The sequence below is a fragment of the Micromonospora sp. BS32 genome, assembly GCF_059089345.1.
In genome coordinates this window covers 1-57671 of sequence record NZ_JBSSHR010000007.1, presented here as the reverse complement: position 1 = coordinate 57671, position 57671 = coordinate 1, and the positions used below count along the sequence as shown (strand labels likewise).

Annotated in this window: 47 protein-coding genes, 2 tRNA genes, 1 rRNA gene and 1 other RNA gene (1 of these 51 running past the window's edge); 22 read left to right on the top strand and 29 right to left on the bottom strand. The window is 72.9% G+C overall.

Annotated features, from left to right (window positions below):
* Positions 1-1176: the 3' portion of an MFS transporter gene (locus tag AC5RWQ_RS13225; protein ID WP_494283023.1), read on the top strand. Its footprint begins 102 nt before the window's first position; the window shows 1176 of its 1278 coding nt (coding positions 103-1278); the start codon falls outside the window, past its left edge; it ends in the stop codon at positions 1174-1176.
* Between the two features lie 241 nt (positions 1177-1417).
* Entirely contained in the window at positions 1418-3169 is a 1752-nt protein-coding gene (gene leuA, locus AC5RWQ_RS13220; protein ID WP_494283022.1) for a 2-isopropylmalate synthase, read from the top strand.
* A gap of 19 nt (positions 3170-3188) precedes the next feature.
* Here the strand turns inward: leuA and AC5RWQ_RS13215 are convergent, their stop codons facing one another.
* The gene (locus AC5RWQ_RS13215) at positions 3189-4688 is read right to left on the bottom strand and encodes an MFS transporter (RefSeq protein WP_494283021.1); all 1500 of its coding nucleotides are present in this window, start codon (positions 4686-4688) and stop codon (positions 3189-3191) included.
* Positions 4689-4795: 107 nt separating this feature from the next.
* On the opposite strand from AC5RWQ_RS13215, the gene AC5RWQ_RS13210 reads away from it, so the two are divergent.
* Together AC5RWQ_RS13210 and AC5RWQ_RS13205 are read left to right on the top strand one after the other, a co-directional pair.
* On the top strand, positions 4796-5455 hold the full coding sequence (locus AC5RWQ_RS13210; protein ID WP_494283202.1) for an HNH endonuclease family protein: 660 nt from the start codon (positions 4796-4798) through the stop codon (positions 5453-5455).
* The gene (locus AC5RWQ_RS13205; protein ID WP_494283020.1) at positions 5437-5823 is read left to right on the top strand and encodes a hypothetical protein; all 387 of its coding nucleotides are present in this window, start codon (positions 5437-5439) and stop codon (positions 5821-5823) included. The genes AC5RWQ_RS13210 and AC5RWQ_RS13205 overlap by 19 nt, the downstream gene beginning before the upstream one ends.
* 51 nt (positions 5824-5874) lie before the next feature.
* Here AC5RWQ_RS13205 and AC5RWQ_RS13200 read toward each other — a convergent pair whose 3' ends face one another.
* The 5 genes from AC5RWQ_RS13200 to AC5RWQ_RS13180 form a co-directional block, all read right to left on the bottom strand.
* Positions 5875-6972: an ABC transporter ATP-binding protein gene (locus tag AC5RWQ_RS13200; protein WP_494283019.1), complete on the bottom strand. Its 1098-nt coding sequence runs from the start codon at positions 6970-6972 to the stop codon at positions 5875-5877.
* Complete coding sequence (locus tag AC5RWQ_RS13195) at positions 6969-7955, bottom strand: ABC transporter ATP-binding protein (RefSeq protein WP_494283018.1); 987 nt, start codon at positions 7953-7955, stop codon at positions 6969-6971. Before AC5RWQ_RS13195 ends, AC5RWQ_RS13200 begins: the two co-directional genes overlap by 4 nt.
* A 112-nt stretch (positions 7956-8067) precedes the next feature.
* On the bottom strand, positions 8068-9024 hold the full coding sequence (locus tag AC5RWQ_RS13190) for an ABC transporter permease (RefSeq protein WP_334484327.1): 957 nt from the start codon (positions 9022-9024) through the stop codon (positions 8068-8070).
* 62 nt (positions 9025-9086) lie between these two features.
* A complete protein-coding gene (locus tag AC5RWQ_RS13185) occupies positions 9087-10094 on the bottom strand; it encodes an ABC transporter permease (protein WP_494283017.1) in 1008 nt (335 codons plus the stop codon).
* Between the two features lie 99 nt (positions 10095-10193).
* Entirely contained in the window at positions 10194-11867 is a 1674-nt protein-coding gene (locus AC5RWQ_RS13180; protein ID WP_494283016.1) for an ABC transporter substrate-binding protein, read from the bottom strand.
* Positions 11868-12818: 951 nt separating this feature from the next.
* Here AC5RWQ_RS13180 and AC5RWQ_RS13175 point away from each other — a divergent pair.
* Entirely contained in the window at positions 12819-13418 is a 600-nt protein-coding gene (locus AC5RWQ_RS13175; RefSeq protein ID WP_494283015.1) for a hypothetical protein, read from the top strand.
* Between the two features lie 68 nt (positions 13419-13486).
* Here AC5RWQ_RS13175 and recR read toward each other — a convergent pair whose 3' ends face one another.
* The 4 genes from recR to ffs all read right to left on the bottom strand — a co-directional run bounded on the left by recR (position 13487) and on the right by ffs (position 17595).
* A complete protein-coding gene (gene recR, locus AC5RWQ_RS13170) occupies positions 13487-14080 on the bottom strand; it encodes a recombination mediator RecR (protein WP_334494228.1) in 594 nt (197 codons plus the stop codon).
* Positions 14081-14087: 7 nt separating this feature from the next.
* Positions 14088-14396 carry a YbaB/EbfC family nucleoid-associated protein gene (locus tag AC5RWQ_RS13165; protein WP_334494230.1) on the bottom strand — a complete coding sequence of 103 codons (309 nt, stop codon included), beginning with the start codon at positions 14394-14396 and terminating at the stop codon, positions 14088-14090.
* Between the two features lie 109 nt (positions 14397-14505).
* Positions 14506-17397 (bottom strand): DNA polymerase III subunit gamma and tau, encoded by a 2892-nt coding sequence (locus AC5RWQ_RS13160; protein ID WP_494283014.1) that lies wholly within the window; start codon positions 17395-17397, stop codon positions 14506-14508.
* A gap of 108 nt (positions 17398-17505) precedes the next feature.
* An RNA gene (ffs, locus tag AC5RWQ_RS13155) (signal recognition particle sRNA small type) lies at positions 17506-17595 on the bottom strand.
* Between the two features lie 82 nt (positions 17596-17677).
* Here ffs and AC5RWQ_RS13150 point away from each other — a divergent pair.
* The 3 genes from AC5RWQ_RS13150 to AC5RWQ_RS13140 all read left to right on the top strand — a co-directional run bounded on the left by AC5RWQ_RS13150 (position 17678) and on the right by AC5RWQ_RS13140 (position 19279).
* Positions 17678-17762: transfer RNA gene (locus AC5RWQ_RS13150), tRNA-Ser, on the top strand.
* 375 nt (positions 17763-18137) lie between these two features.
* Positions 18138-18752, top strand: a complete 615-nt coding sequence (locus AC5RWQ_RS13145) for a hypothetical protein (RefSeq protein WP_494283013.1) — start codon at positions 18138-18140, stop codon at positions 18750-18752.
* A 32-nt stretch (positions 18753-18784) separates the two neighbouring features.
* Positions 18785-19279, top strand: coding sequence for a hypothetical protein (locus AC5RWQ_RS13140; protein ID WP_494283201.1), 495 nt, complete (start codon positions 18785-18787; stop codon positions 19277-19279).
* Positions 19280-19539: 260 nt separating this feature from the next.
* Here AC5RWQ_RS13140 and AC5RWQ_RS13135 read toward each other — a convergent pair whose 3' ends face one another.
* The gene (locus AC5RWQ_RS13135) at positions 19540-19845 is read right to left on the bottom strand and encodes a hypothetical protein (protein ID WP_494283012.1); all 306 of its coding nucleotides are present in this window, start codon (positions 19843-19845) and stop codon (positions 19540-19542) included.
* Here AC5RWQ_RS13135 and AC5RWQ_RS13130 point away from each other — a divergent pair.
* The 3 genes from AC5RWQ_RS13130 (at position 19823) to AC5RWQ_RS13120 (ending at position 22511) form a co-directional block, all read left to right on the top strand.
* Positions 19823-21991: a hypothetical protein gene (locus tag AC5RWQ_RS13130; protein WP_494283011.1), complete on the top strand. Its 2169-nt coding sequence runs from the start codon at positions 19823-19825 to the stop codon at positions 21989-21991. The two genes, AC5RWQ_RS13135 and AC5RWQ_RS13130, sit on opposite strands and share 23 nt — an antisense overlap.
* Positions 21992-22051: 60 nt before the next feature.
* Complete coding sequence (locus AC5RWQ_RS13125; RefSeq protein ID WP_494283010.1) at positions 22052-22264, top strand: hypothetical protein; 213 nt, start codon at positions 22052-22054, stop codon at positions 22262-22264.
* Between the two features lie 97 nt (positions 22265-22361).
* The gene (locus AC5RWQ_RS13120) at positions 22362-22511 is read left to right on the top strand and encodes a hypothetical protein (RefSeq protein ID WP_494283009.1); all 150 of its coding nucleotides are present in this window, start codon (positions 22362-22364) and stop codon (positions 22509-22511) included.
* Between the two features lie 181 nt (positions 22512-22692).
* Here AC5RWQ_RS13120 and AC5RWQ_RS13115 read toward each other — a convergent pair.
* Positions 22693-22779: transfer RNA gene (locus AC5RWQ_RS13115), tRNA-Ser, on the bottom strand.
* A gap of 75 nt (positions 22780-22854) precedes the next feature.
* Between AC5RWQ_RS13115 and deoD the strand changes: the two genes are divergently transcribed.
* The 3 genes from deoD to AC5RWQ_RS13100 all read left to right on the top strand — a co-directional run bounded on the left by deoD (position 22855) and on the right by AC5RWQ_RS13100 (position 24788).
* The gene (gene deoD / locus AC5RWQ_RS13110; protein ID WP_494283008.1) at positions 22855-23562 is read left to right on the top strand and encodes a purine-nucleoside phosphorylase; all 708 of its coding nucleotides are present in this window, start codon (positions 22855-22857) and stop codon (positions 23560-23562) included.
* Positions 23563-23685: 123 nt separating this feature from the next.
* Positions 23686-24324: a TetR/AcrR family transcriptional regulator gene (locus AC5RWQ_RS13105; protein WP_494283007.1), complete on the top strand. Its 639-nt coding sequence runs from the start codon at positions 23686-23688 to the stop codon at positions 24322-24324.
* Complete coding sequence (locus tag AC5RWQ_RS13100; RefSeq protein ID WP_494283006.1) at positions 24321-24788, top strand: acyl-CoA thioesterase; 468 nt, start codon at positions 24321-24323, stop codon at positions 24786-24788. Before AC5RWQ_RS13105 ends, AC5RWQ_RS13100 begins: the two co-directional genes overlap by 4 nt.
* Positions 24789-24852: 64 nt before the next feature.
* Here AC5RWQ_RS13100 and AC5RWQ_RS13095 read toward each other — a convergent pair whose 3' ends face one another.
* The 4 genes from AC5RWQ_RS13095 to AC5RWQ_RS13080 form a co-directional block, all read right to left on the bottom strand.
* Positions 24853-25302 carry a nucleoside deaminase gene (locus AC5RWQ_RS13095; protein ID WP_494283200.1) on the bottom strand — a complete coding sequence of 150 codons (450 nt, stop codon included), beginning with the start codon at positions 25300-25302 and terminating at the stop codon, positions 24853-24855.
* A gap of 193 nt (positions 25303-25495) precedes the next feature.
* A complete protein-coding gene (locus tag AC5RWQ_RS13090; protein ID WP_494283005.1) occupies positions 25496-26023 on the bottom strand; it encodes a tRNA adenosine deaminase-associated protein in 528 nt (175 codons plus the stop codon).
* A gap of 118 nt (positions 26024-26141) precedes the next feature.
* A complete protein-coding gene (locus AC5RWQ_RS13085) occupies positions 26142-26309 on the bottom strand; it encodes a hypothetical protein (protein ID WP_334493183.1) in 168 nt (55 codons plus the stop codon).
* A 71-nt stretch (positions 26310-26380) separates the two neighbouring features.
* Positions 26381-26770, bottom strand: a complete 390-nt coding sequence (locus AC5RWQ_RS13080; RefSeq protein ID WP_494283004.1) for a hypothetical protein — start codon at positions 26768-26770, stop codon at positions 26381-26383.
* Positions 26771-26848: 78 nt separating this feature from the next.
* Here AC5RWQ_RS13080 and AC5RWQ_RS13075 point away from each other — a divergent pair, with 78 nt between their 5' ends.
* The 3 genes from AC5RWQ_RS13075 to AC5RWQ_RS13065 all read left to right on the top strand — a co-directional run bounded on the left by AC5RWQ_RS13075 (position 26849) and on the right by AC5RWQ_RS13065 (position 31923).
* Complete coding sequence (locus AC5RWQ_RS13075) at positions 26849-27613, top strand: M23 family metallopeptidase (protein WP_494283003.1); 765 nt, start codon at positions 26849-26851, stop codon at positions 27611-27613.
* 172 nt (positions 27614-27785) lie between these two features.
* Positions 27786-30773, top strand: a complete 2988-nt coding sequence (locus AC5RWQ_RS13070; protein ID WP_494283002.1) for a glycosyl hydrolase — start codon at positions 27786-27788, stop codon at positions 30771-30773.
* A 73-nt stretch (positions 30774-30846) separates the two neighbouring features.
* Positions 30847-31923 carry a PHP domain-containing protein gene (locus AC5RWQ_RS13065; RefSeq protein ID WP_494283001.1) on the top strand — a complete coding sequence of 359 codons (1077 nt, stop codon included), beginning with the start codon at positions 30847-30849 and terminating at the stop codon, positions 31921-31923.
* Positions 31924-31934: 11 nt separating this feature from the next.
* Here the strand turns inward: AC5RWQ_RS13065 and AC5RWQ_RS13060 are convergent, their stop codons facing one another.
* Positions 31935-32924 (bottom strand): DMT family transporter, encoded by a 990-nt coding sequence (locus AC5RWQ_RS13060; RefSeq protein WP_494283000.1) that lies wholly within the window; start codon positions 32922-32924, stop codon positions 31935-31937.
* A gap of 191 nt (positions 32925-33115) precedes the next feature.
* Between AC5RWQ_RS13060 and AC5RWQ_RS13055 the strand changes: the two genes are divergently transcribed.
* Positions 33116-34786, top strand: a complete 1671-nt coding sequence (locus AC5RWQ_RS13055) for a DUF885 domain-containing protein (RefSeq protein ID WP_494282999.1) — start codon at positions 33116-33118, stop codon at positions 34784-34786.
* A 61-nt stretch (positions 34787-34847) separates the two neighbouring features.
* On the opposite strand, the gene AC5RWQ_RS13050 is transcribed toward AC5RWQ_RS13055, so the two are convergent.
* The 6 genes from AC5RWQ_RS13050 to AC5RWQ_RS13025 all read right to left on the bottom strand — a co-directional run bounded on the left by AC5RWQ_RS13050 (position 34848) and on the right by AC5RWQ_RS13025 (position 45697).
* Positions 34848-36383, bottom strand: a complete 1536-nt coding sequence (locus AC5RWQ_RS13050; RefSeq protein ID WP_494282998.1) for a DUF6114 domain-containing protein — start codon at positions 36381-36383, stop codon at positions 34848-34850.
* A 77-nt stretch (positions 36384-36460) separates the two neighbouring features.
* Positions 36461-37063 carry a DUF6230 family protein gene (locus AC5RWQ_RS13045; RefSeq protein ID WP_494282997.1) on the bottom strand — a complete coding sequence of 201 codons (603 nt, stop codon included), beginning with the start codon at positions 37061-37063 and terminating at the stop codon, positions 36461-36463.
* A gap of 384 nt (positions 37064-37447) precedes the next feature.
* Positions 37448-38695 (bottom strand): cell envelope lipid trafficking protein PgfA, encoded by a 1248-nt coding sequence (gene pgfA / locus AC5RWQ_RS13040; RefSeq protein WP_494282996.1) that lies wholly within the window; start codon positions 38693-38695, stop codon positions 37448-37450.
* A 93-nt stretch (positions 38696-38788) separates the two neighbouring features.
* Positions 38789-39613, bottom strand: coding sequence for a class I SAM-dependent methyltransferase (locus AC5RWQ_RS13035; protein ID WP_494282995.1), 825 nt, complete (start codon positions 39611-39613; stop codon positions 38789-38791).
* A gap of 4 nt (positions 39614-39617) precedes the next feature.
* Entirely contained in the window at positions 39618-43955 is a 4338-nt protein-coding gene (locus AC5RWQ_RS13030; RefSeq protein ID WP_494282994.1) for an alpha-(1->3)-arabinofuranosyltransferase domain-containing protein, read from the bottom strand.
* Positions 43952-45697, bottom strand: a complete 1746-nt coding sequence (locus tag AC5RWQ_RS13025) for a substrate-binding and VWA domain-containing protein (protein ID WP_494282993.1) — start codon at positions 45695-45697, stop codon at positions 43952-43954. The genes AC5RWQ_RS13030 and AC5RWQ_RS13025 overlap by 4 nt, the downstream gene beginning before the upstream one ends.
* A 165-nt stretch (positions 45698-45862) precedes the next feature.
* Here AC5RWQ_RS13025 and AC5RWQ_RS13020 point away from each other — a divergent pair, with 165 nt between their 5' ends.
* The gene (locus AC5RWQ_RS13020; RefSeq protein ID WP_494282992.1) at positions 45863-47023 is read left to right on the top strand and encodes a glycosyltransferase family 4 protein; all 1161 of its coding nucleotides are present in this window, start codon (positions 45863-45865) and stop codon (positions 47021-47023) included.
* Positions 47024-47095: 72 nt separating this feature from the next.
* On the opposite strand, the gene AC5RWQ_RS13015 is transcribed toward AC5RWQ_RS13020, so the two are convergent.
* Both AC5RWQ_RS13015 and AC5RWQ_RS13010 read right to left on the bottom strand, forming a co-directional pair.
* Positions 47096-47263: a hypothetical protein gene (locus AC5RWQ_RS13015; protein WP_334493907.1), complete on the bottom strand. Its 168-nt coding sequence runs from the start codon at positions 47261-47263 to the stop codon at positions 47096-47098.
* The gene (locus AC5RWQ_RS13010) at positions 47260-48978 is read right to left on the bottom strand and encodes an MmpA family trehalose lipid delivery protein (protein WP_494282991.1); all 1719 of its coding nucleotides are present in this window, start codon (positions 48976-48978) and stop codon (positions 47260-47262) included. Before AC5RWQ_RS13010 ends, AC5RWQ_RS13015 begins: the two co-directional genes overlap by 4 nt.
* 147 nt (positions 48979-49125) lie before the next feature.
* Between AC5RWQ_RS13010 and AC5RWQ_RS13005 the strand changes: the two genes are divergently transcribed.
* Positions 49126-51513, top strand: coding sequence for a hypothetical protein (locus tag AC5RWQ_RS13005; RefSeq protein ID WP_494282990.1), 2388 nt, complete (start codon positions 49126-49128; stop codon positions 51511-51513).
* 16 nt (positions 51514-51529) lie between these two features.
* On the opposite strand, the gene AC5RWQ_RS13000 is transcribed toward AC5RWQ_RS13005, so the two are convergent.
* Positions 51530-52285 (bottom strand): FkbM family methyltransferase, encoded by a 756-nt coding sequence (locus AC5RWQ_RS13000; protein WP_494282989.1) that lies wholly within the window; start codon positions 52283-52285, stop codon positions 51530-51532.
* A gap of 166 nt (positions 52286-52451) precedes the next feature.
* Between AC5RWQ_RS13000 and AC5RWQ_RS12995 the strand changes: the two genes are divergently transcribed.
* Positions 52452-53654, top strand: coding sequence for a polysaccharide biosynthesis protein (locus AC5RWQ_RS12995; RefSeq protein ID WP_494282988.1), 1203 nt, complete (start codon positions 52452-52454; stop codon positions 53652-53654).
* A gap of 18 nt (positions 53655-53672) precedes the next feature.
* Here the strand turns inward: AC5RWQ_RS12995 and nudC are convergent, their stop codons facing one another.
* Positions 53673-54590, bottom strand: coding sequence for an NAD(+) diphosphatase (nudC, locus tag AC5RWQ_RS12990; RefSeq protein WP_494282987.1), 918 nt, complete (start codon positions 54588-54590; stop codon positions 53673-53675).
* 166 nt (positions 54591-54756) lie between these two features.
* Here nudC and AC5RWQ_RS12985 point away from each other — a divergent pair, with 166 nt between their 5' ends.
* Positions 54757-56589, top strand: a complete 1833-nt coding sequence (locus AC5RWQ_RS12985; protein ID WP_494282986.1) for a VanW family protein — start codon at positions 54757-54759, stop codon at positions 56587-56589.
* A 64-nt stretch (positions 56590-56653) separates the two neighbouring features.
* On the opposite strand, the gene AC5RWQ_RS12980 is transcribed toward AC5RWQ_RS12985, so the two are convergent.
* Together AC5RWQ_RS12980 and rrf are read right to left on the bottom strand one after the other, a co-directional pair.
* Positions 56654-57280 (bottom strand): NADPH-dependent F420 reductase, encoded by a 627-nt coding sequence (locus tag AC5RWQ_RS12980; protein ID WP_494282985.1) that lies wholly within the window; start codon positions 57278-57280, stop codon positions 56654-56656.
* Between the two features lie 274 nt (positions 57281-57554).
* Positions 57555-57671, bottom strand: a 5S ribosomal RNA gene (gene rrf, locus AC5RWQ_RS12975).

Genomic DNA, 57671 nt, shown 5'->3' with positions numbered 1-57671 from the left:
CACGGCCTCTTCCAGGCCGGCAGTGCCGTCTTCTTCACCCGGGCCCTGGGGCTCAGCCCGGCCCAGGTGGGGTTGGGCCTGTCGATCTCGGCCGGGGTGTCGCTGCTGGGCACGGTGCCGCTGGGCGGGCTCACCGACCGGTACGGCCCGCAGCGGGTCTGGGTGCTCGGGCTGGTGCTGGAGGCGGCGCTCTTCGCCAGCTACCCGTTCGTGGGCGGGTTCGCCGGTTTCCTCGCCGTGGTGGTGGCGCTCGCCGGTGTCGACGCCGCGACGGGGGTGGCCCGGCAGGTCTACTCGCTCAACGCGCTGCCCCCGGCCGAGCGGGTCACCGCGATGGCGTACCAGCGTTCCCTGCTGAACGTCGGATTCGGGCTGGGCGCGGTGATCAGCGGCCTGGTGGTGGCGGTGGACACCATGGCGGCGTACCGGGGGATGGTCTGGTTCATCGCGGCGGTGTTCCTGGTGACCGCGGTCTTCGTGCGGCGGCTGCCGCAGATCCCCGAGGCGGCCCGGCCGGCGGAGCCGTTGAGCCGGTTCGCCGTGCTCCGGGACCGCCCGTTCATGGCGGTGTCGCTGCTCTCGGGGCTGCTCACCGCGCACCAGACGCTCTACCTGACGGTGATGCCGCTGTGGATCCTCACCCACACCGACGCTCCGAAGACCCTGATCGCCGGGCTGGTGCTGTTCAACACGGTGCTGATCGTCCTGCTCCAGGTACGCGCCAGCCGGGGTGCCGACACCGCGCCGGGCGCGGCCCGGGCGTCCCGCCGGGGTGCCCTGCTGATCGCCCTGTTCTGCCTGGTCCTGCCGATCTCCGGGGCGACCCGGGGCCCGCTCACCGTGGTGGTGCTGGTGGCCGCCGCGACGCTGCTCATCGTGGCGGAGCTGGTCGAGTCGGCGGGCACCTGGGGGCTCACCGCCACCCTGCCGCCGGCCGCCCAGCGCGGCGCGTACGTGGGGGCGTTCCGGCTCGGCTCGCAGTTGCAGTACCTGATCGCCCCAGCGGGGTTGACCGCGCTCGGGGTGACCACGGGCGGCTGGGGCTGGTACCCGACGGCGGCGGTCTTCGCGCTGGTCGGGGTGGCGATCGTCCCCGTGGTGGCACGAGCCGAGCGGACGCCCCGGCTGGGCCAGCCCACCCCGGAACCGGACCGGACGGTGACTCCGGTCCCATAGTCCGGACCTGCCTTCCCCGCCCCCGTCTCACCACGTAGGGTGACCCTGTCATGTGGCGGGCGTACCTTCTTCTTGGTCGCCGCGACGAGGCCTGACCGGCCGGCACCTCGTCGCGGAGTCGAACCGCGCCGTCCAGCACATCCGAACTTCTCCTCGGCACCCGCTCGGGCACCGTCGCCCGGCACCTCGCCGACACCTTCCGATTGCTGACGCCCGACATGACCCACGGGAGCACTCCGCCATGGCTGATACCGCCACTGACGTCGAGACCGATCCGTTCGCCCGGCAGCGCCCCAGCCGGATGCCGTTCCGCCGCTACGAGCCCTACCGGCAGCAGTTCCGCATCGACCTGCCGGACCGCACCTGGCCGACCCGGCACGTCGAGACCGCGCCCCGCTGGTGCGCGGTCGACCTGCGCGACGGCAACCAGGCGCTGATCGACCCGATGTCCCCGGAGCGCAAGCGCCGGATGTTCCAGCTGCTCGTGCAGATGGGCTACAAGGAGATCGAGGTCGGCTTCCCGTCCGCCAGCCAGACCGACTTCGACTTCGTCCGCCAGCTGATCGAGCAGGACCTGATCCCGGAGGACGTCACCATCCAGGTGCTGACCCAGTGCCGGGAGCACCTGATCGAGCGGACCTTCGAGTCGCTGCGCGGCGCCCGGCGGGCGATCGTGCACTTCTACAACTCCACCTCGACGCTCCAGCGCCGGGTGGTCTTCGGCCTGGACCGCGACGGCATCACCGACATCGCCACCTCCGGCGCGCGGCTCTGCCAGAAGTACGCGGAGATCCACACCCCGGACACCGAGATCTACTACGAGTACTCGCCGGAGTCCTACACGGGCACCGAGCTGGAGTACGCGCTGGAGGTCTGCGCCAAGGTCATCGACGTGGTCGATCCGACCCCGGACCGCAAGCTGATCGTCAACCTGCCGGCCACCGTCGAGATGGCCATGCCCAACGTGTACGCCGACTCGATCGAGTGGATGCACCGGCGCCTGCCCCGGCGGGACAGCCTGGTGCTGAGCCTGCACCCGCACAACGACCGGGGCACCGGGGTGGCCGCCGCCGAGCTGGGCCTGCTGGCCGGCGCCGACCGGATCGAGGGCTGCCTCTTCGGCAACGGCGAGCGGACCGGCAACGTCGACCTGGTGACGCTGGGGCTCAACCTCTTCTCCCAGGGCATCGACCCAATGATCGACTTCTCGAACATCGACGAGGTCCGGCGGGCCGTCGAGTACTGCAACCAGCTGCCCGTGCACGAGCGCCACCCGTACGCCGGCGACCTGGTCTACACCGCCTTCTCCGGCTCGCACCAGGACGCCATCAAGAAGGGCCTCGACGCCCTGGCGATGGACGCGGCCGAGGCCGGGGTGCCGGTCGACGAGTTCACCTGGGCGGTGCCGTACCTGCCGATCGACCCGAAGGACCTGGGCCGCACCTACGAGGCGGTCATCCGGGTCAACTCGCAGTCCGGCAAGGGCGGCATCGCGTACATCATGAAGACCGAGCACCAGCTGGACCTGCCGCGGCGGCTCCAGATCGAGTTCTCCGGCGTGGTCCAGCAGGTCACCGACCACTCCGGTGGCGAGGTGGAGCCGGGCACCATGTGGGAGATCTTCGCCCGCAACTACCTGCTCGAGCACCAGGTGGACCCGGCGCTCACGCTGGCCGGCTACACCATCGGCACCATCGACGGCAAGGTCGAGATCGAGGCCCGGGTCGGTCTCGGCGGCGAGCAGCGCGCGCTGACCGCGGTCGGCAACGGCCCGATCGACGCGTACGTCAACGCGCTCCAGGCGGTGGGCGTGGCGGTACGGGTGCTCGACTACCACGAGCACGCGCTCTCCTCGGGCGGTGACGCGCAGGCCGCCGCCTACGTGGAGTGCGACGTCGACGGGCGCACCGTGTGGGGCGTGGCCACCGACCCCAACATCGTCACCGCCTCCATCAAGGCGGTCACCAGCGCCGTCAACCGCGCCCGCGGCTGATCCCCGCCCCGCCCGCCGCTCAGCCGCGCCCCTCGCGGCGGGCGGCGGGTGGGGTGGTGGCGGGAAGGGAGTGGCAGGGCTGGGACGGGGGCGCCTGACGGGGTGGGCGGTGGACCAGCAGGGCGGCCATCACCGCGCCGGCCAGCAGTCCGCCGGCGCACCAGAGCAGGGCGCCCCGGTAGGCGTCGGTCAGCGCGCCCTGTTGCTCGTAGCCGGTGCCGGTGAGACCGACCAGCAGCGGCAGCGCGGCGACCGCGAGCAGGCCGCCGGCCCGGGACGCGGCGTTGTTGAAGCCGCTGGCGACCCCGGCGAACCGGTCGGCGACCGCGGCCAGCACCGAGGCGGTCAGCGGCGCCACCACCAGGGTCAGCCCGAGACCGAAGAGCGCCACCCCGGGCAACACCCCGGTCCAGTACGACGCGCCCGGCCGGACCCCGCGCAGCAGCAGCAGGCCGGCGGCGGCGATCACCGGGCCGACGGTCAGCGGCCACCGAGGGCCGATCTTCGCCGACAGCGCGCCGGCCCGGGCGGAGCCGAGCAGCAGCAGCACGGTCATCGGCACGGTGGCCAGCCCGGTGCGCAGCGCCGACCAACCGACGACGTTCTGCAGGTAGACGGCGAGGAAGAAGGTGAACCCGCCGAGCGCCGCGTAGACCACCACGGTGAAGACGTTCAACACCGAGAAGAGGCGGCTGGCGAAGAGTCCGGTGGGGAGCATCGCGCTCTCCCCCCGCCGTCGCTCCACCACCACGAAGGCGACCGCCGCCACCAGACCGACCAGCACGGAGAGCAGCACCGGCAGCGAGCGGACGCCGCGGGCCGGGGCGTCGATCAGGGCGTACGTGATGCCGCCGAGGGCGAGTGCGCCGAGGAGCGCACCGGTCACGTCGAACCGCCGGCGTCCCGCCCCGGTACGTGAGGCGTTCTCGTCGCGGCTCTCCGGCGCCCAGCGCAGCGCGGCGAGCACCACCGCCACCGCCAGCGGCAGGTTGATGAAGAAGATCCACCGCCAGGAGAGCGCGTCGATCAGCCAGCCGCCGAGCAGCGGACCGAGGGCGGTGGAGACACCCGCGAGCCCGGACCAGGCGCCGATCGCCTTGCCCCGGTCGTCCGGGTGGAAGCTGGCCTGGAGGACGGAGAGCGAGCCGGGGGTGAGCAGCGCGCCGCCGGCGCCCTGAAGGAAACGGGCGGCGACCAGTTGGCCGGTGTCCTGGGCCAGGCCGCAGAGGACGGAGGCGACCGCGAACCAGACCACGCCCAGCAGGAGGATCCGCCGCCGGCCGAAGCGGTCACCCAGCGCACCACCGAGCAGCACGAACGCGGCGAGCATCAACAGGTAGCCGTTGATGGTCCATTGCAGACCGGCGACGGTCGCGCCGAGTTCGGCGCCGAGCCGGGGGAGCGCCACGTTGACCACTGTGCTGTCGAGAAAGACCATGCCGGAGGCGAGGATCGCGGCGAGCAGGGTGCCCCGGCCGGCCGTGGTCCCCATCCGGAGCGCGTGAGCGGGAGCGGTCATGGGTACCAATCTGCCTTCCGGGACGTGGGCACGCCACGAAACGCGGAAACCCCGCTTGGGTACTGTGCGGGATCGCCGGGAGCCCGCAAGCTAAAGAGGTGTCGTCTGTGCGTACCAAATCAGGAGCTCGTGGGGCCGGGGCGGCCGCGCTGGCCGCGGCGCTCGCCCTCGGCGTGGGTGGTTGTGACGTCGCGCTCGACGAGCCGCAGGCGCCGCCGAGCGGCGCCGGCAACGTGGGTGAACAGCTGGCCGAACTGACCGTCGCGTCCGCCGGCTCGATGAAGGGTTACAGCCGGGATCGGTTCCCGCACTGGCGGGACACCGGCACCAACTGCGACGTGCGGGACAGCGTGCTGAAGCGGGACGGGAAGGACATCCGCCTCTCCGGCTGCAACGTGGTGGCCGGCCGGTGGCAGAGCATCTACGACGGGCGGACCTTCACCGATCCGTCCGACGTGGACATCGACCACATGGTGCCGCTGGCGAACGCCTGGCGGTCCGGGGCCGACGACTGGGACGACCGCAAGCGCGGCGACTTCGCCAACGACCTGACCCGCCCCCAGCTCATCGCGGTTTCCGCGACCTCCAACCGGGCAAAGGGTGACCAGGACCCGTCGCAATGGAAACCGGCGAACCGCTCCTACTGGTGCAAGTACGCCGAAAACTGGGTGACGGTCAAACACTACTGGCGGCTGACGGTGACCAGTGCCGAGAAGGCCGCCCTCGGCGACATGTTGGAGGGTTGCACATGGGCGAGCAAGCCGTGACCGGAGTCGGGGCGCCGGCCGGGAACACCGCCGCGGGGATGACCGCCGACGGACAGCCGGCGGCCTCCGCCGAGGTGCCCGGCGCCGGAATGACCGCCGACGCGCACGGCCCCGGGTCGCCGCGGGAACTCACCGCGGACCTGACCGCCGGGCCGGGCGGCGTGATGACCGACGAGGCCGGCGTGGTCACCGGCGAGCTGACCCTGCGGACGGCGTACGCCGACGGCCAGGTCACCCTCGCCGTCCAGTACAAGGACGCCGACGAGTGGTACGCGGTGACCCGCGGCAAGGCCCCGCTGGCCGACCCGGCCGGGCTGGACGCGGTGCACGCCATCGCGGTCGCGCTGCTCAACCGCCCGGAGGGCTGAGACGCGACGAGGCCCCCTTCCCGACGTCGGGAAGGGGGCCTCGTCATGTCCTCACGGGGTGGGGATCAACTCTCCCGGGTCACCCGGCGCCGCCCCGTCGTCCGGCCGGACCAGCTCCGGCTCGACCTCGTGCGGGCGGATCCGCCCGGCCGCGATGTCCTCGGCGTAGTGGCAGGCCACCTTGTGCCCGCCGACCACCTCGCGCAGCGCGGGCCGCTCGTCGACGCAGCGGGTCTTCTGCGCCCACGGGCAGCGGGTGTGGAACCGACAGCCGGCCGGCGGGTTGGTCGGCGACGGGAGGTCACCGGCGAGCAGGATCCGCTCCCGGCGGTCCTCCACCAGCGGATCCGGCACCGGCACCGCCGACATCAGCGCCTTCGTGTACGGGTGCATCGGCTCCCGGTAGAGGTCGTCGCTGGACGCCTCCTCCACCAGGCCGCCCAGGTACATCACGCCCACCGTGTCGGCGATGTGCCGGACCACCGCCAGGTCGTGCGCGATGATCAGGTACGTCAGGCCCCGCTCGTTCTGCAGGTCCTCCAGCAGGTTGAGCACCTGGGCCTGGATCGACACGTCCAGTGCGGAGACCGGCTCGTCGGCGACGATCAGCTCCGGGTTGAGCACCAGGGCCCGGGCGATGCCGATCCGTTGCCGCTGCCCGCCGGAGAACTCGTGCGGGTATTTGTGCAGCGCCGAGCCGGGCAGCCCGACCGCGTCCAGGGTGTCCCGCAGCTTGCGGCCGACCTCGGCCTTGTCGCCGGCGAGCCCGTGCGCCTTGAGCCCCTCGACCAGCAGCGACTCGACCGACTGCCGGGGGTCGAGGCTGGACAGCGGATCCTGGAAGATCATCTGCATCCGGCGGCGGGCCAGCCGCATCTTTTCGCCCTTGAGCGAGCGGACGTCCGTCCCGTCGAAGACGATCTCGCCATCGGTCGGCTCGACCAGCCGCAGCAGGCCCCGACCCAGGGTCGACTTGCCGCAGCCCGACTCGCCCACCAGCCCGTACGTCTCACCCGCGTTGATCGACAGCGAGACGCCGTCCACCGCGTAGACGTACCCGACGGTGCGGTCGAAGAGCACCCCGCTCTTGATCGGGAAGTGGACCTTGAGGTCACGCAGTTCGATCAATGGTTCCGTCCGCTCGGTCACGGCACCGCCACCTCCTCCGAAACGGGGTTGTTGCAGCGCAGGTCGCCGCCGGTCGCGGTGGGCTCCAACGGTGGAGCCCCGTCCAGGCAGGCGTCCACCACGTTGTCGCAGCGGGGCGCGAAGGCGCACCCCTCGGTCCACGGGATGTTGTCGGCCACCGAGCCGCGGATGGCGTGCAGCCGCTCACCGCGCACCGAGTCCAGCCGGGGCACCGAGCTCAGCAGCCCGTGCGTGTACGGGTGCCGGGGCCGGGCGAACAGCTCGTGCCGGGCGGCCCGCTCGACCACCTTGCCGCCGTAGAGCACGTTGACCGTGTCGCAGAGGCCGGCCACCACGCCCAGGTCGTGCGTGATCATGATGAGCGCGGTGCCGGTCTCGTCGACCAGCTGCTTGAGCAGGGTGAGGATCTGCGCCTGGATGGTCACGTCCAGCGCGGTGGTCGGCTCGTCCGCGATCAGCAGTCGCGGCTTGCAGGCCAGCGCGATGGCGATCAGCGCCCGCTGGCGCATGCCGCCGGAGATCTGGTGCGGGTACTCCTTGAGCCGGCGCTCCGGGTCCGGGATGCCGACCGCGTCGAGCAGTTCCCGGGCCTCGCGCAGCGCCTTGCGCCGGTCCATCCCCCGGTGCCGCTCCAGCACCTCGGCGACCTGCACCCCGATCGGGATCACCGGGTTCAACGAGGAGAGCGGGTCCTGGAAGATCATGCCGATGTCCCGGCCGCGCCGGTCCCGCAGGTCGTCCGGGCGGAGCTTAAGCAGGTCGGTGCCCTCGAAGAGCACCTCACCGGTGACCTGGTTGCCGCGCTTGGGCAGCAGGCCCATGATCGCCAGGCTGGTCACGCTCTTGCCGCAGCCGGACTCGCCGACCAGGCCGACGGTCTGCCCCGGCTCGACGCTGAAGCTGATCTTGTCGACCGCGGTGAACGGCCGCTCGCCCCGGCGCTGGAAGACCACGTTCAGGTCGCGTACGTCGAGCAGGCTCATCGGGTCACGTCCTCACTGTGCTGGTCCTTCGCTCGCGACCGCGAGGCGGGCAAGCTCACTGCTCGCACCCGCCGGCGGTCGTCGCCGATCGTGCTGTCGCCCCGCACCGCCCTCACCGCCGGTTCTTCGGGTCGATCGCATCGCGCATCGCCTCACCGAGCAGGGTGAAGCCGAGCGCGACCACGATGATGGCGAGCGCCGGATAGTAGGCCAGTTCGGGGCGGACCTCGAAGTAGTGGACGCCGGCGTCGCCGAGCATCGCGCCCCACTCGGCCCGCTCCTGGTCCGGGTCGCCGAGCCCCAGGAAGGAGAGCGACGCGGCCTCGATGATCGCGGTGGAGAGGGTCAACGTGGCCTGCACGATCACCGGGGTCATCGCGTTGGGCAGCATGTGCCGGAGCACGATGTTGCGCTCCTTGACGCCGAGCGCCCGGGCGGCGAGCACGTGGTCGCTCTCCCGCTGGGCGAGCATCGCCCCGCGCAGCAGCCGGGCGAAGATCGGCACGTTGACGATGGCCACCGCGAGGATCACCGTCCACTGGCTGGGCCGGGTGACCACGGCGACCAGGGTGATCGCCAGCAGCAGCGCCGGCAGGGCCAGCATCACGTCGGTGAACCGCATGAGCAGGTTGTCGACCCAGCCGCCGAAGGCGCCGGCGACCGCCCCGAGCAGCACGCCGAGGCCGAGACCGATCAGCGTGGCGAGCACGCCGACAAAGAGGGTCTGCCGGCTGCCGTAGATCAACCGGGAGAAGAAGTCCCGACCGAGCTGGTCGGAGCCGAGCGGGAAGCCATCGCTCGCGCCAGGGATGTTGTCGGCGGTGAGTCGGCTGGTCAGCTCGTCGAACCGCTGCATCGGATCGTGCGGCGCGATCAACGGCGCGAAGATCGCGATCAGCAGGAAGAGCACGATGAGGATGGCGCCGATGATCGCCGCCGGGTTGCGCCGGAGTCGACGGATCGCGTCCCGGACGAGGCTGACCCCGCCGCTCTCGGCGCTGGCCTGGGCCAGCTGCTCCAGCTGCGCCTTCTTGCGCTCACCGAGCAGGCCGATGCCGCGCTCACTCATGCCGCCGGCCTGGGAGCCACCGGCGCGCTGGCCGACCACGTCGGGTCGGGTTACCGGATCACTCATCGCACACGCACCCTCGGGTCGATGAAGGCGTAGGAGAGGTCGACCAGCAGGTTGATCACCACGAAGACCAGCGCGGCGAGCAGGATCAGCGCCTGCAGCACCGGGTAGTCCCGGCCGCCGGTGATCGAGTCGGTGATCAGCGTGCCGAGCCCGCCCCAGTTGTAGACCTTCTCGGTGAGCACCGCGCCGGAGAGCAGCGCGCCGGTCTGCAGGCCGATGGTGGTGACCACCGGCAGCAGGGCGTTGCGCAGGATGTGCCGGCCGCGGATCGTGCGGTGCCGCAGGCCCTTCGCCTCGGCGGTGCGCACGTAGTCCTCGTTGAGCACGTCGAGCACGCTGGCCCGGGTGATCCGGACGATTACCGCCATCGGAATGGTGGCCAGCGTCAACGCCGGCAGGATCAGGTGCCAGAGCGTGTCGGCGGTGGCATCGAACTCCCGGGTGAGCAGGCTGTCCAGGACGAAGAACCCGGTGACCTCGGTGTTGTCGATGCCGGTGGTGACCCGCCCGGACGGCGGGAACCAGTGGATGTTCTGGGTGAAGACATCCTTGAGCAGGTAGCCCAGGAAGAAGATCGGGATCGAGATGCCGAGCAGGGTGCCGATGACGGTCAGGTGGTCGAGCGCCCGGCCGCGCCAGCGGGCGGCGAGGTAGCCGAGGGGGATACCCAGACCCACCGCGATGATCATCGCGGCGAGGGCCAGCTCGACGGTGGCCGGGAAGGCCCGACCGATCACCTCGGTGACCGGGTCACCGGTCCGGATCGAGTTGCCGAAGTCGCCGGTGATCACGCGCTGCATGAACTTCCCGTACTGCACCAGGATCGGCTGGTCGTAGCCGAGCGCCTTGATCAGCAGGGCGCGGCGTTCGGGGGTGGCCCGCTCGCCGAGCAGCGCCTCGATCGGGCCGCCGGGCAGGTTCCGCAGCCAGATGAAGATCAGCGCGGACAGCGCTATCAGCGTCACCACCAGCTGCAGCAGGCGGCGGACTATGACTCGCAACATCTCTCACACACCAGACTCTCGATGTTCGCGGAATCGGCCCGGGCCGGGAGGAGCCCCCGACCCGGGCCGATCCACGCCTACGGCGTCAGCCGACGGACGTCACTTGGAAACGCTGACCGTGTTGAAACGCTCGTCGGTCAGCGGGCTGGCGACCAGCCCCTTCACGTCCTTGGTGACGACGATGGCCGGCGGGGCGTGCCAGATCGGCACGGCCGGCAGCCACTTCGCGGCGATGTCCCGGTTGACCTGCTCCCACGCGGCCTTCTTGCCGGCCTCGTCGACGGTGCCGTCCGCCTTGGCGATGGCGTCGAACATCTCGGTCATGGCCTGGTCGCCGAACTCGACCTTGCCCCGGCCGAAGAAGGTGCCGACGAAGTTGCCCGGGTCGTTGTAGTCACCGGTCCAGCCGAGGATGTGCAGGTCGTGCTTGCCGAACTGCTGCACGTCGTCCTTGTAGCCACCGTTCCACGGACGCGGCACACCGGTGACCTTGATGCCGACGGCCTTGAGGTCGTTGGCCAGGATGGTGAAGATCTCCTGCGGGTTCGGCATGTACGGCCGGGAGACGTCCGGCGGGTAGTAGAAGTTGAGGGTCAGACCCTCGGCGCCGGCCTCCTTGAGCAGCTGCTTCGCCTTCTCCGGGTTGTAGTCGTACTTCTGCACGTCCGGGGCGTAGCCGAGCACGGTGTCCGGCATGAACTCGTCGGCGACCTTGGTGCCACCCGGGCCCTTGGTCTGGACGAGCTGCTGACGGTTGAGGGCGTAGGCGATCGCCTGGCGCACCCGCAGGTCCTTCAGCTTCGGGTTCTTCTGGTTGAGACCCAGGTAGAGGATGTTGAACGCAGGGCGGTCGAGGACCTGGAAGCCCTCACCGGCGAGCGCCTTCCGGTCGGCCGGAGCCGGGAAGTCGATGCCCTGGACGGTGCCCGCGCGCAGCTCCTGCTTACGGGTGTTCTCGTCCTTGATCACCTTGATGATCAGCTTGTCGACCTTGGCCTTCTCGCCCCAGTAGTCGGGGTTCCGGTCCAGGGTGATCTCGTTCTTGGCCTTGTCCCAGCCACCGAACTTGAACGGGCCGGTGCCGACCGGGCCGGCGGTCGCGAACGAGCTGTACTCGAACGAGTCGCCGTTCTGCTTGACCGTGTCGGCGTCGCCCTTCTTCAGGGCCTCCGGGCTGGCGATCGAGAGCGCGGTCAGCGCGAAGGCGCCGGGGAACGCGCCCTTGTACTGGTTCATGGTCAGGACGGCGGTGTTGTCGTCCTTCGCCTCGCACTTGTTGTAGACCGGCTTGCCGGCGTCGGCACTCTCGTTCTTCGCGAAGCCGCCGAAGACGTCCATGTAGTAGATCATCTGCGACTGGGCGGCGGCGCCCTTCATGTTGTACCAGCGGTCGAAGTTGTAGCAGACCGCGGCGGCGTTGAAGGGGGTGCCGTCGTGGAACTTCACGCCCTGGCGCAGCTTGAAGGTCCAGACCTTGCCGTCGGGGTCGTGCTCCCAGCTCTCGGCCAGGCCCCCCTCCAGGTCGGCCGTGCCCGGCTTGTTCATGACGAGGGTGTCGTACATCTGCCGGATCGGCCGGAACGACTCACCGTCATCGTTGAAGATCGGATCGAAGTTCTTCGGGTCGCCGGCACCGGCGAAGATGAAGGTGCCGCCAGTCTTGGCTTCGCCACTGTCATCGCTGCGGTCGCTATCCGCGCAGCCGGCTGCGCCGACCGCAAGGGCTGCAACGGCCGCGAGGCTCACGGCCGTCCTTAGCCTTCTCGCCTGCATCTCTCACCTCTGTCATCCGCCTGACCAACGCCGGGTTATGGCTCGGTCCGTGTGCCGGAGGCTATGACACGACACACGGAAGCGGAACGCCCGTTAGGCAATCGCTATCAAGCCGACACCAAGCGGCCGCGTCTGACAGCCCCGGATCTCCCGACAAACGGGGCTGTCACACCGGGCACCCCGTCCCGGTTCGGCCGGAAGGGCGGCGACGCGCCCCACCAAACCACCCCAAACCCCCACCCCGAGAAGCCGCACCACCTCGTGTCCGCCGTGGCCGATCTCCCGCCCGCCGCCGCCGGCTCCGCGTCCGGCCTCATCGGGTACGCGGACACCCGCCAGCGCCCGTCCCCATGCGGACGGTCGGACCGCCAGCGACGACCACCGTGCCCTGGACATGGCGGATTACCGGTGCCGCCTTCTGCGATGGATGTCCGGTTTTGCGGTGTGGAGAGCCTGCCCGATCCCGGCCCGCACCCTGACCGGCGCGTCCGGTCTGTGCCGTGGTGACCGCTTGTCCAGTTCCGCCGCACGGCGACGGGTCCGGTCTGCACCCGCCGGGCGGTGTCGTCCCGTGACCGGTGGCACCCTGAGCCCGGAATCCTGGCCGGCCCGCCGTCGTTACATATCCCGTACGACCGCAGTAGCAACCCCTCCGGCCCGGCCGGATGGATGCGGTGGCCCCGGAATGACGGCGGGCCGGCGGTCGTTACATCCTCTGCACGACCGCACTAGCAGCCCCTCCCGGCCTGGCCGGATGGATGGCCAAGCCCCGGAATGATGGCGGGCCCGCGGTCGTTACACATGGTCCCGGCGCCCGAGCCCCCCGGCTTGTGAAGCCAGCCGGACGAAGACTTTCCCCCTTGTGCTTTGAGCGCCCCTGTTCGTGGTGCTTGCCCGCCCGTGACCGTCCCCCTGGTTCGGGTTGGGCCAACCCCCGAAGGAGCTTCTCTGATGAAGACCACCATGCTGCGTAAGAGTGTTCTGGGTATCGCTGGTCTGGCCTTCGCCGGTGGCGTGTTCGCCGGCCCGATGGCCGAGGCGCACGCCGCCCCGGCGGTGGACGCCAAGCCCGTCGCGGTGGCCGTGCAGGCCGACAAGCCGGGCGTGGACAAGGCCAAGCTGATCCCGCACGGTGTGCAGGGCAGCCAGTCGCGCATCGACCTGAACGATGAGCAGACCGCGAACGTGAAGGCGATCATCGCCGGGACGAAGAAGTCGGGTCTGGACGAGCGGGCCGCGGTCATCTCCATCGCCACCAGCCTGCAGGAGTCGAAGCTGGAGAACCTGGGCCACCTCGGCGACCGCAACGACCACGACTCGCTGGGCCTGTTCCAGCAGCGCCCGTCCTCGGGTTGGGGCAGCCCGGAGCAGATCACCGACCCGATCTACTCCACCATGGCCTTCCAGAAGGGCCTCAAGCAGATCGACGGCTGGCAGGACATGCCGCTGACCGAAGCCGCCCAGACCGTGCAGGTCTCCGCCTACCCGGACGCCTACGCCCAGTGGGAGCAGCAGGCCGCCGACCTCGTCGCCAAGCACTGGAACAGCTGACCCCGATAAGCGAACGCTGGCCGGCACCCCTGACGGGTGCCGGCCAGCGGCGTATTCGTGGCCGGTGGTCAGACCGCGCGGCGTCCCTCGAACGCGCGACCGAGGGTGATCTCGTCGGCATACTCGAGGTCGCCACCGACCGGCAGGCCGCTGGCCAGCCGGGTCACCGCGATCCCCATCGGCTTGACCATCAGCGCGAGGTACGTGGCAGTCGCCTCGCCCTCGGTGTTGGGATCGGTGGCGAGGATCAGCTCCCGGACCACGCCACTGCTGAGCCGGGTCATCAGCTCGCGGATGCGCAGGTTGTCCGGGCCGATCCCCTCCAGCGGATTGATCGCCCCGCCGAGCACGTGGTAGCGGCCGCGAAACTCACCGGTCCGCTCGATCGCCACCACATCCTTGGGCTCCTCGACCACGCAGAGCACCTCGTCGGTACGGCGCGGGTCGCGGCAGATCCGGCACTGCTCGGATTCCGCCACGTTGAAGCAGGTGGTGCAGAACCGGACCAGCTCCTTGACCTTGCGCAGGGCGCCGGCCAACCGGTTGACGTCGGCGGGGTCCGCCGAGAGGACGTGGAACGCGATCCGCTGGGCGCTCTTCGGGCCTACGCCCGGCAGCCGCCCCAGCTCGTCGATCAGGTCCTGGATGGCACCTTCATACATCTGCGGATCAGAATCCGGGCAGCCCGAGGCCGCCCATGCCACCGGCGACCGGGCCCATCTTCTTCTCGGTCAGCTCACGGGCCGCCTCGGCGGCGTTGTGCAGGGCCGCGACGACCAGGTCCTCCAGGGTCTCCACGTCCTCCGGGTCGACCGCCTTCGGGTCGATCTTGATGCTCTTGATGTCACCGGAGCCGGAGACGGTCGCGGTGACCAGGCCGCCGCCGGCGGTGCCGGTCAGCTCGGCCTCGGCCAGCTCGGCCTGGGCCTTGGCGATCTGCTGCTGCATCTTCTGCGCCTGCTTCAGCATCTGCTGCATGTTCGGCTGTCCACCTGGGCGCACGGATGGCTCCTTCTCGCACTCGTCTGCTCGGCCGCGCCCAGCCTAACCGGGGGCGGCCCGTGGTCCGGTCGGGGGAACACCTGCGTCAGCGGGCATCCACCTCGTCGATCTTCTCGGCGCCGAACGCCTCGCGGAGCAGCTGCACCGCCTGCTCCTCGCTGGACTGCCGGGCCGTCCGCTCGTCAATCACCTCGTCCAGCGGCTCGTCACCCGGGTCGAAGCCCTCGTAGGACTGGGCGGCCGGCTGCGAGCGGCCACCACGTACCGGCCCGTCGTAGTCCGGGTCGTACGGCGGCTCGCCGGCCCAGTCTGCGTCTGCGGTCTTCCGGGTCACCTGGGCGGTCCGCGGGCCCTTGCCCACACCGGCGGCGGCCGCTGCGGCCGCCGCGCGGGCCGCCGCGATCGCGCTGCTCACCGGCGCGCTGCCGGGGCCCGCCGAGGGCGGCGTCGCCCGCGGTCCGGCCGGCTTCGGTACGGCCGGCGCGGCGGGCGCCGGAGCAGCCGTGGTGGTCGCGGTCGCGGCACCCGTGGTCGCGGTACCCGTGGTGGTGGTGGCCGTCGCGCCGCCGGGGCGGGCGGGTTCGGGCCAGTCGTCGGCGCTCGCCGCCCCGGTCGCCGTGCCACCGGGGCGGGCCGCCTCGGGCCAGTCCTCGTCGGCACCGCCACCGGGACGGGCCGGCTCCGGCCAGTCGTCGTCAGCATCGGAGCCACCGGCATCGGAGCCGCCGGTCGGACCCGTGCCGGGCGCCTCGGGACGCGCTGCCCCACTGGCCGGGCCACGGGCGGTCGCGCTCATCGGACCACCAGCCGGACCGGAACCGACGGCGGTGTTCGGAGCCACGCCCACCGGTCCACCGCCCGGGGAGCCGGTCACCGCACCGGGGGACGGACCGCTCGATCCGGACCCGGCGGAGCCGACCACGCCACCTCCGGACGAACCGTGGGCGCCACCGGAAGAACCGTTCGAGCCGCCACCGGAGGGACCGGCGAGTCCGCCACCAGCGGAACCGTGGGCACCACCGCCGGCGGAACCGTTCGTGGCAGGACCGGCGGCGCCGGGTGCAGTAGGACCGGGGGCACCCGGTCCGGCAGGACCGGGAGAACCGGTCGGGCCGCTGCGGGCGGGCGGGCCGTCAGCGGGGGTGGCGGCGGGCGGGGCGGACGCGGGGGTCGGGGTGGGCGCGGGGCGGGGCGGAGCGGACCGGGGCGGCCCGCCCAGCGACGTACCGCCGCGTTCACCGGCGACCTCGCAGCGGATCTGCCAGCGCCCACCCAGCTCCTCGTAGAGCGCGTCGGTGAGCACCGCGGCGTGGTCGGACATCATCTTGGCCAGCACCGACGACTTGACGGTCAGCACCAGCGTGTCGCCGTCCAGGTCCCGGACGACGGCGTCGCGCATCAGCGCGGCGATCCGCTTGTTGCTCCGGTTGACCTTCCCGACCACCTCCGGCCAGACACGGCGTACCGCGACGGTGTCGAGCGCACCCGGCGCGCCGGCACCCGGGCGGGGCGGCTCGGGCGTGGCCGGGTCGCGCATCACCGCCTCCGGCGGCACCCGCCGGGGTGTCGCGGGGGCGATCGGGGCCGGGTCGGCCGCACCGACGGCCGGAGCGCCGGAGCCCACGGCCGGCGAAACCGGTGCACCGGCGGGGGCGGACGGGCCGCCGTGAACCGTGCCGGCAGGCTCCGCGATGGCGGCGCCGGACGCGGGCGCTGCCGGGGAGTGGGGTGCGGCGGGGGCGGGCTCGGGGCGTACCTGAGCGGCGGGAGGGACCGGCGCGGAGCCGGCGGCGGCCGGCGGCAGTTCGGCGCCACCCAGGGTGAGCCGCCGTTCCATCCGTTCCAGGCGCTGGAGCAGGCCGCCGGTGGAGTCGTCCACGCCGGGCAGCATCATCCGGGCGCAGATCAGCTCCAGCAGCAGCCGGGGCGCGGTGGTGCCGCGCATGTCGACCAGGCCGTTGTGCACGATGTCGGCGCAGCGGGACAGGGTGGCCGGGCCGAGCCGCTGGGCCTGGGCGGCCATCCGCTCGATCTGGTCAGCCGGACCGTCGATCAGGCCCTTGGCGGCGGCGTCGGGCACCTGCTGGAGCACGATCAGGTCGCGCAGCCGCTCCAGCAGGTCGGAGGCGAACCGGCGCAGGTCGTGGCCGGCCTCGGCGACCCGGTCGACGGTGGCGTACGCGGCCGCGCCGTCCCCGGCGGCGAGCGCGTCGCACATCTCGTCGATCAGCGCCGAGTCGGTCACGCCGAGCAGCGCGGCGGCCCGAGCGTAGCCGACCCCCTCCGGGCCGGCGCCCGCGATGAGCTGGTCGAGCACGGAGAGGCTGTCCCGCATGCTGCCCCCACCGGCGCGCACCACCAGCGGGAAGACCGCCGGATCGACGGTCACCCCCTCCGCCTCGGTGAGCTGCTCCAGGTACGGCCGGAGCACCTTCGGCGGGAACAGCCGGAACGGGTAGTGGTGGGTCCGCGACTTGATCGTGCCGAGGACCTTCTCCGGCTCGGTGGTGGCGAAGATGAACTTGACGTACTCCGGCGGCTCCTCGACCAGCTTGAGCAGGGCGTTGAAGCCGGCCGACGAGACCATGTGCGCCTCGTCGATGATGTAGATCTTGAAGCGGCTGCTGGCCGGGGCGAAGAACGCCTTCTCGCGCAGCTCCCGGGCGTCGTCGACGCCACCGTGGCTGGCCGCGTCGATCTCGATGACGTCGATCGAACCGCCGCCGTCGGGGGCCAGCGAGCGGCAGGACCCGCACGTCCCGCACGGCTCGGGGGTGGGGCCCTGCTCACAGTTGAGCGAGCGGGCCAGGATCCGGGCGCTGGAGGTCTTGCCGCAGCCGCGCGGGCCGGAGAAGAGGTAGGCGTGGTTGAGCCGGCCGCTGCGCAGCGCCTGTGACAGCGGCTCGGTGACCTGCTCCTGGCCGATCATTTCGGCGAAGGTGCGCGGCCGGTACTTGCGGTAAAGGGCCAGTGCCACCCGTACCGCCTCCTCTCGACCGAGCCATTCTGCGCCGGTCAGGCGCGGGTGACCACCCACCACCGGAGTGACCTGACCCGTAGGTACGGTACCGGTGCCCGGAGACAAAAAGGCCTCCCGTGCACCCGGCAGAGCTCGCTTATCCTTGCTGCCTTCCGGCCCTGGGGAGGTTCACGAGATACCGCCGCACGGGAGGTACCGCCAAGCCTACCCGACCTCGCGTGGATCTTCAGGGGGTGGTGGGGTGGCCGGCCGCCGGGGTACCTGTATCCTGGCTCGCGGAGGATTCGCCTAGAGGCCTAGGGCGCACGCTTGGAAAGCGTGTTGGGTTTACACCCTCACGAGTTCGAATCTCGTATCCTCCGCTCGCTTGAGCAGCATCGACGAAGGGCCGGCCCCACTCGGGGCCGGCCCTTCGTCGTCTCCCTGCCCGCAGGTCCCCCTCGCCGGCGCCCGTCGCACAACTCATCAGCGCCCCTCCGGGACTGGGCCGGCAGCGGCAAGGACGTCGCCGGCCTGTGGAAGACCGCGATGGCGAACCCGCGGACCATCTCCGTCGACCAGCTTCCGGACATGACCGCCTGGTGACGAACCCGTCGGGAAGGGGCCGGGCCCGCCGAGGTCCGGCCTCTTCCCGGTACGCCCCGGCGGGTTCGGCCGGTACGGTGCCAGGAACCGGCGGGCGGCGGATCCGTCGTACACATGTTCCATCCACAGCCTGTGGATGGCGGGGGGATCCGATGAGTTACCAGCTCAGCGCGGTCGTCGCGGACGCCGAGCTACTGCGGGAGCAGACCGCCGACCTGGACCACGCGGTGCTGGCCGCGCTGCGCCAGGACTTCGCCCTGCTGCCGGTGACACCGCAGCTCGTGCAGGAGCTGACCGGCGCGCTGCCGGACTTCGCGACCGACGAGCCGGATGCCGACCACCCCTTCGCGTTGGTCCTCGCACCAGCCCTGGCCGCGCTGCTGGCCCGCTGGTCGAGGCGCGGGCCGGTGGCATACCTGGAGGCGGAGTTCGCCGGCGGGCTGGGACGCCAGTCGGCGGTGGTGTGGCTGGGCGGCGAGGTGACCTGGGGGCCACACTTCGACGGCGCCCTGGACCGGCCGCGCGCCGAGTGGCCGATCAACGCGGCGCTCACCCGGCTGGGTACGGAGCCGGGGCCGTGGATCGACCCGTTCGCCGAACTCGGGCTGCACCTGGAACGCGACACGGCCGGCTGGCTGACCCACGGCCGGCGGGGTCTGACCGCCGACTACTGGGACGAGCTGGCCGAGGAATGGGAATTCCGGCAATCCGGCGACGACCAGCAACCTCAGCGCCCCGGTCCCGTTGGGGACTGGGGGCTTCCGTGAAATTGCGACAATTTGCTTTTATTGCTGTGCTGCTGACCGCCGCCTCGATCGCCGGCAGTGGCGTGGCGCCGCAGGGTCCGCTGGTGCCGGCCCGACCCGTCGGCGACACCGAGGTGGTCGACCTCGACGGCCTGAGCGGCATCGAGTTCGGTGACACCGAGCAGGAACTCAGCCGGCGCGGCGCACTCCGCTCCGATGTGGACGCCTGCGGCCCGACGCTGACCGACCACGAGGAGGTCAGCCCGATCTTCGTCGAGGACCGGCTGGTGCTGCTCTGGCTGGACGACCCGATGAGCACCCCGGACGGGATCACGGTCGGCACCCCGGTCAGCGACGTGCGGGAGCGCTACCCGTCGGCGACCCGGCTGGCCGCCCCGCGCGGCACGTACCGGTTCGACGGACTGCTCGCCCGCAACGGCAACCGCGCGTACCTGTTCCTGCACGACGGGGTCACCGTCCGGGAGATCATCGCGGGGTACGCCGAGTGGGCCCGCCGCCTCTTCGACGAGGGCTACGGCCCCTGCTGAGCCGGCCCGCACCGCGTACCACCAAGCCGATTGTCCGAAGATCATCGGCGTGGAATCATCTTCTCGCCGGCGCAGATGACGCAGGCACCACACGGGGAGTTGATTGTGCGGACAACCCTGCCCGCCCGCCCGGGGCACCGGGCCACCAGGGGAAACTCACGGCTCACGATGGCCGTCGCGGCCGTGTTGACTGTCCCGACGTTCCTGGTCGGACCGTCCACCGCCGGCACGGGCGGAACGACGTCGACCGCCGCCACCCATCAGTCGTCCACGGTGACCGCCGCCGCCGCCCGTCCGGCCACCGCGACCGCGCCGACCGGGGCCGCCTTCCCGGCGTCGTCGCGGGCCACCGCGACCGCCGAGGCGCCGTCGTCGACCGCGCCCGCCGGTGTCGTGTCCCCCACGCCCACGCCCACGTCGACGTCGAGCGCGACGGCCGCCGGGCTGACGACGGAGCCGACCCGCGCCCGGCGGCTCACCATCACCCAGACGCGGCGGAACAACACCCGCTCCTTCTGCGGCGGCAAGCTGACCTTCGGCACGGTGAAGGCCTGCCCGTGGATCACCGACCTGGCGAAGGACACCTGGACGGTAACCACGACCGCCGACTCCGACACCCTGTACGCCCAGTTCGACGAGGTGTCGGGCGTCAGCCTCACCGCCTGGGTGAGCGGCGGGGACGGCACCAGGTTCTGTGACCTCGCCGCCGCCCTCAACCAGTGCCGACTCGGCACTGCCGGCATTTACACGATCGCAGTGACGACGGACAGCGGCAGCGGGAAGGGGTCCTACACCCTTTCGGTCGAATCGAGGCGGACGCCGTCGACCTGCGAGCAACTGCCGCAGGACGTCTTCTCCTGGGCCTCGACCGGGGTCGGCGGCACCCTCCCGGCCGGGTTGGCCGCTCGGTGCTTCACGTTCGACCAGCCCACCGGCACCGCTCTGTACATCGCCAAGCCGCACCTGCGGGACCCGGGCACGGGCGCCCTCCGGGCAGTGATCATGGACGCGCGGCACCAGCAGCTCTGCCAGTCCGGCCACGACGACAGCGACTGCACGCTGAACACGCCGGGGCCGTACCGGGTCTTCCTGCACGAGGATCACGGCGAGCAGACGGCATACGCCCTCTGGATGCCGCGCATCTCCCAGGCCGTCGGCTGCCCGACGCTGCCGCTTGCCCCGTTCGGCGACCCGGGCTCAGCTGCCCGCCGAGCCCTCCTGCAGCCGAACCAGCGGGTCTGCCACTCCTTCTCCACCGCCACCGCCGGTGAGGTCGCGGTCCGCATCGACTGGTTCACCGAGCAGTACCTGCGGTGGAAGCTCTACGACAACGCCGGCCGGCGGATCTGCGACAGGTCCTCCGCCCGCTACTGCACCCTGCCCGCGGCCGGGTCGTACACACTGCTGCTGTGGAGCGCGTTCCACCCGAACGTGCTGGACTACCAGTTGGCGGTGACCGCACTGCACCGCGTCGACGGCTGCGCCTCCACCACCGGCACCTCCTGGGACCAGCCGACCCTGCGCCTGCAGCAGACCTCCCCGGTGCAGACCAACTGCCAGCCGTTCCAGGGCAGGGCCGGCGACCGGGTGGTCACGTACGTCGAGAACACCGACTCCACGTGGCTCGTCGACCAGAAGGGTGCCCGGATCTGCGCCAGCTCGTCCGACGGCGAGGCCGGCTGCGTGCTCCCGGCCGACGGCAGCTACCGGGTGATCTCGTACCTGCCGGCGTGGGATGCCGGAGGCAGCAACACGTACCCGATGCAGATCCGCCGGCTCTCCGACGCCGTCGGCTGCCCCACCCTCGCACCCGGCAGCTACGGCGTCGCACCGACAGCGGGCGGGATCCGCTGCCGCACGCTGGAGATCGCGCAGGCCGGTGACTACCGGCTGCGCACCGTCGGCGAGAACAACGACGCCGTGTCGAGCCGGGTGTACGACCGCGCGGGCCGGCTGGTCTGCGTTCCCGGCCGCTGCACCCTCCCCACCGCCGCCCGCTACACCCTGGTGCTCGGGCCGGACTCGGTGGTCGAGAACGACGTCGAGCACGCCGCCGCGCTCCTGCCGTGGGCGCCTTCGGGCTGCGCCGCCGTGTCGGACACCGGCTGGCGGGACGCTCCGCGCCGGGGCGCGTTCCAGGCCGCCGGGCAGATCGACTGCCTCCGGCTGAACAGCCCGGCCGGCTCCCGCATCGTGTTGTCGGAGCCGGTCGAAGGGCCCGACGACAGGCAGGCGGAGATCACCGTGGTGGACGCCACCGGCACCGACGTGTGCCCGACCGGGTCCAGCTGCGAACTGACCGGGCCGGCACCGTTCTTCGCCCTGGTCAACGGCGTCATCCACGAGCCCACCGGCACGTACGCGGTGGCGTTCTCCCGGGTCGACGGGCCGCCCGCCTGCCCGGTGCTGCCCCCGGACACCACGGTGACCACCGGCGCGGACCGGTTCGTGACCTGCTTCTCGATCCCGGCCGACCAGCACGCGGCGATGGAGAGCTTCACCTGGAAGCGGACCGCCGGCGCCGGGGTCGCCGAGGTGTCGGTCCTCGACAGCCGGGGCGTGGAGCGCTGGAACTGCGGCGGGGGACGCACAGCGGAGTGGGCCTTCACCTGCAGCCTGCCGGAGGGTCCCCTCACGGTGCTGCTGGAGACGGACGGAAAGGACGCCACGTACCGGCTGACCCACTCCGACGCCAGCGCCCCGGCTGGCTGAGACGCGGTGGGCCGGCCCAGCAGGGCCGGCCCACCGAATTGCCGTACACACGGAAACCGCATGGCCCGGCGCGACATCTGGTTGGTCTTCGACGGTCGGCTCTGGCGGGTCCGTGGCCGCCTCGGTGGTGCCGGCGGGCAGGAGGTCTCGTACGACTTCCCGGACGAAGCATCCGCAGGCTCGGTGGTCGACCGGATGATGAAGACCTCGGCCGGCAGTTGGCGCGACCTCACCAGGGCAGTTCGGCAGGAGTCCAACCGCCGGCGCACCTGACTAGCTATGCCGGACACTGCAGCTTGTCACCCTCGCCTGCGTTTCCGTCGATGGATGATCGTATAGATGATCATCACTGAGCGGCGAGGAGGCAGACGTGAATCTCCCATACACGATCCAAAAGATCGCTCTACCAACCGTGGTCAACGGTAGTCCGCTGTCCGCGCGGGGGGCCGCGATCTTCATGACCGCCTGGGTCATCGGCGCACTGTTCGTGGGCTTCATGCTGTGGCGTCGCCGCCGTTGAGTCAGGTCGGCTGCCCACACCTGCCAGCCGCTGGCGGAAGCAGGGCGGGCACTGCTCCAACCGCCGCCAGGTGCGAGCCGACACCGCCGCCGAAAAGGGGCCCTTGAGCGCGAACTGAGACCACAGGCGGAAGGCCCGGCCGGTCCTGGCGGACCGACCGGGCGTTCTCGCTGTTCACGAGCGGTGGCGGCGGGATTTGAACCCGCGGAGGGCGTAAACCCTCACACGCTTTCGAGGCGTGCTCCTTAGGCCACTCGGACACGCCACCGCCGACGAGGGTACAGGACCGCGGGTCTGGGTGCCGAACCGGTATCCCCCGAGCCGGCCTGGCAGGATCTTTGCCATGAGTACGCACATCGGCGCGAAGCCGGGAGAGATCGCCGAGCGGGTCCTGATGCCGGGCGACCCGCTGCGGGCCAAGTGGATCGCGGAGACCTACCTCGAGGACGCCACGTGCTACTCGACGGTCCGGGGCATGCTGGGCTTCACCGGCCGCTGGAACGGCGTGAACGTCTCCGTCCAGGGCTCCGGCATGGGCATGCCGTCCGCCTCCATCTACGCCCACGAACTGATCAACGAGTACGGCGTGAAGACCCTGATCCGGGTCGGCTCCTGCGGCGCCCTGACCGAGGAGCTCAAGCTGCGCGACGTGGTCGCCGCGAGCGGGTCGTCGACCGACTCGAACATGAACCGGATGCGCTTCGACGGGCTGATCGACTACGCCCCGGTCGCCGACTTCGGGCTGCTGCGTACCTCGGTCGAGGTGGCCGAGCGGCGCGGCATCCAGATGCGGGTCGGGCCGATCCTGGCCGCGGACGCCTTCTACACCGACCGGCCGGACCTCTACGACACCCTCGCCGACTACGGCGTGCTGGCCGTCGAGATGGAGTCCGCGGCGCTCTACACGATCGCCGCCAGGTTCCGGGCCCGCGCCCTGACCATCCTCACGGTCAGCGACCACATCAAGACCGGCGAGAAGACCACCTCGCAGGAGCGTGAGCAGACCTTCGGCCAGATGGTCGAGATCGCCCTGGACACCGCCATCGCCTGATCACCCCTCCTTTCCCGACGCCCCGTCATCCGATCCGGATGGCGGGGTGTCGCCGTGTCGACGTGACCACGGTCACCGGACAAAACAATACGATCGGTCGTGCTTTTTGTTTAACCTCTCCCCATGACAGTCGACGGACGCGTCGCCCGCGGCGACCGGACCCGGGGCGCCGCGCTGGACGCCGCCGTGGTGCTGGCCACCGAGGTCGGACTGCACGGGCTCTCTCTCGCGCAGCTCGCCGACGCGCTCGGGGTGAGCAAGTCCGGCCTGTTCGCGCACTGGCGCTCCAAGGAGGCACTCCAGCTCGCCACCGTCGACCGGGCGGTGGAGCAGTGGCAGGAGCGGATCATCGGCCCGGCGCTGCGCGCCCCCCGGGGCGTCCGGCGGCTCTGGGCCCTGCACCAGGCCCGAATCGACTTCTACGCCGCCCGGGTGCTCCCCGGCGGCTGCTTCTTCGCCAGCACCGACTTCGAGTACAACGCCCGACCCGGCCCGGTCCGGGACCGCCTCGCCGAGGTGTTCGGCCGCTGGACCGAATTCCTCGAACACCTCGTCGGGGAGGCGGTCGCCGCCGGCGAACTCCCCGCCGACACCGACGTCCCGCAGTTGGCGTACGAGATCGACGCGCTCGGGATCACCGCCGCGATGCGGTCCCGGCTGCTGGACGCCGACGCCGCCTACCGGCACGCCCGCCAGGGCCTGCTGCACCGCCTACGGGCGCTGTGCCCCGATCCGACCCTGCTACCGGAAGGCCTCTCATGAGTCACGCCCTCGCCGCCCCCTCCGCCGTCGAATACGGCCACCTCGAACCCGTCAACGTGTACTTCGACGACCTCGACGCCCTCGGCATCCTGCACAACTCCCGGTACGCGGTGCTGCTGGAACGGGCCCTGACCGCGTACTGGGCCGAGCGGGGCGTCTCGTACCAGGGCGGGCAGCGCAGTGCGCCGGACACCTTCCACGCGGTCCGCGAGTTCGCCATCACCTACCGCGCTCCGATCGCGGCCACCGGGCCGGTGGCGGTGCACTTCTGGCTCGAACACTTCGGCACCAGCAGCGCCGAGTACGCCTACCAGTTCCGCTCGCTCGACGGCGGCATCGTGCACGCCGAGGGCCGGCGCGCGATCGTCCGGCTCGACCCGGCGACCCTGCGACCCACCCCGTGGACCGAGACCGCCCGCGCGGTGGCCGCGAACCTGCTCCGCCCCGCCCCGACCCCGGCCTGACCGGCCCACCAGCCTGAGCGGCGACCGACCTGGAACGGGACACCGGCCATGGACGGGCTGGTGGTCAGCGGAAGAAGGCGCGGAGGACGGCGGCGTTCTCCACCTCCAGGATGCCGCCGTAGACCTCAGGGCGGTGGTTGAGGCGGCGGTCGCGGAGCGCGTCCCAGAGGGAGCCGGCGGCACCGGTCTTGGGCTCCCAGGCGCCGAAGACCACGGTCGAGACCCGGGCCAGCACCAGCGCGCCGGCGCACATCGTGCACGGCTCCAGCGTCACGACCAGGGTGCAGTCGTCCAGCCGCCACCGGCCGAGCCGCTCGGCGGCCCGGCGCAGCGCCAACACCTCGGCATGGGCGGTCGGGTCCCCGGTCAACTCGCGTTCGTTGCGGCCGACGGCCAGCTCGGTGCCGTCCGGGCCGTAGACCACCGCGCCCACCGGCACGTCGTCCACCGTGACATCGGCGCCGGGCGGCGGCGAGTCGGGGCCCGTGACGGCGATCTCCAGGGCGCGGCGCATCCACAGCTCGTGCCGCTGCCGGCGACCAGCGGCGCCCGGGTCGGCCAGCCCCTCGTCCGCGCCCGGCCCGATCCGGCCGGGCCGGCCCGGGGTCGGCTGTCCGGGACGTACGGTCTCCAGCGCGGGGTCGGTCGCGTCGGCCGGCTCGGCGGCGCCCGCGAGGGGCGAGCCACCGCCGGAGAGGCCGGGCGGGTCAGACCTCACGCAGCTCCTCCACCTCGTCGGCGCAGCCGAGCACCTGGCACACCTCGGCGGTGACGTCGGCCGGCAGCATCCCTTCCTGGGCGCTGAGCCGGAGCAGCCGCTGGGACGGGATGCCCAGGTCGGCGAGGATGTCCGCGTCGCCGACCGGGTCGGCCTCCGGGTCGACGGCCGGCTGCTCGCTCTCGTCGTCGCCGGACGCGGCGGGCCGCGGCTCCTCGGCCTCGTCGAGCCCGGTGACGGAGGTCTTCAGGTCACCGACCAGCAGGGCGCCCAGCCGGGACTCCTCGGCGTACGCCGAGTCGGAGCCGAAGACCCGCAGGTCCTCCCCCTCGTCGAGGCGCAGGATCACCAGGTAGGCGTCGTCGGCCTCGACGAAGAGCAGTGACAGGTCGGCCTCCGGCTCGACGTCGCGCAGCCGCTCGGCGACGTCGTCGAGATCGGTGGCGCCGCGCAGACTCACCTCGGCGGCGCTCCAGCTGCCCTCGTCACGCACCACGGCGGCAGCGAAGTACGACACGGTCCCCCCAAAGGCCTCGGCACAGCACGCCGACTCATTACGCGTGCACGTTAACCGGTCGGGTCGGCAGGCGACCGGTCAACGCCCCGAAGGGCCGGCCAATCCTGCAAAAGTCGGTTCAGCTCGCGACGCGGCGACGCGTGGCGATGAGCTGGCGCAGTCGCTCGGTGTGCTCCCGCTGCGGCTTGTCGCGCTGTCGTACCGCCCGGGCTCCCGCCAGCTCGGCGAGAATCTGCAGGCGGCGACGGCTTCGCTCGGGATCGAGCCGCGGGGTGGTCCAAGCCATACGGGAAGCGTGCCCAGTCACAGCGGGTACGTCAAGTGGCGTTCGTTCCGCAGCGGGGCGATGACCCTACGTCACCACATGGGCCAGTTCCCGCTGGTCGCCCAGCGGACCACGACCACCGCGAACGCGATGCTCCAACCACCCGCGGTGACGATGGCGACGCCGGTGGCGACCCCCCGGTCGCCGTACCGGACCAGCGCCAGGGCGGCCAGCCAGGCCAGCCCGCCGGCGACCAGGGTCCACCAGGCGTAGCCGCCGACGTCTCGGCCGAGCAGGCCGAACAGCACCAGCCAGGCCGCGGCGAGCGCCGCGCCGGCGGCCACCCCGGCGCCGGTGACCGGGTGCGGTTCGCGCCAGGCGGGCCGGCGCGGTGGCCCGGCCGGAAAGAGCCCCGAGGGGATACGCGCCAGCTGACCGGGACCGGCCGCCGGCTGCGCCGGGTAGGCGGGCTGACCGTTCATCGCCGTCACTGCTCCCGTTCACGGAGGGTGGTGCTCACCGGGGACCCTCCCACCGTATCCGTCTGTCAGGATGTCCGAATGTCCTCCCGACCGACCGGCCGCCGTCGCGCGCGTCCGGCGTACCCCGTCCTGCTGCTGCTCGCGCCGGCGCTGCTCGGCGGCTGCGGGCCGGCCGAGCGGCCGGCCGCCGCACCGAGCGTGGTCTGGGACGGACCGAGCGCGGTGGCCACGGCGGACCAGCCGGCCGTCCCGCCCACCCCGCCGGCGGGGACCCGGGCCACGCCGGCCCCGTCGCCGACCCGGACGGACCTGCGGCGGGTCTTCCCGGTCCGCGCCGACGACGTCGACTACCACCCGACCCACTCGGGGTACCCGGGGACGGACATCTTCGCCGACTGCGGGGAGCCGGTCGTGGCGGTCACCGACGGCACGGTCCTGGAGGTGAGCAGGGTGGACCGGTTCGACCGGCGGGGGCCGTTGGGGCCGTTCAACGGCGGACTCTCGGTGTCGCTGCTCGGCGACGACGGGGTGCGTTACTACGGCTCGCACCTGAGCGCGATCAGCGCGGGCGTCGACGCGGGGGTGCGGGTGCGGGCCGGACAGCAGCTCGGCCGGGTGGGTCGGACGGGCAACGCGAACAATGTCTGCCACCTCCACTTCGGGCTCTCGCCGAAGTGCTCGGGGCACGACGACTGGTGGATCCGCCGGGGCGTGGTGTGGCCGGCGAAGTATCTGGACTCCTGGCGGAAGCGGGGCAACCGGTCCCCGGTCGCCGAGGTGTCCACGTGGGAGCGTGATCACGGCTGCCCGAAGGCCCCGCGCACCACGTCCGGGGCGGGCTGACCGCCCGTCCGCCGGGCCGGGCAACGCGTACGCCATCTGATCGACACATTGACGTGAGTCTTACCGGTCGGTTAACGTCCGCGTGAGAGAGCGCTCTCTCAGGTAACTAACCTCCCCAATTCCGACGAACCGCGCGCTCGGCCCCGATGACACCGACCGCGCTGGAGGAAAGATGACACCTCCCGTCCCACGCCGCCGCGCCCCCTGGGTGCTCGCCACCACCACCGCCCTGGCCGTCTTCGTCGGCGGCCTGACCTTCACCGCTGCCACCACCTTCGCCGAGGCCGCAACCGTCGGCGCCGGCAGCTACACCACCGACCCGGTGGGCCCGCTCCCCGCCGGCTGCGGCGAGATGTCCACCAACCCCCGGCAGTACGCCACCGCCAACGCACCGGCCGGCCCGATCCCCACCAACGACTGGTGGTCGTCGCTGCTGTGGAAGAAGACCAACTGCTCCTACAGCGAGCCGCTGCACGCCCACCCCGTCTCCTACCAGGCGTTCAGTGACGGTCTCGGCTTCTCGGCCCCGTCGACCGCCGCCATCAGCGGCACCGCGACCGGCGTCGGCGAGTACAAGTTCGCCTACTCCGAGGACTTCAGGGTCGGCGTGACCGCGCTCGGCGTCCCGACCGTCAAGGTCGACGACTGGAGCGACTGGACGGTCAGCCCGTACTGGAGCGACGGCGTCCGCACCATGCGGGCCACCATCGGCCACGGGCTGCCGTTCGCGTACTTCCAGACCAGCGGCGGCGACGCGAACATCAACCCGACCGGCGGCAGCCCCACGGTCTGGTCCAACAGCGGCGCCACCATCGGCTTCACCGTCAAGGGCCACGACTACGTCGCCTACGCCCCGACCGGCGCGAGCTGGACGGTCAGCGGCGGCCGGATCACCTCCACCCTGGCCGGGAAGGGCTACTTCTCGGTGGCCCTGCTGCCCACCACCCCGACCACCGACGCCGCGGCCCGGGCCGAGCTGGCCGCCAGCTACGGCCGGTACGCCCACGCCCACGTCACCGGGACCCGGGTGTCGTACTCCTACAACACCGCGACCAGCACGGTGAACACCACGTACGCCTTCACCACCACGGCCCGGGAGGGCACCGCCACCCAGACCGTGGTGAGCCTCTACCCGCACCAGTGGAAGGCGCTGACCGGCTCCACCCCACTCGGCGCCAGCTACCCGTCCGCCCGCGGCCGGATGAAGGTGCTCGCCGGGGTGACCGAGTTCCGCACCGCGATGAAGTTCCACGGCGTACTGCCGGAACTGCCGGCCGTCGGCACCGGCGCCGGTGCCGACCTGGCCCAGCTCAAGGACCAGCTGGCGGCGTTGCGCGGCAACCCGATGGACCAGCGGGGCGGCGACACCTACTGGACCGGCAAGGGCCTCGGCCGGGCCGCCCGGATCGCCGAGATCGCCGACCAGGTCGGTGACACGCAGACCCGTGACGCGGCACTGAACGCCATCCGGAGCACGCTGACCGACTGGTTCACCGCCACGCCGGGCAAGACCGCCCGGGTCTTCTGCTACGACCGCAACTGGGGCTCCCTGATCGGCTACCCGGCGTCGTACGGGTCCGACCAGGAGCTCAACGACCACCACTTCCACTACGGCTACTTCGTCGCCGCCGCCGCCACGCTGGCCAAGTTCGACCCGGCGTGGGCCTCGAACGCCCAGTACGGCGGCATGGTCGACCTGCTCATCCGGGACGCCAACAACTACAGCCGCGCCGACAACCGCTTCCCGTACCTGCGGGACTTCGACATCTACGCCGGGCACGACTGGGCCTCCGGGCACGGCTCGTTCAACGCCGGCAACAACCAGGAGTCGTCGTCCGAGGGGATGAACTTCGCCAACGCCCTGATCCAGTGGGGACAGGCGACCGGCAACACCGCCGTCCGGGACGCCGGCGTCTTCATCTACACCACCCAGGCGGCGGCGATCCAGGAGTACTGGTTCGACGCCGACGACCAGAACTTCCCGGAGAACTTCGGGCACTCCACGGTCGGCATGGTCTGGGGTGACGGCGGTGCGTACGCCACCTGGTTCAGCGCCGACCCGGAGATGATCCAGGGCATCAACATGCTGCCGGTCACCGGCGGCCACCTCTACCTGGGCTACCACCCGGCCTACAACAGGGCGAACTACGCCGAACTGGTGCGCAACAACGGCGGGGAGCCCACCGTCTGGCAGGACATCGTGTGGCAGTTCCTGGCCCTCGGCGACCCGGACGCGGCGCTGACGAAGCTCCGCGCCAACCCCGGGTACACCCCGGAGGAGGGCGAGAGCCGGGCCCACACGTTCCACTGGATCCGTAACCTCGCCGCCCTCGGCCAGGTCGACACGTCGGTCACCGCCGACCACCCGCTGGCCGCGGTCTTCAACCGCAACGGTGCCCGCACCTACGTGGCCAGCAACATCACCGCCGCACCGCTGACGGTCAGCTTCTCCGACGGCACCCGCCTCACGGTCGCCGCCGGGAAGACCGCCACCTCGGGGGCGAACACCTGGAGCGGCGGCAACGCGACCGGCGGCGTCGACCCGAGCCCGACCGTCCCGCCGACGGACAGCCCGAGCCCGACGCCGACCACCAGCAGCCCCTCACCGACCCCGACCACCACCAGTCCGTCCCCCTCACCGACCCCGACCAGCCCGAGCCCCACGCCCACCGAGCCGACCACGCCGCCGAGCAACGCGCCGACCCGGTTCCTGCTCCCCGGCGGCGGACTCGCGGCGGCCGGCGCCACCACCACCACCTCGGTGTCCAGCGCCGGCGGGGCCAACTGGGACGGCACCCCGCACAACCCGGCGGTCTTCACCGCCACCGGCCTGAACCTCGCCTGGTCCGGCGGCCAGACCGGGTTCGACCTGTTCCTCGACGCCGGCCAGTCGGTCGGCAACGGGGTGCAGGCCCGGGTCTCCTACGACCTGACCGGCGACGGCACCTTCGACCGGGTGGAGACGTACCGCTACTTCCCGACCGATCCGGTTCCCGGCTACGAGCACTACACGCAGAACAGCGGCCTGCTCTCCGGGGTCGGCACCCTCGGCAACCTCGCCAACGGCACCGTCAAGGTCGAGGTCTGGTCGGCGATCGGCGTCAACCCGACCACCCTCGGCATCGGCGACCAGTCGGTCGTGAAGCTGCCGTACTCCTGATCCCCGCTCCCACCACCAGCCCGCGCCGCCGGTCGTCCCGCGACCGGCGGCGCGGGCGCGTATTTTGCAGGACATGAGCGCCCGGGACCCCATCGCCGACCTGCGCCGGATCGCGTTCCTGCTGGAACGGGCCAACGAGGCCACCTACCGGGTGCGGGCGTTCCGCTCCGCCGCCGCGGCGCTCGCCGCGCTGCCGGCGAAGGAGGTCGCCGAGCGGGCCCGCACCGGGAAGCTCACCGAGCTGACCGGGGTGGGCGACGTGACGGCCCGCTGCGTCGCCGAGTCGCTGGCCGGCGAGGAGCCGGTCTACCTGCGCCGGCTGGTCGCCACCGAGGGCACCGACCTGGACGCCGCGGCCGCCGCGCTGCGGGCCGCGCTGCGCGGCGACTGCCACACCCACTCCGACTGGTCCGACGGCGGGTCGCCGATCGAGGAGATGGCGCTCGCCGCGGTGGAGCTGGGCCACCGGTACGTGGTGCTGACCGACCATTCACCACGGCTGAAGGTGGCCCGGGGCCTGACCGCCGACCGGCTGCGCAAGCAGCTCGACCACGTGGCCGCGGTGAACGACGCGCTGCCGAAGGGCTTCCGCATCCTCACCGGCATCGAGGTGGACATCCTCGCCGACGGCTCGCTGGACCAGTCCGACGACCTGCTGGCCCGGCTGGACGTCGTGGTCGGCTCGGTGCACAGCGGACTGAACGACGAGCGGGCGAAGATGACCCGGCGGATGCTGGCCGCGGTCGCCAACCCGCACCTGGACATCCTGGGCCACTGCACCGGGCGGATGGTGGCGTCCCGGCCGGCCGGGGTGAAGGGGCCGGGCGACCGGGCGCACCGGGCGCGTACCCGCCCCGAGAGCAACTTCGACGCCGACGCGGTCTTCGCGGCCTGCGCGGAGCACGACGTGGCCATCGAGATCAACTCTCGGCCGGAGCGGCAGGACCCGCCGAAGCGGCTGATCCGCCGGGCGCTGGAGGCCGGCTGCCGGTTCGCCATCAACACCGACGCGCACGCGCCCGGCCAGCTCGACTGGCAGCGGTTCGGCTGTGAGCGGGCGGCGCTCTGCGGCGTCCCCGCCGACCGGGTGGTCAACACCTGGACGGCGGATCGCCTGCTGAAGTGGACCGGCTCCCACGGCCGGTCCTGACCCGGCCGAGCTCAGCGAGCGGCGGGCTCGGCGGCCGGTTCGGCGGCCGGCACCGCGGGCGTGCCGGCGGCGACCGCGGTGCGGGGCCGCCGGCGGCCGACCAGTCCCTGTGCCACGGCGACCCCGAGCAGCACGACCAGCGCGCCGACCGGCTGATGCCAGTTCAGCCGCTCGTCGAGGACCACCGCGCCGATCAGCACCGCGAAGACCGGGATCAGGTACGTCACGGTGGAGGCGGTGCTCGCCCCGGCGATCCGGATGTTGCGCAGGTTGATCACGAAGGCCAACCCGGTGCCGAGCGCGCCGAGAGCCAGCACGCTGGCCAGCACGTCGAGCGAGAGCCGGGTCGGCACCGGCGGAGCGCCGGCCACCAGCGGCGCGACCACGGCCAGCTGCGCGGTCGCGACCAGCAGCTGCGCCGCCGACAGGGAGAGCCCGGAGTGGGAGCTGCCGGCGATGAACTTCTTCTGGTACGGAATGGCCACGCCGTAGCAGGCGGCCGCGCCGAAGCACATCAGCTGGCCGGTGAAGTGGGCGCCGCCCACCCCCTCCCAGACGCCGAGCACCACCAGCACGCCGAGGAAACCCAGCCCCAGCCCGACCGCCGCCCGGGCGGTCAGCCGCTCGGTACGGAAGACCAGCACCGCCAGCGGCAGCACGATCAGCGGGGTGGTGGCGTTCCAGATGCCGGCGAGCATCGACTCGACCCGCTGCTCACCGAAGCCGAAGAGGGTGAACGGGATCGCCACCCCGAACGCGGCGACCACCACCAGGTGCGCCCAGACCCGCGGCTCGCGCGGCAGCCGATCGCGGAGCAGGGCGAGCACCGCCAGCAGGGTCAGCGCGCCGGTGGCGACCCGGTAGAGGGTGAGGTGCAGCGGGTGCAGCTCCTCGACCCCGACCTTGATGAACAGGAAACTGGAACCCCAGATCGCGGCGAGCGCGAGGAAACCCGGCAGCCAGCTACGCAGCGCCGAGCGGTCAGGAGTGGTGTGGGCCATCACCCCTTGCACTCTGCCGCAGCCGTACGACGAAGTCCCGCGAAAATCGGACGCCGTGTCGACCGCCACAGCAACCGCCTTGCATTGAAGGCGTCGACCAGCCGAGGAGGTGTGCAGTCCGGCCGAGCTGCTTCCCTGAACACGGCAAACACGGTCGACATCCGCACCAGTCGGTCACGTAGGGTTCGCACGTGGGACGAATCGATGACCTCGCGAACCAGTACGTGGCCGACTGGGCGCCGCTGAGCCCGACCGGCGCCACCTACGTCGGCATCTCCGGCTACGACGACCAGCTCGACGACCTTTCCCCCGACGGGTACGCGGCCCGGGCCGAGCTGACCCGGCGGACGCTGACCGACCTGGACGTGGCGGAGCCCCAGTCCGAGGCGGAACGGACCGCCAGGGAGGCCATGCAGGAGCGCCTCGGCCTGGACCTCGCCCGGTACGAGGCCGGCGAGGTGACCAGCGAGGTCAACGTCATCGCCAGCGGGCTGCACGAGATCCGGATGGTCTTCGACCTGATGCCCACCGAGGGCGAGGCGGCCCAGGCCAACGTCGCCACCCGGCTCAACCGGTTCGCCGGCGCGCTGGAGGGCTACAAGACCACCCTGCGCGAGGCGGCCGCCGCCGGCCACGTCAGCTCGAAGGTGCAGCTGGTCGAGGTCGCCAAGCAGTGCGACATCTGGACCGACCCGAACGGTGACAACTTCTTCCACGGGCTGGTGGAGCGGCTCGGGGTGGAGGGCACGCTCGGCGCGGAGCTGCGCCGGGGCGCCGCGGCGGCCACCGCGGCGACCGCCGAGTTCGGGCAGTTCCTCCGCACCGAGCTGGCCCCGCACGGGCGGGACCGGCAGGCCGCCGGTCGGGAGCGGTACGAGCTGGCCTCGCAGTACTTCCTCGGCGCGAAGGTCGACCTCGACGAGACGTACGCCTGGGGGTTCGCGGAGCTGGCCCGGCTGGAGGCCGAGATGCGGGCGGTGGCCGGGCGGATCGTCGGCCCCGGCGCGACGGTCGACGAGGCGGTGAGTGCGCTCGACGCCGACCCGGCCCGGACCATCCAGGGCAAGGAGGCGTTCCGGGACTGGATGCAGGCGCTGGCCGACAAGGCGATCGCCGAGCTGCACGGCACCCACTTCGACATCCCCGAGCAGGTCCGCAAGATCGAGTGCTGTCTCGCCCCGACCAGCGACGGCGCGATCTACTACACCGGGCCCAGCGAGGACTTCTCCCGCCCTGGGCGGATGTGGTGGGCGGTGCCGCAGGGCATCACCGACTTCTCCACCTGGCGGGAGGTGACCACGGTCTACCACGAGGGCGTCCCGGGTCACCACCTCCAGGTGGCGCAGACGGCGGTCCGCGCCGAGCTGCTCAACCGCTGGCAGCGGCTGCTCTGCTGGGTCTCCGGGCACGGCGAGGGCTGGGCGCTCTACTCCGAGCGGCTGATGGACGAGCTGGGCTACCTGGAGGATCCGGGCGACAAGCTCGGCATGCTCGACGGGCAGGCGTTCCGGGCGGCCCGGGTGATCGTCGACATCGGCATGCACCTGGAGCTGGAGATCCCGCGGGACAACCCGTTCGGCTTCCACCCCGGCGAGCGCTGGACGCCGGAGCTGGGCTGGGAGTTCATGCGGGCGCACTGCCGGGTGCCGGACGAGAACCTGCGGTTCGAGTTGAACCGTTACCTGGGCTGGCCGGGGCAGGCGCCCTCGTACAAGGTGGGCGAGCGGATCTGGTTGCAGGCCCGGGAGGAGGCGAAGGCCCGCAAGGGCGCCGACTTCGACCTCAAGGAGTTCCACCGGCAGGCCCTCGACCTGGGCGCGCTCGGCCTCGACCCGCTGCGCCGGGCGCTGGCCCGGCTCTGACTGGCGGGACCGGGGGCGGGCGGGTGCCCGCCCCCGGTGCCCGGTGGTGGTGGGACGGAGGTCAGGTGAGCCGCAGCTCCAGCGCCGGCCGGGCGGTCAGCGTGTCGGAGTCGACGAAGGCCAGGTCGATCGCCGGATCGGTGAAGGTGATCGGGATGGGTGACGTGATCGGGATGCCGTCCGGGAACGGCAGGTCCGGGGTCAGCGTGATCTTGATGCCGAGTAGCCGGCCGACGAAGCGGGTCGCGTAGAACGCCACGTCGCCCTGCACGGTCAGCCGGTCCGTCACGTACTGCTGGCTCCGCCCGACCGGGCCGTCCGCGACCAGCTTGAAGTCGTCGGTCACCGCCTTGGCCATGCTGAACTTCAGCACCTTGAGCGTCCCGTTGGCGGTCGGCAGCTCGACGATCCCGTCGAACCGCAGCCCGGTCATGGTGACCTTGGAACCGGTCAGCTTGGACGGTCGCTGCGCCACCTTCGGCTGCCCCGGCTGCGGGGCGAGCTTCGGCATCACCTTGCCCGGCTGGACGGTCCGGGACCGGGTCGGCGGGGCCGGTGGGCAGGCGACGGCGGCCCGGCCGGACCGGCCGGTGAGCCCGGGCCGGGTGGTGGTCGGTACCGGCGTCGCCGAGGTCGCCGGCCTGCCGGCGCCGCTGGGGCTCGGGCTGGCCGACGGGCTCGCGGTCGGCTCGGCCTGCCGGCCACCGGTGAAGAGATCCCCGATGCCGTGCAGGATGTCGGTGAGGATGTTCCCGTCCGAGGTGGACGTCGGTGACGGGCTGGGGCTGGCGGCCGGCGTCGACGTGCCGCCACCGGTGGTGGCCGAGGCGGACGGGGTCGACCGGGTGGCGCGGGTCGGTCCGGCCGTCGGGGCCGGCTTCGTGGCCCCGGTGGGCGGCGTGGGGCAGGCGGTGGCGGCGGGCGGCACCGGGGCGGCCCGCACGGGCGTCGGCCGGACGACCGTGAGGGCACCGGCGGAGAGGCCGAGCAGCGCCAGCGCGACTGCGAAGTAGTGCGGGTCCCGGCCGCCACCCGGCACCCCGGGGCGCTCCGTGCCGGTCGGCGGCGCGTCGTCGCGCTGCCGCGGTATGCCCCGGCCCTCGGCGGGCATCAGCTCGTCGACCAGCGACCCGTCGTCGGCGCTCGGGGGCTGCGGCGTGGGGTCGCCGGTCGGGGCGTCGGTGGCGACCGGCGTCGGGGCGGGCCGGGCGGTCGGGGTCCAGGCGAAGGCCAGGGCACTGCCGACCATGCCGAGCAGCAGGCCCAGGAAGAAGCCGCCGAGATTGAGCCCGATCAGCGAGTAGACGGTGGTGACCGCGGCGACGATCGAGTAGAAGATCCGTTGCGCCGGGCTGAACCAGAGCAGCAGTCCGCAGGTGACCAGGATGATCGGGATCAACAGCGAGTACAGCCCGGTGGATCCGCTGTGGAAGCTCAGGCCGTTGAGCGTCATCTTGGTGGAGGCGAACATCTCCGCCCCGGCCAGCGCGGTGAACAGGCCGCCCCAGAAGGGCCGGCTGCGGCGCCAGCGGCGGAAGCCCCGCCACGTCCGGCCGACGCCACCGGCGCGGACGTGTTGCGGATCAGCGGTTGTCACGTACTCCTCCTGGCGGAGCGGGGGCGAGGGACGGAAACGGGTCCGCGGCGGCCGGCCGCCGCGGACCCGGGGTCAGCTCAGAAACATTCCTTGTTCTGGGCGTCCGCCCCGACGTTGATCTTCAGCCGCAGGCCCACCAGGTTGAAGGTGGAGGCGGTGGTGTACCGGGACACCTGCTGGAGGCCGGTGATGGTCACGTGCTCGGCGTTCTGACCGAAGGAGCCGGCCTCCGCCGAGGCGTTCAGCTCGCTGGCGTCCCGCCCGATCTTGATGTTGGTGAACTTGGCGTTGCCGTCCAGGCTGTCCATGGCGATGAGCAGGTCCTTGGCGCGGGCCGGCTCCTTGCCCTCGCCCGCGTGGATGGTGAGCACCACCGGGATGCCGTCCGCCTTGACCGACTGGCAGAGCTTGTAGAGGTCGGCGCTGCTGATCTCGGCCAGGGCGATCGGGTGGACGGTCCCGTTCTTCTCCTTGACCTTGCCGCCGTACTGCTTGAAGCCGTCACCCTCCAGCCGCTCCGCACCGATCTTGAAGGTCTGGCCGGAGACGGTGATGTCGGAGGCGATGGCACCGCTCTGCATGCCGAACAGGATGGCGCCGACGGCAGCGGTCGTGGGCACCATCATCGCGGCGAAGCGCCGCCACCGGGTACGTCCCGGGTTGTCGATCCGATCCTGCACGGATTCCTCCTCGGTGGGGCTGGTGCTCTTCGGGGTGGGCCGGTCGGCCGGTGGTGGCCCCGGGCCGGGCCGCCACCTGTTACCGGCGGGTAACGAGCGTGCGCCTGATGGTGCCCCGAGTGAGGTGTGGGTCACAAGACCCCTATTACCGGCCGGTAACACTGCCGCTGCACAATGATCCCGATCGATCACCGTCGGTAGATGCCGATGGGGAGCGACGCCCGGGATAAACCCCGCGAACCGGCCGTACCGGATCGGTGGTACTCACGTTGCGCACTCAAACCATCGACGGGTTACGATTCCGTAACGAGCGCTCAGCGTCACCGTGGAAACGCGAAGGGCGGGCCGACCACCGGTCGACCCGCCCTCACCGTCGCGCTCGACTCAGTGCTTCTCGACCTCGTCGTCGGCGGCCGGACGCTGCACCGGCACCGTCGGCTCGTCCTCGGCACGCCAGTTCGTCGACGCCGGCGGGATCTCGTCGCTGAGCGGGCCGCCCTCGCGCTCCACCGGGGGCTGCTCGGCCGTCGGCCGCTCGTCCACCCGATCCGGCACCACGTCGTCCTCGACCGGCAGCACGTCGTCGTCGCGGACCGGCTCGCCGTCCACCCGGGTCGGGGTGTCGACCGGTGCCGCGACCGGCACGACGTCGGCCCGGTGCCGCGCCTCGCCGGCGGTGACCGCCGCCGCGCGACGACCCACCAGCAGGCCGCCGACGAGCAGCAGCAGGCCCAGCACGGCCAGGCCGATCGGGGCGTAGACGCCCAGCAGCCGCAGGCTGTCCCGGCTCTCCTTCGCCCGCTTCACCGAGGCCGTGATGGTCCCGTCGGTGTACGCGAAGTCCGCGTCAAGCAGCGTGGTCGGTTCGCCCACGTTCGGCGTCAGGACCTTCTTCTGCACCTCGCGCACCTTGACGTAGGAACCGGTGACCGGGTCCACCCAGACCGTCCGCTGGTTGCTGTAGACGACCTTGGCGTCGGTGGCGCCCTTCGCGAAAGTGGCCACCAGCGGCGAGATCCGGGTCGGGGCCAGGTTCAGCGGCTCATCCGTGATCACCTGCTCGAACCGGTACGCCTCGAGGCCCTGGATCTTCTCCGTACCGGCGAACTTGGCCGGACGGACGGTCCGCAGGTCACGGTCGTAGATCTCGTAGTCCCGCTTCTCGGTGTTGAAGGGGAACTTGTAGATCTGGCCGGCGAACTTCACCCGCTCCTGCTCGCCGGCGTCGTCGAGCCACTGGTCCTTCCAGTCCAACGCCGCACCGGAGACCCGGTCCAGCGCGAGCTGGGCGCCGTACGCGCTGACCAGATCCTTGTTGTCGACCCGGTCGACGGTCTGGCCGACCTTCCACACCACGGCCTTGCCGTCGAGGTCGCCCGAGAGCTTCGCGGTCTGCGACCGGTCCTGGGTGACCAGGACGGTGGACCTGAGTTTGCCGTCGTTGACCTTGATGGACCCGTCCTTGATCTGGAGGAACTTCGCGTTGCTGGCTTCCGCCACCGACGTCGAGGGGTCCAGGTCGTACGGGAGCTTGGTCAACGCGGGGGTCACGACGAACACCAGCCCGGCGGCCAGCGCCAGGAGCAGTACGCCGACCCCGAACAGCACGGCACCGATGGCGCGGTGCTTCATCTTGCCTCCCTGGAGGAGCTCAATTGTCGTCGATGTAGATCTGAGAGATGGCGGGGAGGTTACTACCTGGTCACATGGCGACGCGACCCCCGGTCAGCTCACTTTTCCCGCCGCAGCAGATCTTTCATCCGTGGCGACGGCCACCTGCCCGTCGTCGTCCGGCTCTCCACCGGCCCGACGGAGCACGAGCAGGAAGTTCCATGAAGCGATCTCCCGGGCGCCGGGAACCCGGACGATCCACCGGCCCCACCACGGGTGGTAGCGCGGCAGGGCGTCCAGCACCTCGACCTCGGGGTTGCCCCGGGTCCAGCGCAGCGCGTCGGAGATGGAGACCGGGAAGAGCGTCTCCCGGAAGCGGTTCTTCGGCGGCCGGCCCATCCGCCGCTGGTAGCGCCGCCGGGCCCGCTCCCCGCCCAGGTAGTGCCAGGGCGCGGTCTCGTGCCCGCCCCACGGCGAGAGCCACGGGGTGAACGACACGAAGATGACCCCGCCGGGTCGGGTCACCCGGGCCATCTCGTCGAGCATCCGGTGCGGCACGGAGACGTGTTCGAGCACGTTCGACGAGAAGCAGACGTCCACGCTCCCGGTCCGGACCGGCAGGGCGGTGCCGCTGCCGCGCAGCATCCCCTCGGCCGACCCGGCCGCGGAGAAGTCCCCCACGTCCGGGTCGAGCCCGACGTAGTGGGCGCCGGCCGCCCGGAACGCCGAGGCGAAGTAGCCCGGCCCGCCACCCACGTCGAGCACGGTCCGCCCGGCCAGCCCGGCGTAACCCGAGACCTGGCGTACCGAGTCGTCGGCGAGCATGCCGTAGAAGTGGTCCGGGTCGGTCTGTTCGACCAGGAAGGCCCGGAACAGGGTCACCGAGCGACCCAGGGTGGCGAAGCGGCGCCGGGCCGCCCGCCCCTGCTCAGCGGTCATCGCACTACCGTCCGTCCTCGTTCTCGCCGGCGGTCGGCGGGTCGCCGGCCACCGGGGCTGTCACCTGCTCGTCCACCGGTTCCGCGACGTCCCCGGCCGGCGCGGGGGCGCCCGGGACCGGGACCACCGCCGCGACCACCGCGCCGATCGCCACCAGCATGGCGGCCTGCACCCACGTCCCGTAGGCCCACTCCTGGCCGTGCCCGCGCACCCGGCCGGCCACGGCGGTTATCGTGGCCACCGCCAGCCCGCCGAACACCACCACCGGAAGGGCCCGCCGGGCGAGCTGGCGCAGCAGCATCGCGGCCAGCACGATCGCCACCGGCAGCACCCCGCCCAGCGCGGCGAGCAGCACCACCAGCAGCGTCCCCACGAACCAGGGCGCACCCTCCGCCGGGATCGGCGCCCCGTCCTCCGGCCGCCGCCGCACCGGCCAGGCGGCGAGCACCAGCACGCCGAGCGCGGTGAGCGCCCCGGCGGCCAGGCCGCCCCGGTAGGCGCGGTCGGGAGCGAACTCCAGCACGACCTCGCCGCCGGCCCCCGCCGGCAGCACGAACGCCTGCTGCCACCCGTCGACCCGGGCCACCGGCAACGCCCGTCCGTCCAGCCGGGCCGTCCAGCCGGCGTTCGCGTTCTCGGGTACCACCAGCAGCGCGCTCTCACCCGCGCCGACCCGTACCCGGCGCTCGGTCGGCGCCCACTCGCGCACCTGGACGTCCCGGTGCCGAGGGGCTACCCGCGTCCCACCGGTCGGACGCAGCGTCACGTCCTGCGCCACGAACCCGGACGACGGCGCGGTGACCAGACGGTGCCCGCCGGCCGGCAGGTCCACCACCGCGCCGGTGTCGCCGCAGAGGGTCACCGGCATCGACCGGCCGGCGACCGCGTCGGCCAGGGTGCCGGTGACCGAGGTGTCGTACCGGAATCCGTCGAGCTCCACGGCCGGGCCGGCGCCGCACGGCGCGACGAGCCGGACGTCCGCCGGCAGCGGCCGAAGCAGATCGGCCAGCGCGGGCACCTCCACCTCGGCGATGCCGGCGGTGGCCGTCCAGCCGTTGCCCCGCCGGTCCGACACCCGGGGGGTGGACTCCCGGACGGCGATCTCCAACCGGTCGGTCCGCACCGGCGTCAGGCGGACCAGACCGTCGGGGTCGACCGGGACGAGCTGGGTCCGGCCACCGGCGCGGACCTCGACCCGGGTGGGCAGCGAACCCACCGGCAGGTCTGCCGGGCGCAGCCGCAGCCGGTCGATCCGGCGCGCGCCCGACCAGCTCAGCCGGAGGGTGGGCCGCAGGTCGGTGATGTCGGCCAGCCAGGCGGTGCCCGGGTCCCCGTCGACCGCCGCCCACGGCCCGACCGTCGCGTCCCCCGACAGGTACGACGAGGCGCCCGCCGCCACCGGCGCCCCGGCCAGCGTCAACGCGCCGCCCGATCGGGCCACCGCGGTGACCCCGAGCTGCCAGGTGCCCGCGGTCGAGCTGCGGAACAACCGGTCCAGCCCGAGCGGTTCCTCACCCACCCGGGCCAGGAACCGGTCGCACCGGACGACCGCGCCGGCGGCCCGGACCCCGGTGGCCGGCGTGCCGGCCTGGCCGCCGCCGGTCGCGGGGGCACCCGTTCCGTCGTCGGTGGCCGGCGGCGAGTCGGTGCCGGCGGCGCCCGTCGCGGCGGAGGGGAAGCACGCCGGTCGGCTCGCCGAACCCCGGCTGAACGACCAGGAGACTCCGCCGGCTCCGGTGGCGGGCAGATCGGCGGGGACGCGCAGCGCGCGACGGGGGGTGATCCCCGGTACGGACAGCTCCCGGATGCCCACCCCACCGTCGATCCGGCCGTCGGCCACCGCCAGCACCGTGATCCGCACCGAGCTGGTCGTGCCGGGGAGCGTGTAGTACGTCCGGGCGCCCAGGTCCGGCACCACGTCGTGGTCGACCGCGCCCCGGTCGGTGGTGATCCGGAACCGGGTCACCGGCCAGCCGACGCCCAGGTCACCCACGAAGGCCACGGAGATCTGCTGCACGTTGCGCGGGGTGTCCAGGTCGAGCTGGAGCCACTGGCCCACCGGCCCGGCCAGCGGCGCGGAGTGCCAGGCGGTGCTCGCGTCCCCGTCGACGGCGGCGAACGGCAGGTGCGACGGGTCGGCGGGGGCCAGGTTGTCCACGAAGCTCACCGCGCTGGACGCGGTCACTTCGCGAACCCCCTGGTAGGTGGCGACCGTCTGGTGGTTGCCCCCGGGGAACGGCAGCAGGTCCAACGCGACCCGGCCCTGCCGCCCCGCCTCGGTGGCGGTCAGCGTCTGGCTGAGGTTGTCCCGTACCCGGCCGATGTTCCGTTCCCGCCGGCGCAGCCCGTCGGTGACGATCCACCGGTCACCGGTCGCGCCGCTGGCGCGGTCCCCGGCGAGGACCACCGGCCGGTCCCGTTCCACCACGCCCTGTTCCAGCAGGGGCAGCAGGGTCTCCGGGCCGCCGCTGACCGTGGGCACGTCGGCGGTGAGGACCGCCGAGGCGACCGGGACCGGGCGGCGCACCTCGTACACCTCGACGGCCGGCAGCCTGCCGGCGTCCTCGTCGACCGGGCTGCCGACCGCCCGCCCGACCGCGCCGGTGCTGCCGAAGGACGCCACCCGGACGATCCCCGGCGACTGGGCCAGCGCCCGGCGCAGCACCGCCACCGGCGGCGCGTCCACCTGCGTCCGGTCGAGGTCGTTGCGGAGCAGCAGGTGGTGGAAGCCGGAGCGGGCCAGGAAGTCGGCCAGCCCGGCGGAGCCGTGACCGCTGGAGAGCACCGTCTCGACGGTGTCCATCATCCGGGTGTTGCCGGTCGAACCGAGCGGGATCTGGTGGCGCACCGCCCAGGGCGCCCCCGCCAGGGCCTGCAACGGCTCGTCGACGGTGCGGCCCCAGTCGTACTGGGCGAAGCTGGAACCCGGCACCATCAGGGTGCGGGCCAGGGCGTCCCGATCGGCCAGCCAGGTGGCCGCCGCCCGCCAGTGCGGCGGCAGGTCCGCCCAGCCGGGCCCGGGTCGCAGCAGCCCGATCCAGGCCGGCGCGGCGGCGCCCAGCACCAGCGCCAGGACCGGTACGAAGACCACCGGGCGGAGCCGCAGGCCCGGGCGACGTCGGCGGGCCGCGGTCTGCAGGCGGGTGGCCCAGGCGTCCACGCCGTGCGCGAAGCCGAGCATCAGCGGCAGCCGCAGCACCGGGTCCAGCTTGTGCACGTTGCGCAGCGGCGCCAGCGGCCCGTCCAGCAGGTTCCGCACCTGCTCGGACAGGGGGCTGTCCAGGCTGCCGACGTACCCCATGGTGAGCAGGGTCAGCCCGGTCAGGAAGCCGAGCACCAGGAACCGCCGCTCGGGCAGCAGGTTGCCAGCCAGCCCGGCCAGGCCCAGCAGCGCCAGTACGGCGGTGAGCGCCATCAGCACCGGGTGGTCGATCAGCAGCCAGCCGGCCGGCCACCACGGGTCGCCCTGGACGATGTACGCCACCCACTGGTTCGTGCCGCGTACCGCCTGGAAGAGCGAGGCGACCGCGGTGGTCGTGGTGGACGACTCGATGTAGTCCAGGAACGGCAGGCTGTACTGGCCGAGCAGCAGCAGCGGAACGATCCACCAGAGGCAGACCGCGGTGACGCAGACGCACCACCAGCCGACCAGCCGCAGGTGGGCGGCGTCCCAGCGGCGGGAGAGCAGCCACACTCCGGGCAGCACCAGGGCGAGCAGCACCACCGCCGCGTTGATCCCGCCCATGCCGAGCACCGCCAGGGCGGAGAGCGCGGCGGCCCGGCGGGGCGAGCCGATCCGCCGCACCCGGACCAGTGGCAGCAGCACCCAGGGCAGCATCGCGGCGGAGAGGACCTCCGAGGAGAGCGCGCCGATCTCGGTGAGCACCCGGGGCGCCAGCGCGTAGCCCAGCGCCGCCGCGTACCGGGTCGGTTCGGTGCCGATCCGCATCGTCCGGGCCAGCAGCAGCAGGCCGTAGAAGGCGGCGCCGAAGAGCAGCGCGCACCAGAGCCGCTGGGTGATCCACGGCGGCAGGCCGAGCAGCTGCCCGGCGGCGAAGAACGGGCCCATCGGGAAGAGGTAGCCGTACGCCTGGTTCTGCAGCTCGCCGGAGGTGGCCTCCGGGTTCCACAGGTGCAGCGCCCGGGCCAGGAAGTGCACCGGGTTCGCCGCCAGGTCGAGCTTGGTGTCGAAGGTGACCTGGCCGGGCCGCTGGGCGAACGCGACGGCGGTGAGCAGCAGCAGGCAGAGCGCGGTGGCGGGGGCCTCCCGGATCGGCCGGACCAGGCGGCGGGCCACCCGTACCGGCAGGGTCGCCATCACGGGCCGCGGGTCGGCGGTCACCGGCGGCACTCCGGCGGCAGGCAGCTCAGGTCCGCCAGCGCGGAGAAGAAGATCTGCCGCATCCCCTTCGGCTGGTCGGTGCGGAACACCTGGCCACCGGTCACCTTCGCAATCGCGTTCAGTTCCTCCGGGTCGACGTCCCGGCCGAGGCCGACGAAGACGATCGGCAGCGGCCGGCGCGGGTCCTGCAGGGCGCGGAGTTCGGCGAGGAACTTCGTCCGGCCGATGCTCTCGGTGTCCTCGTTGCGGCCGTCGGTCATCACCAGCACCAGGTTGATCCGGCCCGGGGTCCAGTGCCGCCGGGCGTCCCGGTACGCGGCCAGCGTCGTGTCGTACAGGCCGGTGCCGCCGTTGGGCTTGACCCGCACCTCGGCCAGCCGCTGGGCCAGCGCGGCCCGCTGGACGCGCAGCGGGCGGACCGGGAGGATCTCCTGGTAGTCGCGGTCGCCGTCGACCTTGGTGGAGAAGACCCAGACGCCCAGCTCGCTGTTGTCCAGCAGCAGCCCGGCGCCCTCCCGGGCGGCGGCCACGGTGGCGTCGAGCCGGGTGCCACCGCTGCCGGGCACCTGCACGGCCATCGACCCGGAAACGTCGATCACGGTGAGGATCCGCGCGCTGCGCTGCACGCCGCTCCACCCGGTGAGCACCTGGGTGACCGTCTCCTCGGCGGGCAGCGGGACGGGCAGCCGGACGTCCGGGCTGAGCCGCCCGTCGCGCGGGATCGCCGGCGGGAAGCCGGCCGCGGTGCGGAAGCCGTACCCGGTGAGCACCTCGCGGGCGCCCGTGCCGAGCAGGTCGGTGAGGAAGCCGGCCGCCGCGCCCCGGGCGGTGTTCCCGGCGGCGGGCAGGACCACGTACGGCAGGTCCAGCGACGGGACCGCGACCTCAGGGTACGCGGCGACGAGCTTGCCGGCGCCGGTCAGCGTGTTGTGCCCGAGCACCGCCCGTTCGGTGCTGGCGACCGCGTCCGACCAGCCCGGCAGCCCGGTGCCGGGAGGCAGCGCGGTGCCGGCGGCGAAGGTGCGCCCGGCGAGCCGGCGCAGCGCCGCCGCCACCGCGCCGCCGGGGTCGCTCTCACCGGCGGCCAGCCCGCGGACTCCGAGCAGCGCGCCGACCCCGGCCGGGTCGGCCGCCGGGTCGGGGAGCCCGACCTTCACCGCGCCGGCCTTGGGGCCGATCAGAGCGCCCCAGGTCAGCGGGCGGGCCGGCCAGCCGCTCCGGCGGGCCACCGGCTCGGTCACCGCGAGGACGACCGGGGTGCTGGCCACCGAGGTGCCCTGGCCGGGCACCTCGAAGGCGCCGGCGGCCCGGGCCCGGCGCAGCCAGAACGTCGACTCGGGCAGCCAGGCGTCCGCCACGTCGGCGCCGCTCGCCAGCTCGGCGGCGACGGCGTCCGACTCGCGAGCCTGCACCACGATCGCCACGCAGGGCTGCCGGCCGACGGTGGCCCGGGCGATCCGGTCCACCGCCGGGGCGACCACGGGCGCGGCGACGATCCGCAGCCGGACCCGCTCGGCGCACTCCGGGACGGTCCGCTCGTCGCGCAGCCAGGCGACGCCGGCCCAGCCGACCAGCAGCAGCACCAGCGCGGCGCTGAGCAGCACCACCGGGGACCGACGGGTGAGGAACCGCAGCGACGCCTTGCGCACGGCGGTCACCTCCTCGTCGTCTCGCCCGCCGACGGGTGCCGGCCGCAGGTCACGGGTGTCGCGGATCGGGGCGGCCGGTGCCCGCACCGGCACCGCGCGCGTCCGCGCTGCACACCCTGCCAAGGTTTCCGGCCCCCGGCAAACCCCCGATCGACGACCCGTTATCCGATCGTCGCCACCGACAAGACCCATTGCGTACCTGGGCCGAGCCGCCCTAGGGTGGCGCGATCGTGCCGCTTACTGATCGGTAGGAGCAGCGTGGAGAAGTCCGGCAGCACCACCGCTCGCCACGTGCTGTTCCTGAACTGGCGCGACACGAGCAACCCCGAGGGCGGCGGCTCGGAGGTCTACATCGAGCGGATCGCCGCCGAGCTGGTCGCCGCCGGCCACCGGGTGACGCTGCTCTGCGCCGCGCACGAGCGGGGCGCGCCGGCCGAGACCAACCCCGACGGGGTACGGGTGCTGCGCCGCGGCTCCCGGCACACCGTGTACGCCCGCGCGGCGCTGACCTGTCTCGCCGGCCGGTTCGGGCTGGGTCCGCTGAGTCGGCGTCGGCTCGGCCGCCCGGACCTGGTGGTGGACGTCTGCAACGGGGTGCCGTTCTTCGCCCCGCTCTACGTGGGCCGTCCGGTGCTCGCCCTGGTCCACCACGTGCACCGGGAGCAGTGGCCGGTGGTCTTCGGCCCGGTGATGTCCCGGCTCGGCTGGTGGATCGAGTCGTGGCTGGCGGTGCGGCTCTACCGGCGCTGCCGCTACGTCACGGTCTCCGAGGCGAGCCGGGCCGAGCTGGCGGAGCTGGGGGTGGACCGGGAGCGGATCGACGTGGTGCCCAACGGCACGCCCCCGGTCACCGGCCGCCCGCTGCCCCGGACGACCCACCCGTCGCTGCTGGTGCTCGGCCGCCTGGTGCCGCACAAGCGGGTGGAGATCGCCCTGCGTACGGTGGCCGAGCTGACCGCCGAGCTGCCCGACCTGGAGCTGGTGGTGGCCGGTCAGGGCTGGTGGGAGCTGCCGCTGCGGGAGCTGAGCGAGAGCCTTGGCATCGCCGATCGGGTGCGGTTCACCGGCTTCATCAGCGAGGACGACAAGCACGAGGTGCTCTCCTCCTGCTGGCTGGCCCTCACCCCGTCGCTCAAGGAGGGCTGGGGGCTGACGATCGTGGAGGCCGCCGCCCGGAGCACCCCGACGGTCGCCTTCCGCTATGCCGGCGGGGTGGCCGAGGCGATGGTCGACACCGAGACCGGTCTGCTCGTCGACGACGAGCGTGAGTTCGCCGAGCGGGTACGCGAGCTGCTCGCCGACGACGTACGGCGCAAGGCGATGGGTGAGGCGGCGCTCGCCCACGCGGCCCGGTTCACCTGGACCGCGACCGGGGCCCGCTTCGCCCAGCTGGTCGCCCAGCTCACCGCCGCCCGCTAGCACCGGCGCCGGCCCGGCGGCGGACGCGCGAACGGGGCGCCCGCGACAGCGGACGCCCCGTTCGACGGTGGTTCAGCGCGTGCCGTAAAGCGGGGTGTCGGTGCCCTTTTCGCTCACACTGCTCGTGTTGGCGACCTCTTGGGCGGACGGGCTGAGCACATTCGCCAGACCGACGGCGCCGAGCAGGCCGAGCACGACTCCGAGCACCCCGACGGCGACGAACGCGGGCAGGTTCCTCATCCACCTTCTCCTTCCGCGGGACTCGCGTGCCGGGACGCTACCACGCCCCGGAGCACCTGCGCAGTGCCCGAAAACCCGATCATCAACACCACCGTTCCGGCCAGCAGGTGCGCCCATCCGGCGCGCCCCGGCCCGCGGGCTGCGGTCGGGGGCGTCCAGTCCGGGTTCTCGTAGAGGCGCAGTTCCGGTCCGAGGTGGACCGGACGCAGCCCGGCCAGTGCCGAGCCGGGCACCGGCGGGCCGGCCGCCCGCTGCACCAGCACCCAGCGCACCCCGGTCGCGGCCAGCGGCCGGCCGGCGGCGAGCAGCTCCCGGACCTGGGCCGCCCGCGGGTCCTCCCCGCCCACGGCGAGGTCACCCACTCGCAGGGTGTCGTCGATCAGCACCGGCGACGACAGGTACCGGGGCGCCGGGTCGATCACCACCCGCCCGTGGTTCCAGCCGTACCGCTGGTACTCCTGGAACGGCAGGGAGAGCACCTCACCGGGTCGGTCGGCCACCTGCCGCGCCACGGTCGTCCAGTCGGCCGGGTACGGCACCGGCCGGATCCGGCCGATCCCACCGAAGGCCAGGTCGGGCAGGATCGCCACCGGCAGCAGCGCCGCCCCCACCAGCAGCACCAGGCCGGTGGTCGGATCGAACCGGGCGGCGAGCCGGTCGGCCAGCCGTTCCGCGCCGAGCGCCCCGGCCACCGCCAGGGCCAGGGCGTACGGCACGAGCATCTTCTGCCCGTCGCGGACCAGGCCGGCGCCGGGCACCGTGTCCACCAGCCAGCCGAGCAGCGCCGCCCCGCCGGGGAGCACCCCCAGCGCGGCGACCAGCCACGAGCCGAGCGCGAGCGCCCCGAGCCGCCCGGCGGCGCCGTTCGGCCAGCGCCGGCGCAGCAGCGGCACGCCGTAGCCGGCGAGCAGCAGCACCAGCCCGGTGGCCAACGGCACCACCCCGGCCTGCCGCGAGGCGGGGACGGTCAGCGCGTTCCAGATCCCGCCGGTGCCGGTGAGCGCGACCAGCGGCCCTCCCCAGTTCTCGGCGCGGGCGGCGAAGGCGGCCACCCCGGCCGGGTCGGAGCGGCCGCCGGTGGCGCTGCCCGCCCCGGCGACCAGCCAGGGCGCGTTGAGCGCCACGGCGGCGGCGAGCGCGGTGCCGGTCCGCCGAACGGCGCCCGGATAGCGGCCGGGCAGCAGCACCACGACCGCCGCCAGGGCGATGACCCCGCCGGTCGGGGTGATCGCGGAGCCGGCGACCGCGAGCAGCAGCCGGGGCAGCGCACCGGGCCGGCCGGCCCGCACCCCGAGCGCCGCCGCCACCAGCCAGGGCAGCAGCGCGTACGCCAGCAGCAGCCCCCACTGGCCGATCAGCAGCCGCTCGGCGAGGTAGGGGGTCCAGGCGTACCCGACGGCGGCGACCACCCGGACGGCCGTCCGTTCGGTCGGCACGAGCCGGGCGGCGCCGAGCGCGGCGAGCCACAGGATCGCCACCAGCACCAGCCGTTGCAGCAGCCAACCGGGCACGAGCTGGGTGGCGAGTGCGACGACCGCGTCCTGCGGCACGGCCCGGGGCAGCGCCGAGGCCGGGGCGATCACCTCCCAGCTCAACGCCTGCCGGGGCACGAAGACCATGTCGTAGCGGAGCGCGTACCCGGGCAGCGCGAGCGGGGCGAGCACCACCGCCGTCACGGCGGCGGCCACGCCGTGCGGCACGAGCCGTCCACGCATCCGTCGACCTCACCTGCCTGCCGGGTGCGGCCCGGGCCGCCCTGGTCCGGCGGCCACTGTACGCGGCGCCGCCCGCGTCCCGGCGACCCGCGAACCACCCGTTGACCTGATGGGACGGCCGGTGGCCGGTGTGGCAGTCTTCCCGCCATGGCATTGACCGGTGCGACCACCGCCTCCCAGGGGAATGGCCTCGCCAGTGGCTGGACCCGGCTGCACCCGGTACGGGCGGTGGCCGTCGCGATGATCGTGGTCAGCCTGCTCTGGCGGGCCCAGCTGGCCTCCCGCGGCTACCTGGCGGTCGACGACTACGTGCTGATCGCCCGCGCGGCGGGGTCCGACCTGACACCGGGCTTCCTGCTCACCCTGTACAACAACCACTTCATGCCGGGCGCGCTGCTGATCACCTGGCTGGTGACCCGGGTGGTGGGCCTCGCCTACTGGCCGTACGTCCTGCTGCTCACCGCCGCCCAGGCCGTGCTGGCGGTGAGCTTCGCCCGGCTGCTGCGCACCCTGGTCCGCCCCGGCTGGGCGCTGCTGGTGCCGCTGGCGGTGTTCCTGTTCAGCCCGCTGACCCTGGAGGCCACCTCGTGGTGGGCGGTCGGGGTGAACATGCTGCCGATGCAGATCGCGATGGTGCTCGCCGTCGGGGCGCAGCTCGGCTACGTCCGCACCGGCCGGCGGCGGCACCTGGTGTCGCTGGGGCTGGCGGTGCTGTTCGGGCTGCTCTTCTTCGAGAAGGCGCTGCTGGTGGTGCCGCTGGTCTTCCTGTTGACCGTGTTCCTCTTCGTCGACGGGCCGCCGGTGCGCGCGGTGCTGACCACCGTCCGGCGGTTCTGGCCGTCCTGGCTCCTGCTGACCGTCCTGTCGGTCGGCTTCCTCGCGCTCTACGGCTCCCGGGCCGAGTCGTCCCTGCGCCGGCCCGACTCGCTCGGCGAGGTCTTCTCGTTCCTCTGGCAGCTCTTCGGCTCCACCGTCGTACCCGGGCTGCTGGGTGGGCCGTGGCGGTGGCTCCCGGCCGGCGACGGGGCCCCGGTGACCGCCCCGCCGGAGCTGGGGCGGTGGATCGCCTGGGCGGCCTTCCTGGTGCTGGTGCTGCTGACCGTGCGGCTGCGCCGGGTCGCCGGGCGGGCGTGGCTGCTGCTGACCGCTTATCTGGTCATGGTGACCGCCCTGCTCGCCGCGACCCGGCTGGGGTCGATCTACAGCGACGTCGCCGGCGCCGTCCCCCGGTACGTCAGCGACGTGGTGGTGGTGGCCGCGCTCTGCATCGGCGTCGCCCTGCTCGGTCTGCGCCCCGTACCGGACCGCTTCGTCCCGGCCGACCCGGAGCGGGCCGCCGGGGACGAGGAGCCGGCCATGGCGGACGCCGACGAGGAACGGACGGTCGACGACGCGACCCCGGTCGGGGCGGTGCGGACCGGCCAGGACGGCGGTGACTCCGACGGCGACCAGGCCCTTCCCACCGAGGGAGAGACCGCGACCGGCAGCGAGTCCGGCGACGCGGACGCGGAGCCGACCGGGACGGTGGCCCCGCCGGCCGACCCGGTCGCGGTTCCGGCGGGTGTCTACCGCCCGCACGGCGTCCTGCACGCCGAGTACGACGACGACGTTCCGCTTCCGGCGCGGCCCCCGTCGGCGCGGCCGTTCGACGCGCCCCCGCAGCGCGCGAGCGCCGGCGCGGGCCCGGTGGCCGCCACCGCGACACCCTCGACCGGCGCGCTGCCGCCCGCGGCGGAGCCGGTCGGGGACGCCGCTGCGACCTCGGCCCCGCCGCAGCAGCTTCCCGCCCAGCGCCAGCCGGTCGAGCCGGCGCTGCCCAGAGCGTTCACCGACGGCCGGGATCCGGACGACCCGCCGCTGCCGGCCGTGCTGGTACGGCACCGCGAGGCGGTCTCCGCCGGCCTGGTCCTCGCCCTGGCGGCCGGTGGGCTCGGCACCGCCTGGACGACCGCCCGCTTCGGCGACGAGTGGGCGGCCAAGAGCGGACGGGTCTACCTGGACACGGTCCGCGCCGAGCTGGCCGCCGCCCCGCCCGGGACGGTCTTTCTCGGTGCTGACCAGCCGGTGCCCGGCGATGTGGTGCCCGCGCTCTCCGCGCCGTACAACCGGCAGTCGACCTTCTTCCGGGCCCTGCCGGAGCGGCCGGTCTTCGTCACCGAGGCCGAGACGCCGTCGATGCTCGACCCGTCGGGCCGGATCAGCCCGGTACGGGTCGACGGCCCGACGGCCCAGCCCGGCCCGGACCCGGCCTGCGGCTGGAAGGTCACCGGCGGGAACACGGTCCGGATGCCGCTCACCGGGGGTCGGGACGACTGGTTCTGGGTGGTCCGGATCGGCTACCTCAGCTCCGGCGACACGATGGCCACCTTCCGGCTCGGCGACGACGAGAAGCGGTTCCCGGTGAAGACCGGGCTCCACCAGATCTTCTTCGAGTTCACCGGCGGCGGCGACACCGCGGAATTGAGCATCGACGCCCCGGGGGTCACCCTCTGCACGAACGAGGTCGCGATCGGCACCCCCACCCCCCAGCAGTGACCGGGCCGGCCGGTGCTCACTCCGGCCGGAACAGCACCGAGTTGACGTACCGGGGGTGGGGCCAGAGCACCCGGCGGACGAAGCTGTGCCGGACCCGGGCGATCGCCTCACGCTGGTGCCGGCCGAGGTCGAACCCGGCCAGCGGGACCCAGGTACGGCCGGGCAGGACGTACCCGCGGTAGCCCCAGCCGGTGAGCAGATCCAGCAACGGCTCCACCGGTTGGATCCGCTCCTCCACCTCGACCAGCAGCACCGGGCGGTCCCGCCGGATCGTCTCCGCGCCACCGCGCAGCGCGGCCAGCTCGTGCCCCTCGATGTCGAGCTTGACGAAGCGCACGTCGGTCAGGCCGAGCGCGTCGAGGGTGGTCCGGCGGACCTCGACCGGGCTGCCCTGCCCCGGCTGCTCCAGCGAGGAGGTGCCGACGATCGCGCCGCCCTCAGGCAGGTAGAGCGCGGCGCTGCCCTCGTGGTCGGAGACGGCCGCCTCGACCACCTCGACGGTGGGGAACGCCGCCCGCAGTTGCCGGGCCAGCGCCGGTGTGGGCTCGACCGAGACGACCCGGTCGGCGCGGCGCAACAGCCGGGCCGTCCACGGGCCGTACCAGGCCCCGATGTCCACGGCGGTGCCCCCGCGGGGTACGTATTCGGCCAGCCGCGCCAGCTCCGGTTCCACCCGCGGATAGACCAGCCGGATGCCGTCGGCCAACCACCGCTCGGGGAGCTTCGCGGCCAGCCCGGAGGTGGCTGCCGCGGTCTTGTTCGTCGACGCCATGGGCCAGCACACTAGACGTCAATCGACGGCGGCGGCAGTGGCCACCGGTGCGGGGCTGTCGGGCCGGCCGGTGGACCGGTACGGTCTCCCCGTCGGGCCACCGGTCCCGGCCGTCCGCCGGCCACGACGCGCACGGTCGGGGAGCAGTGCGGGCACTCGGGGCGACATGACACGGACCATCGGCAGGGACGCGCGGGCGACGGGGCTCGGCGCCGCCGGCGCCGCCGTCACGGTCGCCACCATGCTGACCAACGCCCTCGCCTACCTGGTCCCGCTGCTCGGCGCCCGCCGATTGACCGCCGCCGACCTCGGCGCGCTGGCCACCCTGCTGGCCCTCGGCGCGATCAGCACGGTGCCCGGCTTCGGCCTCCAGATCGCGGTGGCCGCCCACCGGGCCCGGACCGGCCCCACCTCGACCCGGCGGTTGTCGCTGCTGACGGCCGGCGTGAGCGCCGGGCTCACCCTCGCGGCGGCGCCCGTGCTCACCGTGGCGCTGCGACTGCCGTTCGCGCTGACCCTGCTGCTGGCCGCGGCCACCTTCGCCACCGTGCTGTCCGGGCGCTGGCTCGGCGAGCTCCAGGGCGACCAGCGGTTCCTGCGACTCTCCGCCGCGATGACGGTGCTGGCCGTCGGCCGCTACGGCGGGCCGGCCCTCGGCCTGGCGCTCGGCCTGGGCCTGTTCGGCTGCCTGCTGATCGGCACGCTCACCGGGATCCTCGCCCTGCCGCTGCTGGCCCGCCTGGCCGCCGCTCGCCCCGGCCCCCACCCGCCGACGGCCGCCCCGGCGGACCGGCTCGTCCCGCGTCAGGTGGTGACCGCGTGCGCGGCCACCCTGGCGATGCTCACCATCTCGTACGCCGACCTGATCCTCGCCCGGCAGCTGCTGCCGGCGGACGGTTCCGGGGCGTACGCCGTCGGTGCGGTGCTCACCAAGGGCGCGCTCTGGGCGCCACAGGTGGTGACGCTGCTGGTGCTGCCCCGACTCGCCCAGGGTGACCGGCGGGCCCGGGCGACGGCGCTGGCGCTGATCCTGGCCTGCGGCTCGGCTCTGGTGGCGGCGGCCACGCTCGGTGGGGAGCTGGCGTTCCGGCTGGCCGGCGGCGCCGACTACCTGCACCTGGCCGGGGAGGCCCCGCTCTTCGCCGCCACCGGCGCCCTGTACGCGGTGGTCTTCATGCTGGTCAACGACCGGGTGGCCAGCGGTGCCCGGTTCCCGGCGGCGCCGCTCTGGGTGGCCACGGCCGGGCTGGCGGCGGCGGCCACGCTGCTCGCCCCGCGTACGGTCGAAGGGGTGCTGACCTGCGCGCTGGCCACGGCGGCGCTGACCGCTGCGGTGATGGCCGGGCTGGTCTTCCGGCCCCGCCGTTGAGCGGGTGGCGACCGGCGGTCAGTCGCCAGCGGCGAGCCAGTCGCCGAGCAGCCGGCGGTCGATCGAGTCGACCCGGCCGAGCGGCCACCCGCCGGCCACCCGGGCGCGCAGCTCGGCGCGGGTGAACCAGCGCGCCTCGAGCAGTTCCACCCCGTCCACCCGGACCTCCTCCGTCGCGGCGGTGGCCCGGAAACCGACCATCAGCCCGGCCGGGAAGGGCCAGGCCTGCGAGCCCTGGTAGCGGAGATCGCCGACGGTCACCCCGGCCTCCTCGGCCATCTCCCGGCGCACCGCGTCCTCCAGGCTCTCGCCCACCTCGACGAAGCCGGCGAGCGTCGAGTAGGACCCCTCGGGCGCGCCCGCGTGCCGGGCCAGCAGGCAGCGGTCCGGGGTGCCGGGGGCCTCGACCAGCACGATGACCGCCGGTTCGATCCGGGGGAAGTGCAGCCGTTCGCATCCCGGCCCGGTGCAGGCCCGCACGTGTCCACCGTCCCGGGCCGTGGTGGCGGCGCCGCAGCTGCCGCAGTGCCGGTGCGACCGGTGCCAGTGCAGCAGCCCCCGCGCGTACGCCTGCGTCGCCGCCTCGCCGACGGCGAGCGTGCCGGCCAGGGCGCGCACGTCGACCGCCGCGGCGGCGCCGGCCAGCCGCAGCGCTTCCGCCTCGGGCTGCCCGGAGAGGTCGGCGGCGAAGAGCGCGGCGCCGTCGTCGAGGCCGAGGAAGACGGTCTGCCCAGCGGCGGCGAGCAGCTCACCCGCGGCGGGCGCGGCGAGCCGCACCGGGCTCCGGCCGGCGTCGACGAGGCAGTGGCCGCGCCAGAGCGGCAGCACCGCGCTCGTCGGGTCCGTCCACCGGGCGGAGATCCACTCCGGGTCGCTGCGTCGCGCGCCCGCCCGGTCCAGCCAACCGCCCCCGTACGCCAATGTCCGCCCGTTCACTCCGACACCGTGCCATGGCCGCGCACACAACGGGTGACCGGGGCGGACATGGCCGACACGCGGTATCGAGGATGACCGGCCGCACGGTGTCATCCGGCCCGCGGGTTGGCTACCGTAGGTGTCTCTCTGGGGGCCGCAACCCCCCACGTGGTACGTCCCGATAGAGGTGGCTGTGACCCTGTACGGCGACAAACAGGTCTCCGACGAACGCCCCACGGTGCAGGTCACCGCGGTGAGCTGGCCGGGCGACGACGGCCCGGACCAGGCCGGGAAGGCTCCCGGTTCGGGCCGGGGGCCCGGTTCGTGGTCACGGCGCACCCGCCTGCTGCTCGCCGGCGGGCTGGCCGCCGCGGTGCTGGCTGGCGTGACCGGCGCCGGCGCCTACGCGTACGCCGGTGACGTCCCCCGGGGCACGACGGTGCTCGGCGCCGAGCTGGGTGGCCGGAGCCGCCCGGCGGCGGCCCGGGAGCTGACGGCCGAGCTGGAGCGCCGGGCCGGCACCCTGAACAACCCGGTGACCGTGCTGTTGGGGGACCAGAAGGCCCAGATCAGGCCCGCCGACGTGGGGCTGCGGGTGGACGTGGACGCCACGGTCGCGGCGGCGGTCGACGCGGAGGCGCACCCGGTGAGCCGGCTCTTCGGCTCCCGCAGCGTGCAGCCCGTGGTGACCGTGGACGCGGCGAAGCTCGACGCGGCGCTGCGCAAGGTCCTCGGCAAGCGGGGCCGGGAGATGACCATGCCGGCGATCATCTTCACCGGGACCACCCCCAAGCCGGTGTACCCGAAGCCGAGCCTCTCGCTCGACCCGCAGCGCTCGGCGCAGGTGGTCCGGGACGGCTGGCTGGGCGGGCAGCCGGTGACCGTGCCGCTGTCGGAGCGGTCCCCGGCGACCTCCCGGGAGGAGGTGGACCGGCTCGTCGCCGAGCTGGCGAAGCCGGCCGTCGCGGCCCCGGTCACCATCACCACCGCCAAGGGATCGGTCACCGTGCCGCCGACCGCGATCGCCCGGGCGTTGCGGTTCTCCGCCGACGAGGCGGGCAGGTTGACCCCGCGGATCGACGTGAAGCGGCTGCGCGCCGCGCTCGACGGCAGGCTCGACGGGATCGAGGTGGAGCCGAAGGACGCCGGGCTGACCATCGCCGGCGGCAAGCCGACGGTGGTGCCGGGCCGCTCCGGCCAGCAGCTGGACGCCGCGGCGCTGAGCCGCGACCTGCTCGCCGTGCTGCCGAAGACGGACGGCCGGACGGTCACCGGCCAGCTCAAGCCGGCGGAGCCGGAGCTGACCGAGGCGAAGCTGGCCGAGCTGGGCATCAAGGAGCGGGTCTCCACCTTCAGCACCAAGTTCCCCGGCGGGCTCTCCTCGCCGCGCAGCCAGAACATCATCCAGGCGGCCAAGGACGTCGACGGCACGATCGTGAAGCCGGGGGAGACGTTCTCCCTGAACGAGCACACCGGTGAGCGTGGCTATGGCCAGGGCTACCAGGACGCGCCGACGATCGTGGGCGGCAAGCTGGTGCCGGGGGTGGGCGGCGGCGTCTCACAGTTCACCACCACGCTCTTCAACGCCACGTACTACGCCGGCATGCAGGACGTCGAGCACAAGCCGCACTCGTTCTACTTCAGCCGCTATCCGGCGGTCATCGAGTCGACGATCTACTGGCCCGAGCTGGACTTCAAGTTCCGCAACAACACCTCGCACGGGCTGTTGCTGGACACGTCGTGGACCTCGAACACCATCACCGTGTCGGTCTGGAGCACCAAGATCTACGACAGCGTCAAGACCGAGTACGGCCCCCGCCGCAACATCACCCAGCCGAAGACCGTCTACCTCCCGCCCGGCCCGGACTGCATCACCGCCGCCGGGAGCGAGGGCTTCAGCCAGGACGCCTTCCGGGTCATCACCAAGGGCGGCACGGTGATCAAGCGGGAGAAGTTCAGCTGGACCTACGACCCCGAGCCGAAGTTCATCTGCGGTCCCGACCCAGCCGCCGCGCCCTGACCGCACGGAAAGGCCCCGCCGGCTGGTCGCCGGCGGGGCCTTTTCCACGGGTACGGACAACAGCTCAGGGCCGCGCCTCGGCCAGCCCCTGGCGTACGCCGTCGGCGTCGCGGTCGGTGCCGTAGACCGGGGTGTCCGGCTGCTGCCGCCAGCTCTCGTCGAGGGTGCCGGCGTCGACCGGGTCGAAGCCCAGGGCGTCGACGAGCTGCATCACCAGTTGCTTGGCGTCGGCGTCGTCACCGGCCACCGGCAGCGCGATCCGGTCGCCGGAGCCGGCCGGCCGGCCGTTCTCCATCAGGTGGGCCGCCTGGATGTTGTTGAACGCCTTCACCACGCGGGCGCCCTTGAGGTGATCCGCGGTCCAGCGGCTGGAGCTGAGGCTGCGGTCCAGCAGCTCGGCGATGTCGCCGTCCCGCTGGGAGTAGTAGTTGTCGGCGTCGACGACGATCTTGCCGTCGAAGAGCTCCGCGGGGAGCCCGGGGACGGCCATCAGCGGGATCGCCACGACCACGACCTCGGCGTCCTGGACGGCCTGCTCCAGGGTGCCGGCGGTCGCGCCGGTCTCCTGCGCCAGGTCGGTGAGGCTCTGCGGGCCCCGCGAGTTGGTGACTGTCACGTCGTGCCCGAGTGCACTCAGCCGCCGGGTGAGGGTGCCGCCAATGTGTCCCGAGCCGATGATTCCGATCTTCATGACCACTCCTGCCTCCGCCGGTCCCGACGGTCAGTTCCGGTCGTACGGTCAGCAGGTACCCCGAGCGGTCCGCCCCGATTGCGGACGAGGCGTTCCCCACGTCACGTTTTCCGCCGTCATCACCGTCGGGGGACGCGCCTCGGGCGGTCCCGCACCGACGGTACCGACCGCAGCGGTACGTCCCGGGCCGATTCGGCGAACGGGTCGGTGAATTTCTCAGACCCGGAAGACGCAGTAGGCCCACCCCTGTTGGGGTGGGCCTACTGGAATGGTTGTCCGGCGGCGTCCTACTCTCCCACACCCTCCCGAGTGCAGTACCATCGGCGCTGGAGGGCTTAGCTTCCGGGTTCGGAATGTTACCGGGCGTTTCCCCTCCGCCATGACCGCCGTA

Coding starts and splice junctions, on each gene's coding strand:
- leuA (WP_494283022.1), top strand. CDS start 1,418: ATGGCTGATACCGCCACTGACGTCGAGACCGATCCGTTCGCCCGGCAG.
- AC5RWQ_RS13215 (WP_494283021.1), bottom strand. CDS start 4,688: ATGACCGCTCCCGCTCACGCGCTCCGGATGGGGACCACGGCCGGCCGG.
- AC5RWQ_RS13205 (WP_494283020.1), top strand. CDS start 5,437: ATGGGCGAGCAAGCCGTGACCGGAGTCGGGGCGCCGGCCGGGAACACC.
- AC5RWQ_RS13195 (WP_494283018.1), bottom strand. CDS start 7,955: ATGAGCCTGCTCGACGTACGCGACCTGAACGTGGTCTTCCAGCGCCGG.
- AC5RWQ_RS13190 (WP_334484327.1), bottom strand. CDS start 9,024: ATGAGTGAGCGCGGCATCGGCCTGCTCGGTGAGCGCAAGAAGGCGCAG.
- AC5RWQ_RS13185 (WP_494283017.1), bottom strand. CDS start 10,094: ATGTTGCGAGTCATAGTCCGCCGCCTGCTGCAGCTGGTGGTGACGCTG.
- AC5RWQ_RS13180 (WP_494283016.1), bottom strand. CDS start 11,867: ATGCAGGCGAGAAGGCTAAGGACGGCCGTGAGCCTCGCGGCCGTTGCA.
- AC5RWQ_RS13175 (WP_494283015.1), top strand. CDS start 12,819: ATGAAGACCACCATGCTGCGTAAGAGTGTTCTGGGTATCGCTGGTCTG.
- recR (WP_334494228.1), bottom strand. CDS start 14,080: ATGTATGAAGGTGCCATCCAGGACCTGATCGACGAGCTGGGGCGGCTG.
- AC5RWQ_RS13165 (WP_334494230.1), bottom strand. CDS start 14,396: ATGCAGCAGATGCTGAAGCAGGCGCAGAAGATGCAGCAGCAGATCGCC.
- AC5RWQ_RS13145 (WP_494283013.1), top strand. CDS start 18,138: ATGAGTTACCAGCTCAGCGCGGTCGTCGCGGACGCCGAGCTACTGCGG.
- AC5RWQ_RS13125 (WP_494283010.1), top strand. CDS start 22,052: ATGGCCCGGCGCGACATCTGGTTGGTCTTCGACGGTCGGCTCTGGCGG.
- deoD (WP_494283008.1), top strand. CDS start 22,855: ATGAGTACGCACATCGGCGCGAAGCCGGGAGAGATCGCCGAGCGGGTC.
- AC5RWQ_RS13105 (WP_494283007.1), top strand. CDS start 23,686: ATGACAGTCGACGGACGCGTCGCCCGCGGCGACCGGACCCGGGGCGCC.
- AC5RWQ_RS13100 (WP_494283006.1), top strand. CDS start 24,321: ATGAGTCACGCCCTCGCCGCCCCCTCCGCCGTCGAATACGGCCACCTC.
- AC5RWQ_RS13095 (WP_494283200.1), bottom strand. CDS start 25,302: ATGCGCCGCGCCCTGGAGATCGCCGTCACGGGCCCCGACTCGCCGCCG.
- AC5RWQ_RS13085 (WP_334493183.1), bottom strand. CDS start 26,309: ATGGCTTGGACCACCCCGCGGCTCGATCCCGAGCGAAGCCGTCGCCGC.
- AC5RWQ_RS13080 (WP_494283004.1), bottom strand. CDS start 26,770: ATGAACGGTCAGCCCGCCTACCCGGCGCAGCCGGCGGCCGGTCCCGGT.
- AC5RWQ_RS13075 (WP_494283003.1), top strand. CDS start 26,849: ATGTCCTCCCGACCGACCGGCCGCCGTCGCGCGCGTCCGGCGTACCCC.
- AC5RWQ_RS13070 (WP_494283002.1), top strand. CDS start 27,786: ATGACACCTCCCGTCCCACGCCGCCGCGCCCCCTGGGTGCTCGCCACC.
- AC5RWQ_RS13065 (WP_494283001.1), top strand. CDS start 30,847: ATGAGCGCCCGGGACCCCATCGCCGACCTGCGCCGGATCGCGTTCCTG.
- AC5RWQ_RS13060 (WP_494283000.1), bottom strand. CDS start 32,924: ATGGCCCACACCACTCCTGACCGCTCGGCGCTGCGTAGCTGGCTGCCG.
- pgfA (WP_494282996.1), bottom strand. CDS start 38,695: ATGAAGCACCGCGCCATCGGTGCCGTGCTGTTCGGGGTCGGCGTACTG.
- AC5RWQ_RS13035 (WP_494282995.1), bottom strand. CDS start 39,613: ATGACCGCTGAGCAGGGGCGGGCGGCCCGGCGCCGCTTCGCCACCCTG.
- AC5RWQ_RS13015 (WP_334493907.1), bottom strand. CDS start 47,263: ATGAGGAACCTGCCCGCGTTCGTCGCCGTCGGGGTGCTCGGAGTCGTG.
- AC5RWQ_RS13010 (WP_494282991.1), bottom strand. CDS start 48,978: ATGCGTGGACGGCTCGTGCCGCACGGCGTGGCCGCCGCCGTGACGGCG.
- AC5RWQ_RS13005 (WP_494282990.1), top strand. CDS start 49,126: ATGGCATTGACCGGTGCGACCACCGCCTCCCAGGGGAATGGCCTCGCC.
- AC5RWQ_RS13000 (WP_494282989.1), bottom strand. CDS start 52,285: ATGGCGTCGACGAACAAGACCGCGGCAGCCACCTCCGGGCTGGCCGCG.
- AC5RWQ_RS12995 (WP_494282988.1), top strand. CDS start 52,452: ATGACACGGACCATCGGCAGGGACGCGCGGGCGACGGGGCTCGGCGCC.
- AC5RWQ_RS12980 (WP_494282985.1), bottom strand. CDS start 57,280: ATGAAGATCGGAATCATCGGCTCGGGACACATTGGCGGCACCCTCACC.